This window comes from Pseudoalteromonas sp. Z9A5 (assembly GCF_011378875.1).
GTDB lineage: Bacteria > Pseudomonadota > Gammaproteobacteria > Enterobacterales > Alteromonadaceae > Pseudoalteromonas.
In genome coordinates this window covers 1-48,794 of record NZ_WTLC01000038.1, presented here as the reverse complement: position 1 = coordinate 48,794, position 48,794 = coordinate 1, and the positions used below count along the sequence as shown (strand labels likewise).

Genomic DNA, 48,794 nt, shown 5'->3' with positions numbered 1-48,794 from the left:
GCTCTGCTTTTGGGATAGATAGTGGTTTGGCGATTACTATCAGATCAAATTCAGAGCATGTTTTCAAGTTTTATTCCTTAAGATCCAACCTATGAGCACTCACTACCTTATTAATTAACTATTTAAGTAATATCTTATTCAAAACCCAAATCATGAAAAACGCCCGACACTTTATTTTCATTGAATCGCCACGGTGGTAGGCCAAGCCAAATGCTTAACAATTTAGTATCACCACTATAAGCGTTGACCGAAAACATTGTTTTTTCTAGGTGGCTATTTTCTATATACGTAGTGGGATTTATAAACACTGTTTGCATAGGGATAAAAAACCAGCTATCAATAAGTGCATGCTGCTTACCAGAATAGCGAAAGTTATGACCACTCATAAAAAAAATACTTAGGGTTATAAATGTTAATGCTATTTTTAACCCAATATGACCTTTTTGTTTTAGTTTAGGAAGCACAAAACATAATAACCAACAGAACAAAAATAGCGCGAACGCCAGCCACTGAGAGACATTAGAAGGTTTGACAATCACTTCTAGGGCATCACTACCACCTGCAAAAAAAATTGGCACCTGCACACTAGCAATAAGTAAAAATGCTACCATTGAAACACAAATAAAAAGTGCGATAGATACAACCGATTGCTTGTTCATTAGTATTTAAACCCTATACCGACAACATTAGTATTGTTTTTACTTGGAGCTGGGCGCGTAATAGATTTCCCCTTTACCATCAATAAGGAAGAATTGCTGCCATCTAAAAATATAGCGCTGTAAGCTGTCTTATTATGCCCTTCCCTCAAGAATATCTATTACATTTTTATTTCCCATTGCATTCGACAAAGCGAAGGCAGATTCACTAATATAAGCACCACTTTTAACAAGAAATGATATTAGATCCACGCTCTCAGGAATTAGTAATAATGATTGATGTAGTGGATTTATACCCTCATTATTATAAATATCTAAATTTGCACCCGCTTGGGCAAACAACTTAACAGTAGTAAAATCATTATTTCTTATGGCGTAATGAATTGGTGCGTTGCCGTAAACATCAACTGCATTTACATTAACCCCTTTTGAAAGTAGTAACTTAATTAACTGTTCATCAGCTATTTTGCCTATAAATATCGTAGCTTGATGAAGTAGGTTCCATTGCTCTGTTTCGGTTGTATTTTCAAAAGAAAGTCCATTTAAGAAACACCTTTCTAAAAAAATAGCATTCCCTTTGTTAATTGCTTTAACAACATCTCGGTTACTGAACTCAAACACGACCTCTCCTGAGATATAACGCCATTATCTTTATTACGATTAGAAGTTATTGTTAGTAGTACTTACCACCACTTATCAAGTTGTTTCATTTTGTTATAAATTTCAGATAACTCTATTGAGCAACTAGTACTTTTAAGTGTAAATGACCCAACACCTAAACTATCTTTAGATTGAATCTCAGTAACTAATTCTATACCCGATTTAGTAAATGAAATTAGTGGATTGTTACTCAAATCATTTAGAGTAATAATCCCTGACTCTTGTTCTTGTAGTTTCAAAATAGAGTCATGAAATTTATCCCATACACTGCATTCAACCCAGCACTTTTTAACCGTGAGATTTACGCTTTGAAAAGGCATATTCCAAGACACTATTATATCAAACGCTACGGATGGCAATCGGTCTGTAGCGTCGGTAACATCAAGTTGTACTTCAAGTTCATTGTTACGGATTAAATTGAACATACTTCCCCTGTACTGCTAACGCCTTTTAATGCTTTGTTAGGTATACTTTGCTATTAAATAAACCCCAAGCACAATAACCAACCAAAAAAGATTACTATAAGTTAGATCATGTCTTTTTCTAGGTTTGACATGGGGTGGATAAACGACTTCCCACTTTTTACTATTTGCACAGTCTAATAATATTTTGGGTGTTATCGCAATACGATTAACTTTCTTATTAGGTGGTTTAAACAAAAAACTCCAAACATTTACGCCTTCATCGTTACTATGAAAATACCAAAGATAACCATCCATATTTACGCTAAAGTTTAAAGTATACTTATCAATCAATTTAGAAAAATCATCACCTTCAATACCAAGCTCATTAAATAGATCAGTGTTTAGATCTAGTTTAACGTTATCAACTACACATTCACTTTCTATTAGGTTAAATATTTGCTCAATTGTAATCACGGTATACCTAATACCTTACTAAGAGGAAAATAATAATGAGTTAAAATTGGCGACAAAGGATAAAAACCAACTGCTATATAACTTTAACCCCAAGCCAATAATCCACCAAAACTTATCGAAACAATACAACCTATAATAATAAAAAGAGTCCGTTTGGAACCTTGAAAATATTTAAAAGCAAATCTTTGGGATATTGATATACCAAAATAGATTATTACACATCCCAATAAGCTCATATCACCCATTATTGCCATTAGTATTGATGCTACTACAAAAAGACTAGCGATAACCTTTAGGAGCCGCTTATCTATTTTATGATTCGATGCTTTCATATTTTGCTCATATAACAAGCCTATAGATTAACTCGTTTTTTTATTATTTTTATTGATAAACAAACCATAGCCGAGTTCCTATTTTGGTTCAATAAATCACTGTATATTTACGCAGCATATAAAAAGAGTTTGCTGTTGTTTTAATTGGTATTTTTTAAGGTATTGCTGGTATTTAAGTGGCTTTATTCAAGTTAAAAGGGCTTACCCTTCTTAATACATCGTGTTTTGCAGCTTTTCTATATTATGAGCAAGTGTAAAGGTTGGGGTCTAATTATCTTATTCGTTGCTATTTCGATTTTTTACGTCAATCATTTTTTAAGCCACTTTTTTAAAACCATATTAAAAACCTTTTAAATATTACATAAACTCTTTTAGGCCCCCGTTGAGCAATTTATTTTTATAGCTTTTATGGTTTTAACACTGCCATCAGGTTACTTCTCAATAAACTACCGCTCTTTTTTACCATGGCGATAATATTCAATAACCTCTCTACCACTTTTTGTATAGCGACGAATCTGCTTGTCATGGAGCTTACCGTTTGCATCATAATTTTGATAACTAATATAAGGATTTTTATATTCATAGTAGCGGCTTTGTTCAAACCACTCGCCTACTTTATTTCCATTACTATAATTGCCTTTTAAAATAATTTCTCCTCGCTCGTCTACCTCAATATAAGGACCATGAAGTACTCCTTTTTTATAAAAGCACTCTTTATAAGCAGTTTCATTTAAGTACCTTTGTTTATCAAATCGAGAATAGTAGCGACCGATGTATTGTCGGTTCGTATCTTTACTTCCAGCCGATTCATATTCTTCTATCAAAACTCGTTCTGTGCCTGCATAGGTAAGTGATTTAACCCAACCACCATCTCTAGACTTATGATATTCTCGTTCAATATCGTTCTTATCGTAATTGATCCATTTAACGGTGTCGCCATGTTTACTTTTATAAACAATGACCGATTCCTTTAATTTACCTGACTCATCCCAATACTTTGCTGGGCTAGCTCTAAATGCTTTCCCGTATGTTTTTTGGCTCTTAATGTTGCCATTTTCATAGTATTCTAACCAAGTCCCAGCACGTTTACCTTGGTTGAAAAATTGAACCTGTTTAAGCGCTCCTGATTTATATTTGAGCTCTTTTTTATTATATTTTACGTTTTCTACGGTTGTTATATTCTTTTCTTTATCCGTATAGGTAGTGGCATTTACCTGACACGAAATAAAAGTTAACAGGCAGGCTAATATTGATAATCTCATTTTATGTTCCTTACTTTAAGGATGTAAATAACAGGCGATTTCGAAAAAAGCGTAGGTGATCTCGAAATCGATCATTATTTCAATTTAATATTGACCGACTCTAAATACTCTTCCAACCAATAAGCTTAGAATAAATAGTATGTAGACCATCCATGCGTGAATAATATCTAAGACGTTATGAAATAGGCTGTCGTAATGTTTGTTCTGATCAATAAGAACTTTAGTCAGCTTGTTATCGTCGCGGTTAATTTTAGTTATAATCCCATTGATTGAGTAATCATCTACCTCAAGCAAGGTTTCAGAAATATTTTTAACTGATGAAACAGCAGGTAAAGTCTCTACTAAGCGATAAGAGTTTTTCGTATTACTTTGTAAATATTTATCTGTAGGTTGAATAATGTAAAAGTCGTTGCTTAAGAGTTCTGGCTTGAAGGAATTTAGGCGTCTGTAGTTAGGACCAAATGCAATACCATTACTCTTTGCAACTTGCTCATCACCTTGTTTTAAAAGCTCATCAATAATCACGTTTTTTTGCTCATTAATAAAACCTTTAAAAATTTTCTGTTTTTCGTTGAGTAACGTATTGCTAGAAAGCTTCTCTATTAGCGTCTTGTATTTGTACTTTTTAGTTAGGTATTCCCTTAACATTTGGCTATTCTCATCCAAAACATACTTTTGTCCGAATTCCAGTTCATACTTTGCTTCAACGTAGCAGATCTCCAATAAAAGCTTAAAATAGTAACTTTCTGGAAAAGAAGTCGCGTAATGAACAAATAGTGATTTTTTTTGAAGTTTTGAATAGTTAGGATCATCTCGAAAGTAACGATAAGGGCTTTGACTCATATTACTCGTTTTTGAAGAGATAATGGTCATAAATAACTCTTTCGTATATTGGATTTGTCCAATCAAAGCTATTCTCTCGTTGATTTGGCTTAGATCAATATCATGCTTCCACCCCGTGGGGACTAACGTGTTATAACCTGGAAACTTATCAATATTAGGAAGCAAACTGAGGTTATTAACGATAACCTCTTGATTTACTACTAACGGGTAATTTCGAAATTCTTCTAAGCCATTAAACTCTCGCTGCAGCTCGCGGACAGAAAGTTGAGTGACTAAATCATCGAGGTTATTGCTCATGTCAGTGGTCGTCAACGTATAAAAAAACGGGAAAAGCATAAATAAAAAAAGATAAGCGAAGCGTTTCTTGCGATTAACTTCTCGTTCTAAAATACTCCCTTTGAATTCTTCTTTTTTACTATAAGCAGCATGGTTAAAGTAATTACCGTTTAAACTCAATACAGAAATTACTTTTGCGTCTCTCCCCTCCTCTAAAAGCCCCTCAATGGTTATTTCTTTGGCTTCACCGATCATATCCTTTAAACGAGCCGTAAAATTATTCAAATTTATATAATAAGGACCTAAACGGTAACTACCAGCTTGCCCTCGCAAACGACCAGTCAGCTTCACTCTAAATTTTTTACTAAAATCGGTTTTATAAAAAGGTCTAGGTAAAACCCAACCAATAAAAATAACAAACACTAAAAATAGAATAATGCCTGCAATTAAGGTGTTATCAACAAAGGGGTAAGCCATAAGCAATAGCGCTACAAATAAGCTTGGAATGCGACGTTTATCTATGTTTGCACGACAGTATTCATCGTAAGTGACTTGTACATCCGTTTCCTCAAGGTGGTATTGTGTTTGACCTATTTTGTCTAAATCTCGATGACTAACAACATTAAAAGAGTCATCAATAGAAACAGCAAGCGCTCCCCGCTGGCGGGCCGGAAGTATAAACTCGACCGTATTATTCTCATCAATACAAAATTCAAGCTGTTTAACAATATCGATGTCGATCTCAAAGCGCTCAAAGAAACGACGAAGCCGAGCTGGCTTCCCCCACTTTTTATCTCGAATAAGAAAAGGACCAAAGCTGTCACTGATTCGGTAAACAGGCTCTTTGGCTTCGATTGGCTCGCCATAAAAATCTGACATAGCTGCAGCTTCAGCCTTCGTTAACAGACGTTCAGGAGTTATCTCTTTAAGTTTTTCGTCTAAAAACTTTAAATAGTGAGCACGTTCAATTTTATCTGAATTGATAAAGTTAAAGAGGCTCACAAAAACATAAAATAGACTTAAAATAACAAAGATGGAAACAAGGACGAAAATAAAACCGCTCATGAATTAACTGCCTAGTAAAATTATTATAATATCAAAATGTTAAGGTTATTTTCCTGAATTAACATTGAAGGACACCACTTACACCACTTTATTGAAGCCATTAAACGGCACCGGTGATATTTTTTCGAGAAAAACGAAGAGAAGTAAACAAAATAATTACTTATCAATATTTTACCACAGCTAAACGAAGAGGTTCACCACTTTATAAATTTGCAATTAATAGCTAAATTTTACTATTCGTCCACCCCGGACCGTGTTGTTATATGGCGATTACTCAACACAGAAAGAGCTTGAATTTACCGAAATAATATCACCAGACTGCATTTCTATTTTAAACGTATCACCATCTTGGCTAGTTGTATTTACAGATACTGATTGTCCCCAAGGATTTTCATTTGGAATGCATACATTTGTACAACCACTAAACTTAATTACGACCTTTTCAAGTTGCAATTTAAAGCTTACAAGCGTTAAAGCATTTGCCCAATCAAATTCAATATTGATTAAAGTGGCATCGTGTAAATTTAAATTCGCAAAATTAGCCATAATCGCCTTGCCATATAACGAGCCTTTAGATTAACTCGTTTTTATTTGTTTTTATTAATAAACAAACCATAGCTGAGTTCCTATTTTGGTTCAATCGATTACTGTATTTTTACACAGCATATAAAGAAGTTTTTGGTGTTGTTTAAATTGGCGTTTTGGAAGTGATTACGAGTGGTTGAGTGGCTTTTATTTAGGTTAAAAGGGCTTCCCCTTTTTAATGCATCGTGTTTTTCAGCTTTTGTATATTATGAACAAGGCAATACAGTTGCCGCACAATAAAGTAAAGGCATTTACATGCGTTTGATCTTGTAAGGTCAATTTATTCATCCCTTTATTCACGCCTTTATTTACAATAATATTCCGCTTTTTATTTAAAGGAAAGCAGGCTCAATACAGCCAAGTCGTTTACCATTCTTTAATAAAAATTATTGTCGCTTATCGCGCTATCTCTTTTTACTTTCATTTTGTCATTATAGCTAAGTTTTTACGAGATTCATTTTTATAAATTTCACTTAACTTACTTATATCATTGATAATTTATGTAAAAGTTAGAATGGGTGTCATTCTAACTTTCCTCATGTTGCATCTTCTTCTATTACATCATGTAATTTAAACTTAACCCATAAATCAAAAGTTGGAAAATGATCCGCATCAGATAGTTCGCTTTCTTTTCGTTCTTGTAGCTCTTCTATACAATGTGTTTCTAACCAAGTCACAGCACCACTATCCGATCTAGTATTTAGCAAAACAACACCTGCATCATGAAGGTCTTCTAAAACTAAAAAATGAGATGGTAACCCAGCATCTTTCCTAAATAGAGTCGTTATTTCAACTGATTCTTGGATATTTGGAGTGATCGTACATTTACCATAACCTCGATGAACTAATAGCCACTTGAGATCTTCAGGCAACACAATATTTAGTGCTAATTCAACCTGCTGAAGAGCTTTCTCAGTTTCCGTTATTGTCCCAATGAAATAATAAAGGTTACTATCAACCAATTCTCGAACAATGCTCACTGATAAATACCTCTGCAAAATAACGAGCCTGTAGATTAACTCGTTTTTTTATTTATTTTTATTTATTTTATTGATAAACAAACCATAGCTGAGTTCCTATTTTGGTTCAATCGATTACTGTATTTTATGCAGAATATAAAGTAGGAGTTTAGTGTTGTTTTAATTGGCGTTTTAGACGGGATTACGGGTACTTGAGTGGCTTTTATTTAGGGTAAAAGGGCTTGTCCTTCTTAATGCATCGTGTTTTGCAGCTTTTGTATATTATGAACAAGGCAATAGAATTGCCGCAGCGTAAAGTAAAGGCATTCACTTTTGTTTGACCTCGAAAGGTCAATTTATTCATCCCTTTATTCACGCCTTTATTTACAATTATATTCCGTATTTTATTTAAAGGTAAGCAGGCTCAGTAAAGCCGAGTTGTTTAGTATTTTTTAATAAAAATTGTTATCGCCTATCGCGCTATCTATTTCTACTTTTATTTTGTCAATGTAGTTCAGCTTTTTACGTTATTCATTTCCATAAATTACACTTAACTCACTGCTATTATTGATAATTTACGAAAAAGTTAAAATGGGTGTCATCCTAACTTAATCCTCATCCTAACTTAATCCCGTAGAAGTTAGAATGCGTGTCATCCTAACTTCAAAAAACAATCAATTAAAAGTAGTAAAATACGCTCCTAAAAAGAGTAATTCTAAAGCCTCAACACTTTGCTAAGCGCCAATAAAACAGTTTGGCTAAAGCAACGAACGGAGTGAGGAAAGCCAACTGCTTTTTGTCCGTTTAAGCAGTTTTTTATATGCAAAAATGTACATTTTTGTCAAATATGTCATAAATGTGCGATTTACATTTCAAAATAAATTTATATTAGATAGAATACACATGATTTTAAAATATTAACTCCTTGGTAAAACTTATGATTAAAAGGTTTGGATTTAAAAACTTTGCTAGCTTTAAAGATGGTACTGAAATCAACTTTTCTTGCAAAGAAAATATAGTTGATGAAGATAACCAAGATATAAACTTATCTAAAGTTATCGGAATTAAAGGCGCTAATGGTTCAGGAAAAACTAACATCCTTAAAGCAATTACCTTCTTATATTGTTTTTGTGTTAAAAGGATGAAAACTAGGATAGATACAAAGGATGGTGAATCTAAAATAATGATTCCTTTGTCAAGTTTTTCGGATAATGAAGATATTACTGAATTTTATATAGAATTTTTACTTTTTGGAACAACGTATTACTATGAATTGGACATTACGGCCACAGGTATCGTAAGAGAAGAAATAAAAAGGAAAAGTAAGAAAGAAGTAATATGTATTACTCGTGAAAAAAATAAAATAACAAATTGCTTAAAAGAATTCGATGAATTAAAGAGTTTAAAATTAAAAGCGGACCAATCACTTATAAGCATAATTGATGACTTTGAATTCAACTCTGAAATGATTGACTTGAAAGTGATGCGTACCTTTTTTAGTAAAGCCTTATTTAATGTTGGAGTTGATGGATATCAAAACTTAGAGATAGGTGATGATTACTTTGAGGTTTCTGAGTTTTATAATGAAAATAATGAAGCTTTGGATTTCGCAAAAGAAGTTATCTCAAGCGTGGATGATGGCATTAGAGATATAATAATTGAAGAAACAACAGATAAATCTACAGGAAGTAAAATATTTTATCCCATGTTTGCTCATAAAATTGAAGATTTTGATTTCTTAATAGGTTTGGCGCATGAATCTATGGGAACTAAAGCACTCTTTCTTACTTTACATAAATATTGGTTAACAATTAAAAATGGTGGATTGCTAATTTTGGATGAGTTTGACACTCATCTTCATGCCATGATTTTACCTGAAATTTTAGAGCTTTTTACTAATCCTAAAATTAATACTCTAAACGCTCAATTAATAATTACCGCTCATAATACAGAAATAATTGATTCTCTTGGTCGATATAATACAGTACTTGTTAATAAAGAGAATAATGAAAGTTATAGTTACAGGTTAGATGAGGTTTCTTTATTGAGAAATGATCGACTAATATCTCCTATTTATAAAAAAGGTAAGATCGGTGGAACCCCTAAGAATATTAAAGGATTAACGTCAAGAATTGTAGAGCATTGGAGCAATCATGACTAAAGATTTTTCGAAAGCACCTAAGCAACAGAGTTTTCTATCTTCAATTCCACAGGTATTTCTAAGAGATTCAGACATTATAAACAGATCCAAGTTTAACTTTTCTTATTTTGATTCTAATCCACCAGGTCAAGATTTTGTAGATTGGAATACAACGGAAGGTAATAGCAAACTAGTAAAACTTGTTAATAAATTAAAGGAATTTACTAGAGAGCCATTATCATACTGGGAATATCAAAAAATAGGTAAAGGGAAAAGAGGGGGGAAAGGAAAAAGGCAATCATGTTTAGAAATTTATAAAGCCTTTCCTAAAAAATCTGCATTCAAACATCCACCTCATGTCCCTGAAGATGTCTGGTGGGGAAGGTTTAGAATCGATAATGATACTAGACTAGCTGGTTTTGTTATTCCTGATAGCTTAAACCAAAATAATGAATATGATTGCAATACATTCTACGTTGTATTTTTAGATGATAGTCATCTGTTTTATATGACCTAGTCCGGATTGATGTGATTGCGTATAACGAGACTGTAGAATAACTCTAACAGCCAAATTTTATTATAAATCGAGTTCCTGTAATGATCGCCAAACGCTTTTAAAGCATTAGGTAATGCATTTGGAACCCATAAAACAGGCTATTTTTCTTAAAAAAAGTAATTCTACAGCCTCAACGCCTGCTTGAACGGACTAAAATTGCGGGTTGAAATTTGTACCTAACCCACTGTTTTAGTTTCGTTTGAAGCTCTTGTTAGCACTTTGAAAATGAACCAATTTGAGTTGGCATTCTAAAAGGATATTTGTTATTGAATGCACTTAAGCTTAAACATTTGATGATTTCACATGAATCATCGAATACTTTTTTTGCATTTTCAATAGTACATTGCTCTTGCCAACTTGCTTGAAGAGGAGGTATGGACTCAGAGGAGAAGCTAGAATTATCATCTGATTCAATCAAAACTGAACTTTTAACAAATACAGACCTACCGTGAGCTAATGAATTTCTTAGAATAAATAAACGTTCAATTAGTTTTCGGTGTTCTTCCTTTTTAGTGTCGTCAACATATAAAACTTCAGATAAAGCGAAAAATTTGGATTTTGGAGAAAACCTCAATTTGTCATCTATTTCATAGAAAGATTTTTCGCCACACAATCGGGCAAAGTCTGCTTTTTTTTGTCCAAATAAGTTGTCATTAAACACATTGTTCAGGTTATCCAACTGCTCTTTAAACCCATAAGCAATAGCAACTTTATCATTTATATGAGTACCCTTAACTGTTTTTTTATCAATAACCTCAAAGAAATCAGAAGGAGGAGAATCAAGTACTTCATTTACTCTAGCTTGCAAATCAAAGATCAATTTACAACTTAGATTTAAATAGCTTTCCACCATAAATGCAGTTAAGGCCACCGCCGTAATTCCTCCGCAAGTATTACCATAACCTTCAAATTGAAATGATCGCCTTGTTGATTCATAAAACCAACAATGAGAATAGATATCTCCAGAGAGATGACCACTGAATGACAATTTACACACTCCTATGAAAGGGCTAACACTTTATTGAACACCACTTTGGGGGTTTATAACACCCCAAAACGGCGTATATTACATAGCTCAATAATTCCACCAAACAACTTCAATGTAAACAAGTAATTACGTATGTTATAAAATTATCGTTGTTAAAATACACCAAAACGACTTTTAATAATGTTATTGGACAAAATTAAAATAGCTGTTTATATAAACAGTCCACTCTGAAGGTTAACTTTTGTTTATGTAGATGCCTTTTGTTTATGTAGCTACCTTTTACGACCATAATTAATAAACGCACGGATACCAAGCGCCATACGCAGACATATTGAGGCTTACTTACTACTCGATTAGCATTTTTATACGCTTTAATAGTTGGCGTTAAGCCTTGTTCGGTGGAAAAACTCGATTAAAAAACAAAAAGAAAGTAGTAGGAACATTTTGGCTTTATGCATTTAGCGCGTAATTAGCTAAAGCATTGGTTAGATAAGCGAGCCTTAACATATTAATGATACAAGCTCGCTGAGATGTTTATGATAAAAACGAATGAGTGAGGTATTTACTTCACATCAAAGTTTACTTGTTGAAAATATGGATTTTGTTCACGCGCTTTAAGTACACTAATTGTAGTAAGCACAATGAGTTGCAGCTCGCCATTCACATTAATAACAATGCATTCATCTTTATTAGCATTGCGCTTTGTGTCGGTAGCTACGCCACATACACCATCGCCATTTTTTAATTTAAGCTCAATGCTTAAATGGTGCATACAGGCAATTTCGATGTAGTCGTATTGGTTGCAACTGATCATAAAATCCCTCTTTTATATTATTTAGCCGGTTTAAAAATCATTAAGAAAGCAATAACAACAAGGTTGGCTATATACCAAAGATCTTTAATTACAAACTGCCCTAGGCGTTCCAGTAAAGTGGAAGAACTAAATGCACCGGTTGCGGTAATTAAGAATGTTTGGGTCATCATAAATACGCTTAAACACGCTAAGCCACTTACAATAATTAGCTTTTTATTATTTAAAAATAGCCCTAAGCCTAATAACACAGCAAATAATACATCAAACCCGCCAATTACGTTAGATGCGCCTTGTACGCTAAATACCGTGTATAACCACGACATAAACGGTGAGGTTTCTACTAAACTTACAATACCTTTTGCTTCAAACTCGTAAAACTTCATGCCGCCAATCCACAGCAAAACCATGGCAACCGGTATAAAGTTTAAAAGTACGTGTTGTTTGTCGGTAAGTTTGTCTTTATAAAACAAAAATAAATACAAAGGCACTACAGCAAAGTACTTAATTATGCCCTGCCCGCTGCCAATGATTGGAAAGCCGCCAAGTTGCGCCATCCAGCGGTTGCTGGCAAACAAGGTAAATAATGCAACTAAACTTATAATTGCTGCAAGTAAAAGTGCTGGTGTAGGTTTCATTAATTTAAGGCGAGCGAGCACGGTGGCGAATGCTAAAGCAACCATAAATGAGCCACTAATTAAACCTAACGCAGATACAGACATTAGCGAATCAACGCCATAAAAACTAAACGTAGCCGTTAACGTATTAGGGTTAGCCCCTAATGCAAACGATAAGCCAAGTAACAAAAAGCTACTCGCTAATAAAAAAGTAATCACGTTGTTGGTTAATTTTAAGTTCATTGTATTTCCATGTATTCGTTAAGACCTACAAAGACCTTGAAGATATATAAAAAAATTCAAATAAAGTAATTAAAATTAATAATTTACTATAAAGCTCAATTAGTTAAACAAAAAGTAAATGCTTGTTCATTAATTTAACTATTTATTTTCAACTTACGAGTTTTATTACTTTATTTATAAAATGATTTAAAACTGCTCTTCTTAGTTATTCATATGATGTGTATCATCTTTTTTATTATTAAATGAAGTAAGATGGAATTATTTCTTCGGTATTTAGAAGACGTGTATTTCTAAAATTTAAGGACGCATTAATGAAAGGTACTGATATTAAGGTTACCTCTGGGTTAATCTCAATAGTAATTGTTTTATTACTTTGGTTTGCTGTACCGCCTCCACAAGGTGTAACCGAAAATGCATGGCATTTATTGGCCTTATTTGTTGGTACTGTAGTTGCCATTATTGGTAAAGCGATGCCTATTGGCGCTATTGCTATTTTAGCTATTACTTCTGTTGCGTTAACGGGCGTAACAAATGATAGCCCGTCTGGTGCGATTAAAGATGCTTTAAGTGGCTTTTCTAATTCATTAATTTGGTTGATTGGTATTGCTATTATTATCTCTCGTGGTTTAGCTAAAACCGGTTTGGGAAACCGTATTGGCTATAACTTTATTTCGTTATTTGGTAAAAAAACAATTGGTATTGGTTACGCACTCGCGCTTTCTGAGCTGGTTATTGCACCTGTAACCCCTAGTAACACCGCGCGAGGCGGCGCTATTATTCACCCAATAATGAAGTCTATAGCAACAAGCTTTGGTTCATCGCCTGAGGAAGGCACATCTCGTAAAATTGGGCATTATCTTGCTTTAGTGAGTTATCACATAAACCCTATTACATCTGCTATGTTTATTACAGCCACTGCGCCAAACCCTTTAATTGTAAAGCTTATAGCCGATGCTACCGGTGCTAATATTAGCATTACATGGGGTACGTGGGCGCTTGCTGCTCTTTTACCAGGATTAGTGTGTATTGCGCTTGTACCTTTGGTTGTGTATGCCATTTACCCTCCTGAAGTTAAAAGTACACCCGATGCTAAAACCTATGCAGAATCAAAATTAACCGAAATGGGCCCTATGACCTACGGTGAAAAGGTCATGATTGGCGTTTTTTCTATGTTGCTTGTGTTATGGGCTGGTGTGCCTGCAATGATATTAGGGGCTGACTACGCAGTTAACACTACCGCTGTGGCATTTTTAGGTTTGTCGGTTTTATTGGTTACTGGCGTATTAAGCTGGGAAGATGTACTTAAAGAAAAGTCTGCGTGGGATACCGTAGTGTGGTTTTCAGCATTAGTAATGATGGCTACTTTTTTAAATAAATTAGGCTTGGTATCTTGGTTTTCAACGCTTGTTGAGAGCAACATTGACCAACTAGGGTTTGATTGGATTGTATCGGCAATTATATTAGTAGCGGTGTATTTTTACGCTCATTACTTTTTTGCTAGTACCACTGCCCATATTACTGCAATGTTTGCCGCGTTTTACGCAGCGGGCTTAGCGCTTGGTGCACCTCCTTTGTTTCTTGGTTTACTTTTAGCTGGGGCTTCTTCACTCATGATGTCGTTAACGCATTATGCCACGGGTACTTCACCCATTGTTTTTGGTTCGGGTTATGTATCGATGGAAAACTGGTGGGTAATGGGCTTTATTATGAGTATTATTAATTTAAGTGTTTGGGGTATTGTTGGCGGGCTTTGGTGGAAAGCACTTGGGTATTGGTAGCTTTTAGCAATGAATAGCCCACATATATTTATAAACATATATGGGCTAAAACGGGTAACGTAGCGTTACTTATTTTCGTTGCTTAACTTCTTTTTCTTAAATATTTGTAGGCGCCAACCCCAATGCAACGATCCAAGCCTTAAGAATATGGTGGCAATAAGCGATCCCACAATACACCAAAGGTAATGTACCTCTAACAAAAACAAAGCAGCATACACTAAGCCACCAGCCACACATGCCGCTGCATAAGGTTCATCACGCATTACAGAGGGGACTTCCCTGCATATAACGTCCCTTATTAATCCACCAAATATACCGGTTGTAGTCCCCATTGTTATAGCGACTATCATTCCGGCGCCACCCAGCAACGATTTTTCAATACCAACAATATTAAATATTGCCATGCCAATTGCATCGACCAGTAAAAAATAGTAATTATTTACATGCGGCAAGTAACGAATAAATAATACCGCAACAATTATTGCAGCATAGGTTGTGTATAAATAGTCTGGTCCTTCTACCCAAAATACAGGCTTATTTAAAAGTAAGTCTCTGAGCGTACCACCGCCCAAAGCAGTGACCGAGCCAACAACCACTACACCAAAGCCACCAATGTTTTTTTCATACCCGAGTAACGTGCCTGCAACTGCAAAAAAGGCGACACCCATTAAGTTTAATATATGAAAATATTCATCTGTCATCATAATTCCTTTTTTTAATGTATACGCCGTTGTTTCAACTTACATGCCAAAAAATAAAAATGAAGCTAACAAATAAACAGCTTAAAAATCAGTATATTAAAGTTTAAAAGAACTCTTTAAGTAAAAGAATTTTAGTCTCTGGCAAGGTAATAAAAGAAATTATTATATTTAAGTGTAGTTTTTACACATTTATTAGATTGATAGCTTTATTAGATTTAAACATTGCATTGTACGCTCACTAAACACCATCCTATTTACTTATTGTTTAAATTTAACTACTCCTTTAACATTAATATTGAATTAACTAAAATAGGTACTAGCAATAATGGGAAATCTAATAAAATGCTTTTTATTACTGTCAATTACGGCGGTTAGTATGCTCGGTTGCAAAAATACACTGGCAAAAGAAACTGCCAATAATGCTAAATACAGCAATAATAATGCGAGCTGGTTAGCTGGCTCTTCGGGTGTTACTCAAAGAATTGACGGTGGTTATAAATTAGATAAAACAGTTAATACGTCTGATTGGGTTGCAGGAGCAAAAGAGATAGTTAAAAACTTACCATCGGTAGGCCATGTTATTACATCATTTACTCACCCTGCTCATGCCTATCTTTTTACTCTGCGAGATAACAACAACCTTGATGTAGCGGCTATTCATCCCGATATGGTGCCTTCAATCGAAAACGAACACATTATTTTTGACGTGATTAAAGAGTATCGTCTCGCTGGTAAAAAAGTCATCTTATACTTAAATGCCGCAGGACCTTCTATGATAACCGACACCGATCCTGATAACGAAATAGCAATTAAAAAGGCGTGGGAAAGTTATTACAATTCACAATGGGATGGCGATGAAGGCGCCGCTTGGCGTGATTTAGTTTTAGGTTATGCGCAGCGATTTAATGGGTTAGTTGATGGTTATTGGTTAGATAATGTGAATAAGTTACCTGGTGAGGTATCAGATTTTGTTGCCATGTTACGCAGTGTTGACCCAACACTTGCAATTACCGTAAATAAAACCAAAACCTATTTTAAAAATGAAAATGGTGATTTTATGTATGTTGATAGCGATGGCATTGATGACGAAGATGAAAGAGATTATAAAATAATAAAGTATGCAGCTACCAATGAATTCGAAGACTTTACCAGTGGCCATATTACGCCGTTAGGCCGAGGCGCTCCACCTAATTCTTGGGCTTACGATGAATATACAATTCCTGATATGGTCAGCGCACCTTGGGATAACTACAAAGGCAAAAAAGACGTACTTAAACATGCGTGGTTCCCTATAAGAGCACGATGGAGCGTAGCAAAAACTGACCTTGTATTTGAGATAGAGCAAGCTTACCGCTTCACACAAAAACTGACTAATGCTGGCGCAGCAATGACGTGGTCTACAACTCAAGTAAATGGGTATATGAGCACTGATGAAATGGAAATAATGCTCGAGATAGAAAACAGAATAAACAAAAACCAAGATTATGAAGCTTACGAAAGACCTAATGGCGCGTCTTTACTTATAAGTAACTAACGCGCTTATTGCGAAGTTAAATTTACAACAATGTTTGGTTTTTAAAGAATGCAGCGCCCTTATTCACAGGGCTATTTAATCTTATGTTACCTACAGGGATGTAGGACAACATGTGCGTCACAAAAAATACCTTAACAAAAATATCACTCTTCTTCTGGGCACTTGTTCACACTTTTAGGTAATTCAGTATTGTTTAACCCAACACGCACGCCACAGTAAAATACATACTTTGAACAGTGATAATTTTCATCAACAATCTTGAGGCCTTTGTCTGTAAATAAAATTTCTAGATTACAGCTAGTATCATATTCGGGCTCTAATTGTGTAAATATCAACTTACCGTCTTTTAATGTTAGCGGTAACGGTTCGCTATCACCTTCTATCGGGGCTGTTATGTGACATACATGAAAGTTTCCGCCCCATAAAAGACCTTGTGCAAAATATTGATGCTCTTTTTTAAAAATATTGATATAGCTTGTTTTTAACTCTGAGCTTTTATCACGCAAAGCGCCTTCTTCGTCCCTCATTGGAACGGCACTATCAATGTCATCTGTTATTGAATAGCAGCCTTCATATGGCTCTGCGCTTAAAGTACTACTAAAAATGGCAGTTATAAAAACACTTATACCTAAAATATTTTTAACCATTAAACATCCCTTGTTTTGTTCATAACCTTACTTTTAACTTTCACTAAAAAATCGTTCGCGGTCGTCAGTCATTTTTACCGGCAAGCCATTATCAACCATAAAGTAGTAAAAACGCAGATCATCAATTAAATCTGGAGCCGATATTTCAATATCTTGGTATGTTGCATTCGTAAATTTAAATCTTAGCGAATGTTCAAAGCGCTTAGTTTGGCAATACAGTACTTCTTGCAGGTCTGATATTTTTATCTTTATGCCTAGTATCTCAAACTGTCCGTCTATAATTTCAATCGCTTTAGATTGTTTTTTATTTGCCGAAAACCAATTACCAATTACACTTAATAGCCCACCCCCAAATAAAATGAGAAATTGTTTATAAATAGGTTCTTTAGTAAGAAACTCCATCCAAAACAAGTAAATAACGACTACTAATGTAGTCCACGCTAAATTATAAAATAATTTAAAGGTGGGTAATTTTTTATACCTTTTTAACGTTGTCATAAATACCTTTTAATATTTTTCAAATTAAATATTAGTTCTAATTAAACAATTACTTGTTTGTGTAGCTTACTTTTGTGCCTGCTAAATGATCGTGTAAACAGCGTTTTTCATCGCCAAAAATTAAAAGAGGGTTAAAAAAACCAGCAATAAGTTCACCAATTGAAGGAACAAGAGTGAGTAACTGCATAGGCAGTAGGCGCTTAAAATAAATAGTCGTAAAACTTGCTTTAGTACCGTCTAAATTTTCGATACGAATAGACAGGCTATATTTACCAATTGTTTGCCCATAATTATACATAAGGTAACCGTGTAAAATCATGGTGGTCGCTGTACCGTAAGCAATAGAAGCAATAGCTAACCACAATGCTGGGATTTCTGAAGCGCTCATACTTACATACATAAATAACGGGATTAATGCCACTACGCTTACTATTAAATCAATAATTGCTGCTATTAATCTATCCGTTCTTGTCGCTTTTTCACCAATATCTTTAGATACACTGGTTACATTGGGGCTTTCTAATTCTTTTTGACGTATCAAATCATCTATTTCTTTGGCGCGCTCTGGATATTTCTCGCGGTCGATGCCTCTTGCCGATGAATAAAGATCATCTAACGAGTAAGTAGAAAAATCTATTTCAAATTCCATGTATACGAAGTCTCTATAATTCCTTTAAAAAACGAATTTAACACAACTAATTTAATCTATTCAATTATTTATAATTCCCAAATAAAAAGACGACTAAAAAGTAGCCTTTATAATACTCAGTACGTTATTTAAAATGGCATTGAACTAACAAATTTGGATTGTGCTCGTTTTGCCCATCTGCGCCAAATTTGTTTTTCCAATATACATATTCAGCCTGCCTGTATCTAAGCCAAGCACAAGAGCGCAGAGGTGAAGCTAAACCCAACTTCGCTTTTTTCCAAATAGAATGTCGGTACTGTTTGTACTGTCGGTTGTATCGTTAATATCTAAAAAGCCGACAATTCAGTGCCCAAAACAATTAATGCTAACTCTGCCTGTTGTGGTTAATTAATTTGCGTGCATCGGCGGTTTTTTTTAATGTTCATCACTCGCCTATAAAAAACATGTCCCCTTGGTCAGGTTTAACAACCCCGTAAAGCATTTTATGAGTGTACTTTTACTTGCACTGTTTTCCCCTAATAAGGCATGCACTTCTCCATGCTTTATTTTTAAGGTAATGCCGTTGTTAGTTATACAACCGGAGTGTTTTTAGCCATCCCCTGCATAGTAAGGCGGTATTTATTCATTGTGCACATCTTTTTTAGTGATTATTTACTTAATAAGCGTGCTAACAAAAACTTACTGACCGAATGGTCAACAACGGCATAATACCTGCAATACATCTACCAAGATAAAAAAGTTTTTTTCTTTACCGTGCGAAAACAACAAGAAAAAATAAACGCCAAGCTTTAAAAATCAAAGCTTTAGAAAAATTAAGGGGGTCTGTGTGATTCAGTTTTTATTAAATGACACGCCAATTGAAGTACAAGAATGTTCGCCTAGTTTCACCATTTTGGACTGGTTACGCACCAAAAAAGGGAAAGTAGGCACCAAAGAAGGCTGTGCAACAGGTGACTGTGGCGCATGTACTATTTTAGTTGGTGAAGAAAAAATAAATAAAGATGGGCACGCTCATTGGCATTACAAAACAATGAATAGTTGCTTGCTACTATTAGGTAATGCTCACGGTAAACATATAATGACCGTGGAAGGCGTAACACCTGCACTTTATCCTACTTTAAATGATTTACACCCAGTACAACGTGCATTAGTAGAGTGCCATGGTTCGCAATGTGGATTTTGTACACCGGGCATAATAATGAGTCTGCTTGCGCTTTATATAAATAACGCCACTTACCCTGGTAAAAAAGCAGTCATACATGCGCTTGGTGGTAATTTATGCCGTTGCACAGGTTACAGCCCTATCTTACTTGCTGCTGAAAAAGCGTATAGTTTTGATCGCACCAACGAGCCTTACTCACAACTTGCAACACAATTTAAAGCATCCCTAAAAGCAAGTGCTTTAGACGATGTACCATTTTTAAAAAATGGACCTCGTACGTTCTTTTTGCCACAAAGCGCAAAGCAGCTCGTTGACTTAAAAGCATTATACCCACACGCACATCTTGTTGCTGGTGGTACCGACTTTGCTATTGAACTTAGCCAAAACCTACTTCTGCCCGACATTATTATATCGCTTAGCCAAGCTAAAGAGCTTACTCAAATGAGTGATAATAACGGTATGTTACACATTGGTGCATCAGTACCTTATAGCCAGTTTGTAGATACTTTTTATGCGTATTACCCAGAATCGAAAGAGCTTTTTGAGAGACTAGGATCGAGCCAAGTTAGAAATAGCGGCACACTAGGTGGCAGTTTAGGTAATGCCTCACCCATTGGCGACCCTGCTCCACTGCTTATTGCACTTAATGCCAGCATGGAACTGCTTTCAGCACACGGTGTTCGCACTATAAAAGTGGTTGACTACTTTGTTGATTACAAAAAAACAGTTTTAAAAAATGATGAAGTAATTAGCACCATTATCATTCCTAAACGCGCCAAATCGCTCAAGCTTGCGTGCCATAAAATATCAAAACGTTTTGAAGATGATATTTCTACTGTGTGCCTTGTTTTAGCAATAGAGCATTCACAAAACATAATCACCGCAGCGCGTTGTGCAATGGGCGGCATGGCGGCAATTCCAAAAAGTGCGACTCATATAGAGCAGCAATTAATAAGTCAGCCATTAAATGTGAGTAGCTTTATAGATGCAGCGACCGCAATTGAGCACGACTTTGCCCCAATGAGCGATGTACGCGCCAGCGCAACTTATAGAATCACAGTAAGCAAAAATTTACTGCAACGTATTGGCATTGAGTTTTGTCATAAAAATACGGATTTAAACAGCAACCTTAATAAAAATAACAACATTGCCATTACGAGGATTTCTCATGCGTCACTTTGAAATGGATAAACTAAAAGCGCAAGGCGGCAGTGTTGGGCAATCTAAATACCACGATAGCGCCATTAAACAAGTGTGCGGCAGTGCTAATTATGCTGACGACAACCCAGAACCTCACGGATGTTTACATGCCTACCCAGTGCTTGCGCCTGTTGCGAGCGGTTTTATAAAATCGGTTGATACTAGTAAAGCGCTTGCTTTAGCGGGCGTTAAACGCATTTTTTCAACAGCCGACGTACCCGGCAAGTTAGATATTGGTCCGGTATTTCCAGGTGATATATTACTTACAAGCGATGAGATTCAATATCACGGACAACCTGTGTTAGTGGTTGTTGCAAGCACCTACGAAATAGCACGCCGCGCCGCTCGTTTAGTCACTATAGAGTGCGAGCAAACAACACCCATACTTGATATTAAAGACGCTATCGAAAAACAAAACTGGGTAAGACCCCCTCACTCACTTAACCGTGGCAACAGCCAGCAGGCTATAAATAGCGCGCACCACCAGCTAAAAGGTGAAATATCTATTGGCGGTCAAGAGCACTTTTATTTAGAGGGGCAAATAGCGCTGGCACAACCCGATCAAGATGGCGGGATACACGTTCAATGCTCTACCCAGCATCCTACTGAAGTACAGCACTTAGTGGCTAAAATTCTTAAAAAACCATTTAACTTTGTTACCGTAGAAACCCGCCGCATGGGCGGTGCATTTGGTGGTAAAGAAACCCAAGGAGCACCTTGGGCGTGCTTAGCGGCACTGGCTGTTTATTACTTAGGTTGCCCTGTAAAAATGCGTTTAGCCCGTAGCGACGACTTTAAATTAACCGGTAAACGCCACCCGTTTTATAACCACTACCATGTAGGGTTTGACGAAAACGGATTAATTGAAGGCGCGGATATAACTGTAAATGGTTATTGCGGTTATTCACCCGATTTATCGGATGCGATAGTCGACCGCGCTATGTTTCACGCCGATAACGCCTATTACTATCCTGCAGCAAAAATACAAGGCAATCGCTGTAAGGTAAATACCGTAAGCCATACTGCATTTAGAGGGTTTGGTGGTCCGCAAGGGATGATTATGGGCGAGCTAATAATGGACGATATAGCGGCTAAATTAGGTAAAGATCCACTGGAAATACGAAAGCTAAATTTATACCGCCCAGGTCGCGATATCACCCCGTATCATCAAAAAGTTGAACAACATATTTTAAAAGACATGATTGAACAACTTGAGCAAAGTGGCGACTACTGGGCGCGTAAATCAGCCATTAAAACCTTTAACGCTTCATCGCCTATTATTAAAAAAGGGTTGTCGATGACGCCGGTTAAGTACGGTATTTCGTTTACCGTACAGCACCTTAACCAGGCTGGCGCATTAGTGCATGTATACAGCGATGGATCTATTCATTTAAACCACGGCGGCACCGAAATGGGTCAGGGTTTAAATACTAAAATTGCACAAATTGTTGCGCATGGCTTTGGTGTCGATTTTGATACTGTAGGCATTAGCGCAACCCGTACCGACAAAGTACCAAACACTTCTCCAACTGCGGCCTCAAGCGGTACCGACTTAAACGGAATGGCGGCACTTAACGCAGTAAATACAATTAAAGAGCGCTTAATTGATTTTATTACTGGGCACTTTGAAGTCCCTAGCGAAAGCATTGAATTTAAAAACAACCTTATAACATTTAGTAAAGGCGAAATTAGCTTTAGTGAACTTGCAAACCTTGCTTACATGAACCGCATTTCGCTTTCATCAACGGGTTATTACGCCACACCTAAAATTCATTACGACAGAGCAAAAGGCGAAGGTCGGCCCTTTTTTTACTATGCCCACGGCGTGGCACTAAGCGAAGTAGAAGTAGATACCCTAACGGGTGAAAACACCGTAACTCGGGTCGATATATTGCACGATGTAGGCAGTTCAATAAACCCAGCTCTCGACATAGGTCAAATAGAAGGTGCGTTTATACAAGGTATGGGTTGGTTAACAACCGAAGACTTACAGTGGAACGATAAAGGTGAGCTCGCAAGCTTTGGGCCTGCTAATTACAAAATCCCGGCAATTGGTGATACTCCTGCAGAATTTAACGTAAACCTTTACAACTCAGCCAACCCAGAAACCACTGTTTTTAGGTCAAAAGCCGTAGGTGAGCCTCCATTTATGCTGGGCTTTAGTGTATGGAGCGCGATACGCAACGCTATAAGCAGCGTTGCCGATTACAAATACACAGCACCGCTTGATACCCCCGCAACGCCAGAGCGAGTACTTAACGCAATAACCCACACTCAGCAATGGCTAGCGCAGCATAAGGAGCACAGTAATGACTAATTTAAATCAGTCTTTTCAGGGTTTTCATACTCAAAATTGGGCACAAGCTATTGCACAACATGAACAAAGCGGCACTAATTATGTGATTGCAACGGTGCTTGGCACTAATGGCTCAACGCCACGCGGGACTGGCTCAAAAATGGTAATTAGTGGCGAGCATATTTACGACACCCTTGGCGGCGGCCATTTAGAATTTGTGGTAATAAAAAAAGCACGCGAACTGCTTGTGCAAGATGAAGCCACGCAAGTAATTGAGCAATTTAACTTAGCTGCTAATTTAGGGCAATGCTGCGGAGGTGTAGCCACGGTAATGCTTGAATGCATGCAGTGTGAGCGATTTACCCTTGATATTTACGGTGCTGGGCATGTAGCGCAAGCGCTTATAGGAATTTTAGCGCAGCTTCCAATACGTATTCGTTGGATAGATAATCGAGCAGACGTGTTTCCTGAACAGATTCCCGCTAATGTTGTAAAAATAATTGACGAAGAACCCACACAGCAAATAAAGCACGCACCAAACAATAATAACTACTTAATTTTAACGCATAACCACCAGCTTGATTTCGAACTAACTCAAGCCATTATTAAGCGCGGCGATGCAAATTGGTTAGGCGTTATAGGATCAGACACCAAAGCAAAACGCTTTAAACAACGCCTAACACACCGTAATTTTACCGCCGAGCAAGTTAAGCAAATGATCTGCCCTGTTGGTCTTAAAAACGTAACAGGCAAACTCCCTATGGAAGTGGCTATTTCTATCAGCGCACAGCTTATTAGTTTGTATCAAGCTGAGCAAACAACAGCACCAAAACGCCAAGGATTGCAGTGGCGCACTTTAAAAAATGCACTTATTAGCAGCGCGCAAACTTCTTTAAATGGAGCAACTCAATCATGAGCCTAACTAAGCTAAATGCACTCACAACACAACAAGCAAAGCGGCAGTTAGAACATTGTTGCACCGCACCGCGCTGGATTGAAGGCATGCTGGCAACAATGCCCTTTAAAAGTAACGAGCACCTTTTTGAATCAGCTCAAAACGTATGGGATCAATTAGCCGAGAGTGACTACTTAGCGGCATTTGAAGGACACCCGCAAATTGGCGATTTATCAACGCTTAGCAAAAAATACGCAGCAACCGCACAAAAAGCAGGGCACGAGCAATCAGGTATGAGCAAAGCAGACGAATCAACGCTCACTAAAATGATTGCCCTAAACAACGATTACTTAAATAAATTTGGCTTTATTTTTATTGTGTGTGCAACCGGTAAAACAGCCCAGCAAATGCTCGAACTTATTGAGCAACGTATTAATAACGACCGCAATACCGAGCTACACATAGCCGCTGGCGAGCAAGCCAAAATAACAAAAATCAGATTGGAGACACTACTGTGAATAAAAGCCCTATTACTACTCACATTTTAGATACCAGCACAGGCAAGCCCGCCGTAAATGTTCCCGTTTCGCTTTATAAATTAGTAAATAAACAGTGGGAGCTATTAGTACAAGGTACAACCGATAACGATGGTCGGATTGCCGACTGGATAAGCTCAAATACCAACATTGAATTTGGCACTTATCAGTTAATTTTTGATTTAGATAGTTATTACCAAGGGCAAGCAACACCCGCTTTTTATCCGCAAGCGCAAATAAGCTTTAGATTACAAGATAATAAACATCATCATATTCCGTTGCTACTTTCGCCATTTGGCTATTCAACTTACAGAGGCAGCTAATTATGAGCACCCAAAATAATAATAATTTAACCGTAATATGCGCCGATATTTTAGACTTTATTGACGACCCGGCTAAAGCAGGCGAAAACGCCCATCGTTTTTTTGAAAAAGGCGCATTAGTTATAAAAAATGGCAAAGTAGTTACGCTTGGCTATGAGCAAGATATTTTACCTGGCATAAGTAGCAGCGCTAAAATTATTCGCCACGACGGTAAATTAGTTATGCCGGGCATGATAGACACCCACATACATTTACCGCAAACCGAAATGGTAGGCGCTTACGGCGAGCAGCTTTTAAGTTGGCTAACCGAATACGCCTTCCCAACCGAAAAAAAATTCGCCTGTGAAAAGTATGCAAGTGAGGTATCAAACCTATTTTTAGATGAGCTTTTACGAAACGGTACAACCACCGCCTTAGTGTTTGGCACTGTGCACCCACAATCGGTTAATGCCTTTTTTAGCGAATCACAAAAGCGTAACCTTCGTATGATTGCCGGTAAAGTAATGATGGACCGTAACTGCCCAGACGATTTATCTGACTGCGCACAAACCAGTTACGATGAAACAAAAGCACTGATCGAAAAATGGCATAATGTTGATAGGTTAAGCTATGCAGTAACGCCTCGTTTTGCACCAACATCAAGCCCTGAACAATTACACATGTGTACCCAACTTCTTGAAGAATACCCCGATACTTACTTACATACCCACCTCTCTGAAAACAAAGACGAGTGCGAATGGGTTAAAAGCTTATTTCCTGATGCAACCGATTACTTAGGCGTGTACGAGCAAGCAAATATGGTACGAAAACGTGCGGTATTTGCGCATAGCCTGCACCTATCTGAACGCGAACTTTGCTGCTTAGCCGATAATAACGCGGCTATTTCGCACTGCCCTACTTCAAACCTATTTTTAGGCTCGGGCTTATTAAATTTAAAAGCATGTGAAGATCATAATATAAACGTAGGTATGGGCACCGATGTAGGCGCCGGAACGAGTTTTTCTATGCTGCAAACAGGTAGCGAGGCGTACAAAATACAGCAATTACAAGGTCAAAAATTCTCAGCTTTTAAAGGGTTATATTTAGCAACCTTAGGCGGTGCGCGTGCACTTGATTTAGAAGGCACTATTGGCAATTTTGAGCCTGGTTGCGAGGCTGACTTTATTGTTATTGATTTTGCTGCTACCTCATTTTTAAAGTTTAGGTTAGGGCACGCAAAAACTTTACACGAAAAGCTCTTTGCCATAATGATGTTAGGCGACGACCGCTGTATTGAACAAACCTACATTATGGGCAAAAGCGTGTATAAACGCGATTTAGCTGAGCAATTTACTCCCACCTCAGCGCCCATACTGGAAGAGGCTTAACTTATGGAAAATTATTTTTTTGAGCTTGCTCATCTAGTGCTGCGTTACTTTCATGTTATTGCAGGTATAGCATGGATTGGTGCCTCATTTTACTTTGCTTGGCTCGATAACAACTTACAAACACCACCACAATGGAAAATAGATAAAGGTATAAAAGGTGATTTATGGGCGGTGCACGGCGGTGGCTTTTACGAAGTGGCTAAATATCAAAACGGACCAGAACAAATGCCACATACCCTGCATTGGTTTAAGTGGGAAGCGTATACAACGTGGATCACCGGCATATTACTATTTAGTCTGCTTTATTATGTTGGCGCCGATGTGTATTTAATTGATAACAGCAAAAGTGAGCTTAGTAAATTTGCAGCAATTGGCACATCACTTGGTTTTATTGGCTTAGGTTATGGGGCTTATCGTTTATTGTGTAAAAGCCCATTGGTAGAAAATGGCAAGGTGTTTATTGCTGTTGCTATTGGTTTATTAGCCCTTTGGACATGGGGGGTTGACCAACTATTTAGTGACCGTGCTGTGTATATTCATGTTGGTGCGCTTATAGGTAGCTGTATGGTGGGTAATGTTTATCACATTATTATGCCAGGGCAACGCTATATGGTCAGTGAAGTAGAAGCAGGTCGTATTCCCGACTCCGCTCCTGGTTTAAAAGCAAAACAATGCTCAATACATAATAATTACGCCACATTACCAGTCGTTTTTATAATGCTTAGCAATCACTTTCCCTATACCTATAGCCACAGCTACGGCTGGCTGATTTTAATTGCGTTGTTTGGTATTGGAATGTGGATACGCCACTTTTTTAATTTAAAGCATCAAGGCGTTAATAAGCCTTCGGTACTTATAAGTGGGATTGCAGCCTTTTTTGCGCTAATGCTTGCTATTGCACCTTGGCCAACAAGCACACAAAACACCGATAACAACACTCCTTTGCAAGCAAGTCTTAGCGATGCACAAGCGTGGAAAATTATTAATACTCATTGCACGCAGTGCCATAGTGAAACCCCTACCTCAGAGCTTTTTCAAACAGCCCCACTGGGCTTTAAACTCGACTCAGTTGAGGATGCTAAAAAGGTAAGTTCACTTATTCATACCCGAGCCGTAGTAACCAAAGATATGCCGCTGGCAAATATGACCAAAATGACTGATACAGAGCGAGAAGCATTAGGTGTTTGGCTAACCTCGTTAAATAGGGAGCAATAGTATGGCTGATCAAATTAAAACGAACTATCCACGAGACTTAATTGGTTACGGACAAAATCCACCTCATGCAAATTGGCCTAATAAAGCGCGAATAGCAGTACAAGTAGTGCTTAACTACGAAGAAGGTGGCGAAAACTGTGTATTACATGGTGATGCCGCCGCTGAAACATTTTTATCAGAAATAGTGAATGCCCCTCATGTAGAAGGGCGCCATATAAGCATGGAATCAATTTACGAATATGGCTCGCGGGCGGGTGTTTGGCGGTTATTAAAATTGTTTAAAAAATATAATATTCCGGTCACTATTTTTGCTGTTGCTATGGCACTTGAGCGCCACCCCGATGTGGCAAAGGCATTTGTAGAAGCAGGTCATGAAATTGCGTGCCATGGGTTGCGTTGGATTAACTACCAACACGTTGATATAAATACCGAATGCAAACATATGCAACAAGCTATAAATATAATTGAGCAACTTACTGGGCATAAACCTAAAGGCTGGTATACGGGGCGAACCAGTCCAAATACCGCTGCACTTGTAGTTGAAAATGGTAATTTTTTATATGACGCTGACGATTACAGTGACGATTTGCCTTTTTACAGTATCAAAGAAGGTAAACCACAGCTTATAGTGCCTTACACACTTGATGTAAACGATATGCGCTTTGCCGCAGTACAAGGATTTAATGCCGGTGATCAGTTTTATAATTACTTAAAAGATGCGTTCGATACGCTTTATGAAGAAGGGGATCCTGAGGGTGAAAACGCACCAAAAATGATGTCGATTGGTTTGCATTGTCGATTAATTGGCCGCCCTGGACGAATTAAAGCGCTCGCACGATTTTTTGAATATGCTCGCTCATTTAATAGTGTGTGGTTTGCAACAAGAGAAGATATAGCTAAGCACTGGCACAAAACTCACCCTTACAAAAAGGGGTAACAATTTTCCTTTTAATACAAAAAAAGCCCAGCAGAACTGGGCTTAAGCACTTTGTAAAAACTTAATATTATACCAATTTTATTAAAAAAATGATCATTCTATCGTATTAAATCACTCACTAACTGCGTTAAAATTATTCATATAAAATAACTACATATGATAATTTCGCCTTGTTAATGAGCGATTTTCTTAGCGCTATGATAGATCACTAATTTAATGCAATTGGTATTATTCAAACGTAACCGTAATAGTGTTTGAACACACATTCTCGGTTACACACAGTTTGTAATCGTACGATGGTAATGTTGCACCACGAACGAAATCAAGATAACGACCATCGTCTGGTGTTATCTCAACTAACTCATCGTTTCTGTAAATACTTAATGACTCTGCACCTACTTGTTCCCAGCTAAGTTCTACACGCATTGTATTTAAACGTGATTTATTAGCTCGTTTTAAGCTCAGCTCTATTGCTACATCACTAACAACCACTGTTTGCATAGAAGTATCTGTATTGCCTTCGCTATCGGTTACGGTAAGTTCAACATCGTAACTACCTGATGCAGCATAAGCATGCACAGGTGCTGAATCTGTTGATGTTGCACCATCACCAAAACTCCAACTCCACTGAGTAATGTCGTTATTAGCATCTGTACTTGTATCAACAAACGTTGCTGTTAAACCTTGTGTTTCAACACTAAAACCAGCACGAGGTGGTTGTGGGCTTACTTCACCAATGGCATTAAATGTAAGCGACCAGCCATTAAGTGTTCCGGTATCAAGTGCCGCTGTATCTACAACATTTAGTGTCCAGTCGCCTGTGGCTACCTCTCCATTAAATGACTCAGATGTAAACGTTTTAACAATATCATCTTCGCTGCCACCTTGATTAGCTTGAAGTAATACTTGGGTACCTTGCGCTGAAGTAAGCGTTAGAATTACGTCACCTGACCAAGTATGTGTAATATTCACATCTGCAGACGTGCCAAACAAAGTTAAATCGTCTGAAACAGTAATTACTGAATTAACGCCTTCTGGCGCACTATCAGGAATTGCCACGCTATCATCGTTAGCATAAGTAAAATCATTTAAACCGATAGGTTTAACCATCAAGCTAACAGTTCGCTCTCTAACAAGCTCTCCAGATGTAGCGATTACAGTAAATTCATAATCTCCCCATGGTGTTTCACTTGTTGTATCAACCATAAGGGTAACTTCGTCACCTGGGTTTGCGATTGTTTGCGATAAAGAAGCACCATCAAGTGTTCCTGAAAGAACTAAAGATACATCACCTTCCCAGTCTGCAATAGAGCCTACTGTAAATGTATATGTTGCAGTATCTCCAGCAATAATTTGCTGAGCACTTGGTGACACTGAGAATTTAAAGCCCGGAGTCGGATCGGCATCAAGCAGTGCTTGATAAGCATTTAATCGCGTACCAGCAACTGTTTTACCTTGTAATGCTGTATTTGCATCACCGCTGCTCATTAGTATTTCTTTTAATGCTGATGTTGTTAAATCAGGATTAACAGATAATACAAGTGCTGCTGCACCTACAACATGTGGCGTTGCCATAGATGTGCCAGAATAAGAGGCATAATTATTACCCGGAAGCGTAGACAAAATATCACTGCCTGGTGCTCCCATATCAACACTGGTTAAGCCCCACTGTGAAAAGCTAGACATATTATCGCTGCTGTCTGTACTTGCAATAGACAGCACATTGTCATGCTCATAACTTGAAGGATAATGAGGGTTTACATCGTTATCAACTTCGCTATTACCAGCTGCTGCAACAAATAAAATACCGGCATTTTCTGTTTCTGTAATGGCATCGGCAAGTGCTTGACTGTAACCACCACCACCCCAGCTATTATTTAAAACACGTAAATTTACACCTGAGTTTTTAAGACCAATCATGTAATCAATACATTTAATTGCATCGGAATTTGCACCACTACCTGATGCATCTAAAAACTTACAACCCACAATAGATACATCTTGGTTAACACCCACAACACCCACAGAGTTATTACCGGTTGCGCCGATAGTTCCTGATACATGCGTACCATGACCTTCGTCGTCCATTGGGTCACCAATATCAGTTATTGCATTAATACCATGTATGTCATCAATAAAACCATTTCCGTCATTATCAATACCATCTCCAGCTATTTCGCTGCTATTAACCCACGCATTATCGGCTAAATCTGGATGGCTATAATCTATACCTGTATCAATAACCCCAACTACAACATCATGGCTACCTGTAGAAATATCCCATGCTTCAACGGCATCAATATCGGCGTCAACTACACCGCCCGTTTGTCCTTCGTTATTTAACGCCCATAAATTTTCAAAATTAGGATCGTTAGGAATACTACTAATACTTACTTTGTAATCTGGCTCAACGTATTCAATTGCTTGGTGAGATTTTAAAAGCTCAATAGCCTGTTTAGTCGTCATCCCTGAGATATTAAATTTAGCAAGGCGACCAGAAAGCAACGACGTGTAATTATCATCTAATTCATCTTTGTTTAAATCAGATATTTTAGCTTTAACAAGCTCACGCGCTTGTTTACGCATTTGAGCTGTTGCGCTTTTTTTATATTTTACGATTAACGAATCACTGCTTGCTTGAATTTGCTGATTTGACCCTGCATCAGGTAACTTTGCAGTAGCTAAACAAGGTAGTAAGGCAAGTGTAATAATAGATAATTTTGTTTTCATTGTTCTATCCATAGTTTTGTTGGGTAAGCTTAGTCGCACTAAGCACAGTTTTTACTACTTCAAGTACAAGGGATCGCATGGCAAGCATTAAGCAAACAGCTAAATACAAAATTAAACAAGGCATAAAATTAAAACAAGTTAAAAACCATTCATTTTGACTAGAACAGCCTCTAATAAAACACTAAACACAGTCATTTTAATGAATTAACAACTAATTCAATTACCTAATATAGGGTCGCATTTTTTTACTGCTTTTTGTGAGGTTTATAAAACAAACTCATTAACACAATGTTAAGTCCATGAATTATAATGACTTATTATTTGGTAAAAAATGATGATTTAAGAAAAGCAAATTGAGTAATACAGTAAGTACGTGATTATGAACTTAAGCTTACGCAACATAAGTTTAAAAAATATGACAATAGTAAAATTGTCTAGTTTGCATTCACAACTAACGCTCCATCTACTAATAAAAGTAAATCAAGCGGATCGCAAAACATTATATCAGCACGGCATGCTGAAACTGCAAATACCTTATTAAAACTTATAATATTTAAGGTATCTGATTTTACTATTTCAAGGAGAAAATAATGAAGTTGAACAAATCAATTTTGAGCTGTGCAGTTGCAATTGCAATGGGTACAAGCTTTGCCTCTTATGCTGATACAGATCATAAAGCAGCATCAAGTTCTGAACTTTCATCAAAAGTTTCTACTCTTGACGCTTCAAATTTAATGACCTTAAGCCAATCGCAAAATAATAACACCGCAATCTTAATGCAAAATGGCGATAGCAATACTGTTGAAATTACCACCGTGGGTAACGAAAATAGTACCGAAGTAACTCAAGTTCAATCAGGTAACTACGTTGGCGTAACTACATTTGGCGACAACAATGTACAAGTTTATACTCAAGATGGCATTGCAAATGGCGCATTAAGCGAAGTTACAGGTAATAACAATTACTTATCTGTAATTCAAAATGGTCAAGGTTTTTTCATTAACAACGAAGCTGTCAACATAGTAACAGGTGATGACAATCTTATTAATGTTGAGCAAGGCTCAGGCGGACATTGGTTTTACAACAGCGACATGAGAGGTAATGCCAACGAAGTAAATACTCTTCAAACGGGTGAGTGGCATGAAGCTGAAGTAACAATGATTACGGGTGATGAAAATACACTTGATTTAGATCAAAATGGTTACTGGAACACATTTTTAGTTAGTTCGCTGCAAGGCAACGATAACGAACTTGAAATAGAGCAAGACGGTGACCGAAATGCCGTAACGCTTACTTCAATTTCAGGCGAAGCTAACGAAATTTCAGTTGAGCAAGAAGGCAACACAAATGCTGTAACTTTTGCTGAAGTTATCGGTGACGATAATGAAATAAGCTTGGACCAGGAAGGCTCATTTAATACCGTAGAGTCTAATTTATTTGAAGGTTCAAACAATGAAGTAACGGTTACACAAGTCGACTCAAGTAACTCCACTACTGTAGATCTAATTGGTAACAATAATGAACTAACGACCACTCAAATTGGTATATCGAACGATACTTATATGGGTGTTATCGGTTCAGATAATGACTTTATGGTTAACCAAGTGGGTGACTTAAACTCAATCCACTTAGCTAACTTTAATGGCTCTGATAACGATGTAGATTTAGTTCAATCGGGCGATGAGAATGCTGTACTTGTGCAATCTTCTTATCCTGACGTTTCACTTACCTCAAATAACAATGATATCGACATTGCACAAAGTGGTTCACAAAACGAAGCTATTGTTACCCTTGCTGGAATATTAGATAGCAACAATAACCAAATTGATATTGCTCAAAATGGCGATCTTAATATTGTTGATATGATGGTTGAAGGTAACGATCACAGTATTGATATTGCTCAAACAGGTGAAGGTAACTGGGTTGGCGGAATGGATCAATCTGGCTTTTTAGTTGGCGGTGAAAACGTATCGTTTAGTGTTACCCAAGTTGGTAATGAAAACATCGTTGAAGGCTCTGTTATTGGTTATAACAGCACCGTATCGGTAACTCAAATTGGTGACGGTAACGTTACTACTATTACTCAAATGTAATTGTTAAGGCTGGGGAGAGTTACTCTCCCCTTTTTTAATTATGAATAATAAAAATAATTACTGCCGTTACATATTCGCTCTTGCACTTTGTTTGTCACCCTTTGCGAATGCAAACGATGAATTGGAAATAGATGGGCTTTTGCTTGATAGAAGTATTAGCCGTTTTGGTCATCAATTTTACTACGAGTTTTCAAATTACTGGCGAGATTTCCCCTCTACCGCTGGGTTTAATATAGAAATAAAAGAAACCGTGATCCCAAAAGCAGGTACTCAACTTTCTTTAATAATGAATAACCAAGTTGTTTATACAACCTACTTAGGACGCAGATTAGAACCGCTCGATGAACGCGTTGAGCAAGCAGTTTATACAGTTATAAATGCGATGGCACGCTCAAACATGGCGGTATCGTCTCCGGATATGGCTATAAATGGATGGTAAAATGAAAAAAATAGCTCTTATAATAATAACAACATTAAGCTTTTCAGCCGCCGCGACTGAAATAATTTATACCCCTATAAACCCAAGCTTTGGTGGAAACCCGCTTAATGCCAATATGCTACTAAGCAAAGCACAAGCTCAAAATAAACATAAAGCCCCTGTTATTGAAAAAGGGTACGCCGAACAGTTTCAAGAGTCATTAGAGCGCACGTACTTAAACCAGATGGTGCGAGAAATTACAGATATTGCGTTTGGTGACGATATTGAAGATAGTATTTTTAATCAAGATTCAATTTTTATGAGCGGCGATTATCAAATAGAAATTATTACAAGTACTGTTGATACTATCACCGTAAGAATAACAAATATAATTGATGACTCTATAGTGATCATTGAAGTTCCGAGGTTCGGATAATGCATAAACTATTAGTAATAATATCACTTTTAAGCTTGAGTGGTTGTGCAGGTATGGGAAACTTGATTCCACCAGCACAACAGCAAGCAACTACGCTTGAACCAACTGAGCTTTTTACAGACTTAAAAAACCTACCTAAACCTATGGGTAGCATACCAGTCTCTGTTTATTCATTTAGGGATCAGACTGGTCAGTATAAGCCACAAACTAATGTTAGCTCATTTTCTACCGCTGTAACGCAAGGTGCTAATTCAATACTAATACAAGCTTTGTACGAATCAGATTGGTTTACTCCTGTTGAACGTGAAGGTTTACAAAATATTTTAACCGAACGAAAAATCATACGCGCATCACAATCCGATAACCCTAACCCCACTGAGCTTCCACCATTAACCACCGCTAAAATCATTTTAGAAGGCGGTATTATTAGCTACGACACCAATGTAAAAACAGGTGGCTTAGGAATGGAATATTTTGGGATTGGTGCATCAGAATTATACCGAGAAGACGCTATTTCAATATATTTACGTGCAGTAGATGTACGAACAGGGCAAGTGCTTTTATCGGTTGCCAGTAGCAAAAAAGTACTGAGTCAAGAAATGCGCGCCGGCTTTTTTAGGTATGTAAGCTACAAGCGCTTAGCTGAGGCTGAGGCTGGCTTTAGCGACAACGAACCAATGAGTATTTGCGTAACGCAAGCAATAGAAAAAGCACTTACAGACCTAATAACCAAAGGTATTGATAAAGGGCTTTGGGCAAAGAAAGTTAGTTAGTAAACAGATCACCAAATATAAAAATGGCTGCTTAAAAGTAGCCTTTTTTATATACGCATTTTTAAGTTTTATTTTTCCATTGGCAGTAACACCGAAATGTATCGCTGCGCCCAATTAGCTAACTCCACTCTATTACGTGAATTAGTTTTTTTAAATGCGCTATATAAATGGGTTTTTACTGTGTGGTCACTAATATTTAATTTATCGGCAATCTTGTTATTACTTGCTCCTTGCGCAATAAGGTGAATAACCGATCTTTCTCTTTTAGTTAAATGATTATAATCATCTTGTTTTAATTCTATATCTTCATGCAAACTATTAAACGAGGCCGCAACGGACAGAATATCACTAAATGCTTTTGAAATAACTTTACGAGTAAACCATAATTCACCCGCGCTAATTCTAACTAGACCTTTAAATATATCTTCATGTGCATCTGTTTTATAAAACACACCATTAAAATGGTTAAGTAATAAGTTTTTTTCACATACTGCTTTTTTATCAACATTAAATATTACTATATTACTTTTTTTGGCTAAAAATATTAAATCTGCAGGAATGAGGTCTTGCCAATTATTGTTAAATCCATCAATTAGAAACAAATCGTATTGTAAGCGTTCTTCAGCTTTGGGTAAGGCATCATCCATTTTTATATCACCAAAAAGAGCTTGAAGCGTTTTTAGAATAGCGACATAATTTTCAGAGTGTGGGTGTGATTTAAAGGTAGTTTTAACGAATACTGAAAGTGGCTTTGGCATAAATCTCGTCCTTGAAATACTGCCCTTACATTACCTAAATTACAAACAACTTACAATCTAACTTTAGTATTAAAATACTATTGTTAATTCTCATACTTACAGAGGTAAATAAAATTAAATATATATAATTAAATTTTAAAAACCACTTTATAATACAAAAAAAAAGATTAAACCACCAAATTATTTATATATAAAAACTTGCTTTATTTAGCTTTAACTACTACGCCCTTAATAGCTAACTTACTAAAAAATTTAATCCACTCAATTATTAATCAAATAAACCAAGTATATTTTAAAATATTTAAAATTTAATAGTCAGATATGAAAATTGTCTGAATATAAATTGAGCAAATTAAATAACTTAAATAACTTAAATAAACATATAACAAGCATTGAGTATCTTTTCCTGTTATTCAATGTTCGCTTTTAATTTGTTTAGTGCATCAACTGAAAAGCCGCGATCGTAAAAATATAAAATTTCACCTCTGCTATTTATAAGCACAACTCGAGAATTGTTTGGGCTTTGGTTACCTGTAAATTTTTGCACCGCTTCACCATCTTTATAAATAGTGATTACCCCGCCCCATAGCTCTTTAGGAATACCTTTGCGCATACCGCTATCTATGAATGTGCTAAACATACGTGGCGCCATACCTGCAATAGTAGGTAACTCGTAAGTAGGAAGCGTAACGCCTGCCATATCTAAACCAATTAACCAGCGGTCTATATCAAACTGACTATCTTGCTTGTAACCAATTAATAGTAAGGTTTTATCTGCTTTAAAATCACTGGGTATAGTTACTACGTTTTGCTCTAAGCTTTCACCACTAATGCTTGGAAATTGTTTACCTATTACTTGTTGGTTTGGGTACTGAGATGTACATGCACTAAGTAGCAATAGTACAAAAACGCTTAAAATTGATTTGATCATAACAAAAGCCCTAATATTTTTTATAAGTATCGTAAAGTACGTTTAATATATAAATAGAGATCTAAAATGTCTGCTTCGTTAAATATTTTTTAAATTGATCAACAGTCATTGGTCGTCCATATTTCCAACCTTGCCCGTAATGCACACCCGCTGTTTTTAAAATGGCTTCTTGCTCACTCGTTTCAATCCCTTCGGCCACACAAGTGTAGTTAAACTTATGCACAAGCTCCATTATGTTAGGGATCATAGAAGCCTTTAAGCCCTCAGTTGCTATATCTTGTACAAATGTGCGGTCTATTTTTAACTGGTGAAAACTTAAGTTTTGTAAGTTTTTTAAGTTAGAGTAGCCTGTACCAAAATCATCTAACGACAAGTTAAAACCTGATTCAACTAATGTTTTAAAATGTGTGTGGGCAATTTTAGTATCAAGGTATTCATCTTCGGTAATTTCAAGGCAAATAGTGAATCGAGAATTAATAAGTGCTGGTATCTGTGTTAAAAGAGATACGTTACCTAGTTCTACATCGCACGGAAATATATTTAACGACACTTTAAAGTCTTTAGGTAAAGCTTCAAGTGCTGTGAGTTCTTCAAGTACTTTCGCAATCATTACCTCTGTAAACGACCACGTTAAATTATTTTTTCGTATCAGTGGAATAAATTGGTCTGGGAAAAGTGCACCGTATTTATCTTCAAAGCGAGCAAGCACCTCACAGCCCACAATTTTACCTGTTTGCAAACAAATTATAGGTTGGTAAGTCCAGTAAAAAGAGCTTTTGCTTAACCCTTTACGTACTCGAACTAGTGTAGAGCGGCGCGCAGAAATTTGAAATTCAACCATTAACGCACTTGATACACCGGCTAAACAATTCAAAATTAATGAAATAATCAATAAAAACTGATTATCTGCAAAAAACCGACTCCATGGAGTATGAACCGCAACACAGTAATCTGCACTAATATCGCTGCACTTCAGCTTGGTTTCAAAAGGAAGTTGATGGTGGTTCATTATTTCATCGTACAGACCATTACTGCCCGCTAAATGATGTAACGTGTTTTGTGCTTTATAAGTAGCTTCCCACCGAGGAGATGTAACTATGCCATCATTAAAAACCGCTGTATGCATAATTAAGTTATAGTCTTTTTGGCGAACTATCACTACCTGCATTTCGCGCCCGTTAAAAAGTAATAAAGGGAGTTTTGGGTCAAAACGCACCCTGGCACCACTACCAGGGCGAATAAAGTCTGGCTCTTTATCATTTACTGGCTTTTCTAATATACCAACGCCCGTGGTACAAACTAATTTATCATTTTCGAAGAAACCAATATCTATTACATATTTAGCATCAAATAATGCGCGTCGCATTTCGAGTAAATTTAAATCGTCACACTGAGTAAAATTAAGTTTGTTTAGTGGGATAAGAATTCGGCTGCTTTCTAGCACTGCAGCATCTATGTGCTTGATAATATGTTTCGCATCAGCATTAATTGTGGAAGCTAATTTGTGACCAGCAAAATACAAAAGGATTAAACTTCCTATTACAAAAACCAATACTCCGGTTAATATTGCGATTAATGATTTTTGCGGGTACTTTTTCATTATATCCTTATAGACTAAACAGCATATTCTGTTGATTACACTTTATAATTGCACAACTATTTTTAAATGCAAATAAGTACATAACAAAGCATAAAAAATCACGAGTAAATATTTTTTAGGGACATACTTTTAAACGAGAAATTAAGCTAAAACAATATCTTTGCTCATTATCTTAAAAACCACATCTGCAACTTTACTGTGCTCTTTACTGCAAATATGAACTCCATCAATTAAAGACACGCTCACAACACTTTGTAGATCAAAAAAGAGTGCACCTTTATTTAATGCAACACGTTTAAAGTGTTCACTCATTAAATGGTTTTTATGCTCACTTCCCTCATAAACATGTTTATACGCACCTACACACTCAACATAGGCAGGAGCAAGAACAATAATTTTAGGATGATTACTAACACCGTAAAAATATTTAATATCACCAATTAAGTCATCAAGCCCTTGGGCTATTTGAACTGGAGCTAAGTTAAAACGCTTTTTGAGATCGTTTGTCCCAAGCGTAATAATGATTACGTCGAGCGAGTACTTTTCTAAATAAGGCTTTAAATAACTTACACCCGAAACTAAACCATTAAACGGCGGATGATTTACTAAAGTTCGGTTAGGTTGCCCAGCCTCTATAACTTTAAAAGCCGAGCCTAACTTAGTTGCTAACAGCGCGCTCCAACGAATGCTTTCGTCAAAACGCTTACCTGTTTGTGGGTTTAAACCCCAGGTATTTGAATCACCAAAGCATAAAATATTTTTTATCATTTATTAGGTCATTAAAACGGGTTAAGCGTATAACCCTGTTGTTGCAATTGCGCATGCGCGGTCATTGCCGAAAGCGACATTTGCACGCCATCAATCAATTGTTCAGGAGCAACTTTATAATGTGTAGCCGACTGTCCACACACATAAACCACTGTGTTGTTAGTAAGTAATTGCTTAATTAAACTTTGGTTTTTGTTATCGGTTTTAAAGCGCTTTTTATATTCGCTATTAGCAAGTACATCAACGCTTGCACTACCGTGTACAACTAATGCTAGTTGAATATTTTCAGGCTTTACACCGTGCGCTACATGCATATTAATAAAGCGTGCTAGTGAATTCATAGCATTATTTTGCTCACCTTCTTTTGCCGCTTTATCTACATCAAACGCAATTTTAAATGTTGTAGAATCGCTAATTGTCACGTGTTCGGGTACATTATAAAAATTGCCAAAACCTGTGATAACAGGCTCACTAGCACTTGATAGTGGGCTTAGTAATAAAGCAGATGCAAACATTAAATATTTCATAAAACAGTCCTGTGTTTTAAAATTATTAACCTACATTAGGTTAGTTATAAATTAGCAGAAGTTAAGCCCATTAAGCAACGCACCATGCAGCCATTATTTACCTTTTATGGATATGACTTATGCGAATGATTTAAAAACGTCATTCCTAAGTAATTAAAAGTACGTTTAAACATATCTATAAAAATATCTGGTGCCTCAACAGATGAGGCATTTGATAATATTGAAAACTGCTTTTTTCGTAAACTCCGCAGCTTCGGCTTTAAACTCTCGTCGTCCATGTAGTCGGTGATCCGATCTATAAACGACTTCATTTGTACTGTAGTGTTATACCAATAAACGGGTGATGCAAAAACCCAATGCTCATAATTTAATAGTGACTCAAATACCGTGTAAAAATCATCATCTTTGTGTTTTTTATCGTAACAATATGGCGCAATTTTATAATCATCTAAACAAATTACACGCACATCATTTTGCTCAACAAAGCTATTAACATGGGCTGTAGTATTGCCGTTTTTTCTTGCGCTTGAATAAATAATTACAGTACTGTACTTAAGTTTTTGTTGCATTTAGCTAACTCCTTTTTTAATGTAGGAAGAAGCTTAAAACCTCAAGCTATATTGAGGTCAACTAGAGTTTATGACCTAAAGGATTAAGTAATGAATACAGATCAAAAAAAGCTAATTGATGCAAATCTTACTGTTGGATATGTAGCAAAAAGAAGTGGCGTAAAAGTATCTACTTTACATTTTTACGAAACGAAAAATTTGATCAGGAGCTGGCGAAACAGCGGCAACCAACGTCGCTACAAACCTGACGTACTTCGCCGAATAGCTGTTATTAAAGCAGCTCAAGCAATGGGAATAACACTGGATGAAATTAAAAACACCCTTGCCACTTTGCCCGAAAATCGAACTCCTACAAAACAAGATTGGTCAGCGCTTTCAAAGCGATGGCAAGCACAGCTAGACGAACGCATTGCTTATATGCAACGTTTACGAGACAAAGTAAATAGTTGTATTGGTTGTGGCTGCCTATCGCTTAAAAGCTGCCCTATTTATAATAAAGATGATCATTTAGGGGATAAACAAAGCGGTGCAGTATTGTTAAATAGGAGTAATTTATAAGTAGAAACTTCTGGCGTTACTACTTATTAGCCGCTTTAAAGCACACCAATAAATAGTAACAACCTATAATATATGTTTAATCTAAACCATTAAGACCGTCTCTAGCAGCGCGGTATAATGCTTTTACAGTGTCATCAAATACGCTTCTGATAAAGCTGTATGTTAGCTCAACCGTTTTTACAATTACTTTACCTACAAACGCTAGCATATGCCCTAACAAGCCCCACGTTTGAGCTGCAAACGAAGCTGAAGCCTGTGCTATTTCGGTTACAGTTCGCGACAGCATATCGTAAAATGTTAAGCTTGTACCAACGGCAGCTTGCGCCGCTACTGCGCTGTAATAACCAGCATCTTTTAATAACGTAATAAGCGCCGCGTTAAGCTTATCGGTCCACAGAGAGCCAAACGATGCTTGATTTCGGTCTTCAAATTTTAATCTTACAGGTGTACTTAAAAAGTGATTAGCTTTAACCGTTAAATTGTTCCAGTCGTTGCTGTTAGCAGTATTCATGTAACCTGGGCTACCCTTCAGTTTATGAGCAGCACCTTTAATACCTTGACCATTGTCTAAACGAATTTCTTGTCCATTATAAGGCGCATGAGAGAAAGGCCATAAAGGAACTTTTGTTACCGGATCGGCGCCATGAGTACAGCGGTATATTTTATCTAATCTTGATGTTGTCGCTCTCGAGAAAGGTTCTAAGCCAACACGAGGACAACCAAATGTATAAAGTTTAACTTCTAAACCATAAGTAGCTTTTATCCAGTCAGCAGTCAATGCAGCAAGTGCACCACCTAAACTGTGTCCTACAACATGCACACAACCATTCACTTTATTTTTGAGATTATCAGCAACAAAATCCTTTAGAGCCTGCTTCATCGTATTAAATGTTTTATTAAACCCAGCATGTACCATACTGCCGTTTGCTCCACCGCTTAAACCAAAGTTTCCATCGGTTAAACCATCACGAAGAGAAGCAGTACCGCGTATTGTAATAACAGAGTCGCCCTCAAAATCACCTTTCCCATGCCCAACTAATGCAAAACCAGTACTTAAATTAAGTAGGTGTGAAAAAAAGCCGCCAGATACACCTTGTATCGCATCTTCGCTAACAGAAAAACTAAAGTTTTTACGTAAAGAGGAATGCAAAAGCCCATTTATGAATTTAGTGCTTTTCATATCTTTGGCGTCATAGGCTAGAGATGCTAATTGAACAGCTTGGGTAGGTGTTAAAGTACTCATAAATTTCCCTTTAAATGATCATAAAAATTAAAGTTTACATGACGTATAAATTGCGTAGGTATGGCTAGTATCTTCTTCAATGGGTATATCGAATGTTTGAGGCTCTTTAGAGATCTCACACACTAAATTTGCAAGTAGCCTTTTTAATGTGTTGCTTTGTTCATGTAGAGTTACTCTAACTGCCCACAATACAACCCCTTCCGGCGTACCATTTTCTAGGTATATGTGCTGGATCAATGATCCATTATCAAACATATTGGAAGGCTTTGAGGTTTTAATTATTTTTTCAGCAAAAGAAAAGTTTCCATTGCTGTCTGTAATTGTCTCGTCTAAGTATTCATCGCCATAGGTCAAAGATCTAATTACTTTAGTGTCTGCAACCGGCTGCCCTTCATTTAAAAGCTGCCCTTTAACAGGTGCTGATAAAACAAATTCCTGCTTATCAAAAAAGCCAAACATATTTGCAAAAGCCTGTGGTGTAGTAAAAATAACGGTAATAGACGCTATTACCAATAACAATTTTTTTAAACTTAATGATAACAAAGTAGCAATGCCTCCTAAGTCTATTTACTCGCAAATAACATAGGCTACTATTCAAAGTTAATATTTAAATAATAGTATTATAAAAATACATTTTTGAAGCATTTAAAAATAGGTTAAATTTCAGCCAGAAATTCATTCTTAATTAAATGTACCTAAATTGCAAATTATTTGTGATATGAGCACACTTTACTCACGAAAATCAAAGCATGCTTTTCAAGTAGTTATTTATTCCTTAGCTTTTTTTACATACGTATTAAGTTTCATTAAACCAGATTCAATCTCAAATTTTTGTACTTTGGGGCTTTTAAACTCAAAACTATTCGATATGTGCGTGTTTATCATCGTTGCCATGCTTTTAAATCCCTCAGGGGCATCAGCAACAAGCTCTGTAAGCATAGGCTCAATTAGTTTTTGATGTTCTTCTATCAATGTTAAGTCTTGATAAATTTCGTTAACGAGGTCAATTAAAGATTTTTGTTTTATTTCTTCCATTGTAATTTCTATTTAGCCTTTAGTTGCAAAGACCATTTATAGCTCCATCTAAGTAATTAATGCTCTATAGTAACTAATTGCACATAACTTTCAAGCCATTAAAAAGCAATAATAAATCAAGTTCACTCATTAATTACAAACAAAAGCTAAAAATCATCAATCTCAAAAAGTCGGTTCAGCTCAGGGCAAAAGCATGAAAATACATTTTTTCTATTTGATTGAATAGCTGCTTTTTAAAGCTGGGGCTTTTATATGCTTGTTAAAACTAGGAAGAGAAAACTAAATTAAACACCTAACTTAACTAAACAAAATTTAGATGAGTGTCACTGTTATTTTTACTGTTATTTTTATGCGAGCTTTAACGGCTATTTATTTACCTTTGTATCATCGTTTTCATCAAGATAGCATTTATGCTTTTCAGCCTCTTTTACATTATCTAACTCTTGATATATTGAATAAAGCCTCTTGTGTGCTTCATTTTTTTATTTTTATATTGGTTATTCGCTTTGCTTATGTACTCTTCATAAAGACTTATTGCTTTAGGATAATCAACTGGTACAAAATTACCTGAGTGATAAATCCAAGCTAACGAAGAAATTGCTGATAGTTCTCCATTATCAGCGCGCCTTGTTGCTTCTGCTACATACCTAGAACCATCGCCTGTATGTAAAGCAATAAATTGTAAAGCTTGCCAGTTACCCATTTTGTAAGATTTTTCACACCAACTCTCAATTTTATCTGGTGCATACATTAGGCTCTTTCGACACTGCATCCCAACAACATTTTTTGATAATGTAGTATCATTTATATCATGATCAGGAAAAAGAGGACTTGCATATGAATAAAAAAAACAGCTACATAAAAATAAAACGCTCAATACAAACTTTGTCATTTTATTGAACCATCTAAATTTAAAGTTTTTATAAATATCGAATTGATAAGTTTTAACAACAGCCATAAAAAGTAAGTTCCCTGCAAAAAGGTAGTATTTAAAAATGTGTTAACTTACAAGGGTTATCAACAGCGACTATTCTAATGCTAATTTTTGCTTTACTCTTTGGGTGATTAAAACTGCTTAATTAACGTATAAGGTGCATCGGCGGCTAGTCGAGTTACAATATAACTATAAGAAGAAGAATAACTCCCCCCTTCCACCGAATTTGACATACGTAAAATGATATCTTCAATACCATCTTGGTTATAATCGCCTTTCGCCATTATCGTTAACCTTTGAATACCGCCACTGTTGTCATAATACATCGCTTGGTCGTCAGTGACAGGTTCCACTTTTTTAATGTGGCTCATTTCTTCCCAGCTACTCGCTTTTGCTAAGCGACGCTCATCATCATTCGAAATAATTAAGGCGAGCTCAGGCGGCATTTGTTTCGGTAATGCTAAACCGTGCTTAAATGAGCTTAAAAAGCTTTCTTTTGAAGGCGTTAACTGCCCCATATCGTGCCAAGTCGAACACGTTTTTTTAAATGTCTTTAATATAGATTTAGTCTGATAGCTTGTACTTTTATAGTTTTCATTCGTCGCTTTAGACAATGTTTTACAGCTATTAACATCCATATCAGGCTTACCATCAAAAGTAAGTACTTCTGTAAAATACCATTGTTTATCCAATAGCATATTAACCTGATCTAAACTGTCAGAGGTTACTGGGTCTATAAACAATCCTCTGGTATTGCTCTTTAGATTATATGTGGGTGCTATTTCATTGCCTGCAATATTCGCACATGCAGTGCTCGATATAACAGTTAAAGCGAGTAATAGTGTATTTTTAATCATTTTGCGCTCAAAAGTAAGTTGCGGACATAAGTATTACGCTCAGCCGATACGTCTTTTCTATTTGATTCAAGAGCTGCCTTTTTAAAATCGTGAGCTTTCATGTGCCTGTTAAAATTAGGAAAGGTGTCTTTAAGTTTAGGCATCCCTAAATTAAATATTGCTGGCATCAAAGCGTCTTCTCTTTAGCGCTATGTTATTTAAGTACATCTTGTTATCAGCAAATCAACACCCACCATTAAAAGTGGGTGTTAATGTTGTTTTTCTTAAACAATTAAAACTGCTTAATTAACGTATAAGGTGCATCGGCAGCCAGTCGTGTAACCACATAACCATGAGTAGATGTGTAACTTCCACCTTCTACACCATTGGTCATATCCAGGACCATATCTTCAATGCCGTCGTTGTTATAATCGCCTTTTGCCATAACTGTTAAACTTTGAATACCGCCGGCGTTATCATAATAAATAGCTTGGTCTTTATTTAATGGCTCTACCTTTTTAAAATGACTCATTTCTTCCCAGTTATTTGCTTTTGCTAAATTACGCTCATCATCTTTTGAAATAATTAAAGACAGCTCTGGAGGCATTTTCTTTGGTAAATTCAAGTTATGTTCAAAGCCTCTTAAATACGAAACATCTGAAGAAGTTAGTTTACTCATAATTCGCCATGTCTCACACGTGAGTTTTCTTGCATTTACAACTTTTTGTTCAGAGTATCTAAAAGCTTGATATCCATTTTTAATTTTTTTTGTTAATGCTTCACATGTTTCAACTTCCTCATACTTGCCCTCAGATGATTCTAACCTAAATTCATAAGACCACCTTTTTGTTTCTAAGCTTGGAAAATCTTTAGCTTGAGTTAGGCTAATTTGCTTATCAAAAAAAGCATATGTGCTGTTTTCGTTTGAAAATGAAGACTTAATAACCAACGACGTTGCGCCACAATTAAAACTAAAAATGGCTAAAATACATACATATAAATAATTCATCTTATGCCCTTTAAATTTCCATATTACTATTTTTACTCATTAACATTAAATTTCAAGCTTTCAAGTGCTGTATTTTCAAATCACGTGCTTTAATAATAGTTAAGCCTTAAAAGATAACTTATTAAACTTAGCACCTTAAAGCTAGTGTTAAGTAATACATAGTTGATATGCTAATTATGCCGTCAATTTTAAATTAGCGCTGTGTCTACTGTGTTAGCTAATTACACCAACTTTCAGTAGAGTCCATATTGTTTAAATTGTTTTTTATTAACCACGCTTTTAATACGGGAGTAGCTGCAAATTGGGAGCCAGTGCCGGGCCAATAATATGTACCGTCACTGTCAACACACAAAGCAATGAATACTGGAGTCGAATTAAAAATTGCATCTTCACCATGTTCCACAAACATTTCATAACGTACTTGCTCAAGCTCTCTGCCTTTATAGGTAGCTAATACCTTTGCAGAGTAAACATGTTTATCTGATTCATTGTCTTCGTTGAAAATTTCAACTTTCAAAATTTTTACTTTCGCAACATACTGAGTATTTTTAATTGCGCTTTTAAAACCATTTAATTCTAAATCAGTCTTTGTTTCAGCCAAGCTTTGACTAGAAGAAGCCATTAATATGATAAATAGTAATATTATTTTTTTCATTAAGCCTCACTTCCAACAATCGATGATTTTTGAGTGTAAATTGGTAAACTCTCAGTTGACGCATCAAAATCAGAAGGAACAACAAAGCTGTCCCATACTTCTTTTTTATACTTTGCAACATTAACGCTATTACTTTGATTTCCACCTAGCATATATAAGTAGTTGCCATCAGCACTTTGACCTACAACAAAAGCAACATGACCACCACCTTTTCTTGACTTAATACCAATAGCACCATAAACAGGAGCACTGATCGATTTACCAAAACTAGCCCACTCTTTTGCTCTAAAAGCATTTTTAACAGGATCCATGTTGTTTTTTTTCATTACCCAAGCAACAAAAGAGCCACACCAAGCATTTTGACCACCACTATCATCATTACCCCAAAATTTAGATGCTTTAAAGTACTCTAAAATTTGCGGATTTGCCTTTACACCTGGAACTTCGGCTTCGCCCACTTCACCAGCAGCTGTTTTCATCCAAGATGCTTTTGTGGCTGGTATTTTTAAAGCTACACTCACATTACTTATAGCGGACAAATTTATAAGCTTTTCGTTAATTTTTCTATGGGTGCGTCCATTTGGATCTATTTTTCCATCAGGGCGTACCATATTTACCACTTTGCTTTGAAATAATTTAATGGCAGCTACGGTTTTAGAGTTTTCAGGGCGTGAGCCTAAACGACCGTCTACGGTAAGTTTTCTAGTGGGTGCTATAAGGGAAAGAAGTGAGTTTAAAGCGGTTTGTACTGCTTTTACATCGTCTGGTTTATTTGCGCCGCCAATCCCTACTGATTGAATTAATTTCATTGCTGGCATCGAAGAGTCCTTTTCTTCAGTGTTATGTTGCTTAAGTACAACGTGTTAGTAGTAAATTAACACCCACTAGTTAAAGTGCGTGTATTTGTTATTTCTTTTGATTTAAAGTGGGTGCCTTTGTTATTTCTCATGTTTAAATTATTAATCTTCAATTATGTCCATTATTTTATCGTAATCGACATCAGCGAGCTCGGGATCAGGGGTACCAGTTACAAGAAAGGATAAGTAATCTGTAAAGCTCTCAAACTTAGACTCTTCTTGTCCGTAAGTTTCCGTTAAAAATAGCCCAACTTCACCAGCTCGCTCTGACTCCTCTGAAAATAAAAAATAATAGCCACCACCATCATAAGAGTTGATAACCAGCCCATGCTCGGGTACTGATTGATATTCATCTTCATTATCATATTGTTGATGATAATATTCAGTTGCTCTTATCACATCATCATCTTTAAAGTCCTCTTCGTCTTCATCGCCTTCATACTCATCTTCCAAAGGAACAAGCCCTTTTACAGTATCCCCAAACCATAAACAAAAACCGTATTGCTCTAAAAAAGTTTTATAGGATTCAGGTAAAGTTATTTTAAATTTCTCTTCTAGACCTTTAATCTGCACCTGTGGCGCACCACCTCTTCTGCATCTAAAGTTTTCAAGTTTTTCAGCGAGAGACATTATGTTAGTTATTTCGTTACTCATTTTATTCCTCTAAGATTTAATTTTGTATTTAAATATAAAACGATTAAATTATTTCTGAACCTAAACGTGGACCGAAACCTTTATCGTCATACGGTTCTTTACCTTCTTCGTACCAATGAAGATTTTTATTTTCACTTTTATGGAAGCCTATCGTCAATAATTCTAAATTATCCAACTCATTAGGGTTTTCATTTGGTTCGCACCTGAATATTGGCTTTTTATGATGTACATCGTAGCCTGGTGGAACCTTACCAGTTTCTTTCATACGTTTTAATTCTTTTTGAGTAAAGTGCTTATGCGCTTCATGATTATCATCATTCAGTGCTTCTGCCGCATACTTTTTGATATATTTAGACCTATTAGCTGGAAATTCTTTTCTTGCCTCAGCCACTTCTCCAACTGTACGCTTGTGATATTTAGTTGGTTTTGAATCAGGGTTAATCTTGACCTTTTCACCGTTAACTTTATGTTGATTTGCAAATTCATCAATACTTATAGTTATAGGAGTCACTTTTCCTGACTTATTATCACAATTAAACCAGACAGCCACTCTAATTGAACAAATAAAACTGTGCTATAAAATTTAATTTTTAGGTTAAGAATATATCTTTTATCGTCGGGTTATTTTCATTTCATCCATTAAATAAGTCACTAGCACTCTTAATCTAAATTGCACGCATGAAAATGACTGCATGGTGCAGTTGTAATTTATTACCGAAAGTTTTACTGAGTAGTTTAAGTTTATGCAAGTAGCTTTTCGCAGTTACTGATGTTCGCTCGCCGTTTTCTGTTTAAATTTTC

The 48,794-nt window shown here is 36.4% G+C and carries 50 protein-coding genes; 17 read left to right on the top strand and 33 right to left on the bottom strand.

The window, feature by feature from the left end; all coding sequences use genetic code 11:
* Positions 1-134: 134 nt before the first annotated feature.
* The 8 genes from GQR56_RS17005 to GQR56_RS16965 all read right to left on the bottom strand — a co-directional run bounded on the left by GQR56_RS17005 (position 135) and on the right by GQR56_RS16965 (position 7,537).
* Positions 135-659 (bottom strand): hypothetical protein, encoded by a 525-nt coding sequence (locus tag GQR56_RS17005; RefSeq protein WP_166113681.1) that lies wholly within the window; start codon positions 657-659, stop codon positions 135-137.
* A 132-nt stretch (positions 660-791) separates the two neighbouring features.
* On the bottom strand, positions 792-1,277 hold the full coding sequence (locus tag GQR56_RS17000) for an ankyrin repeat domain-containing protein (protein ID WP_166113678.1): 486 nt from the start codon (positions 1,275-1,277) through the stop codon (positions 792-794).
* A 62-nt stretch (positions 1,278-1,339) separates the two neighbouring features.
* The gene (locus GQR56_RS16995; protein WP_024609668.1) at positions 1,340-1,741 is read right to left on the bottom strand and encodes a hypothetical protein; all 402 of its coding nucleotides are present in this window, start codon (positions 1,739-1,741) and stop codon (positions 1,340-1,342) included.
* Between the two features lie 36 nt (positions 1,742-1,777).
* A complete protein-coding gene (locus GQR56_RS16990; RefSeq protein WP_346775773.1) occupies positions 1,778-2,194 on the bottom strand; it encodes a DUF1493 family protein in 417 nt (138 codons plus the stop codon).
* A 778-nt stretch (positions 2,195-2,972) separates the two neighbouring features.
* On the bottom strand, positions 2,973-3,788 hold the full coding sequence (locus GQR56_RS16980) for a hypothetical protein (RefSeq protein ID WP_024609665.1): 816 nt from the start codon (positions 3,786-3,788) through the stop codon (positions 2,973-2,975).
* Between the two features lie 84 nt (positions 3,789-3,872).
* Positions 3,873-5,972, bottom strand: a complete 2,100-nt coding sequence (locus GQR56_RS16975) for a hypothetical protein (protein WP_166113672.1) — start codon at positions 5,970-5,972, stop codon at positions 3,873-3,875.
* 270 nt (positions 5,973-6,242) lie between these two features.
* Entirely contained in the window at positions 6,243-6,518 is a 276-nt protein-coding gene (locus tag GQR56_RS16970; protein WP_166113669.1) for a hypothetical protein, read from the bottom strand.
* 575 nt (positions 6,519-7,093) lie between these two features.
* Positions 7,094-7,537 (bottom strand): SMI1/KNR4 family protein, encoded by a 444-nt coding sequence (locus GQR56_RS16965; RefSeq protein WP_166113666.1) that lies wholly within the window; start codon positions 7,535-7,537, stop codon positions 7,094-7,096.
* 916 nt (positions 7,538-8,453) lie between these two features.
* On the opposite strand from GQR56_RS16965, the gene GQR56_RS16960 reads away from it, so the two are divergent.
* Positions 8,454-9,677: an ATP-binding protein gene (locus GQR56_RS16960; protein ID WP_166113663.1), complete on the top strand. Its 1,224-nt coding sequence runs from the start codon at positions 8,454-8,456 to the stop codon at positions 9,675-9,677.
* Positions 9,670-10,173 carry a hypothetical protein gene (locus tag GQR56_RS16955; RefSeq protein ID WP_166113660.1) on the top strand — a complete coding sequence of 168 codons (504 nt, stop codon included), beginning with the start codon at positions 9,670-9,672 and terminating at the stop codon, positions 10,171-10,173. Before GQR56_RS16960 ends, GQR56_RS16955 begins: the two co-directional genes overlap by 8 nt.
* Positions 10,174-10,423: 250 nt before the next feature.
* Here GQR56_RS16955 and GQR56_RS16950 read toward each other — a convergent pair whose 3' ends face one another.
* The 3 genes from GQR56_RS16950 to GQR56_RS16940 all read right to left on the bottom strand — a co-directional run bounded on the left by GQR56_RS16950 (position 10,424) and on the right by GQR56_RS16940 (position 12,871).
* Positions 10,424-11,200 (bottom strand): hypothetical protein, encoded by a 777-nt coding sequence (locus GQR56_RS16950; protein ID WP_166113657.1) that lies wholly within the window; start codon positions 11,198-11,200, stop codon positions 10,424-10,426.
* A 562-nt stretch (positions 11,201-11,762) separates the two neighbouring features.
* Positions 11,763-12,014 carry a Rho-binding antiterminator gene (locus tag GQR56_RS16945; RefSeq protein WP_166113654.1) on the bottom strand — a complete coding sequence of 84 codons (252 nt, stop codon included), beginning with the start codon at positions 12,012-12,014 and terminating at the stop codon, positions 11,763-11,765.
* A gap of 17 nt (positions 12,015-12,031) precedes the next feature.
* Positions 12,032-12,871 (bottom strand): DUF417 family protein, encoded by an 840-nt coding sequence (locus GQR56_RS16940; protein ID WP_166113650.1) that lies wholly within the window; start codon positions 12,869-12,871, stop codon positions 12,032-12,034.
* Positions 12,872-13,182: 311 nt separating this feature from the next.
* On the opposite strand from GQR56_RS16940, the gene GQR56_RS16935 reads away from it, so the two are divergent.
* Positions 13,183-14,649, top strand: a complete 1,467-nt coding sequence (locus GQR56_RS16935; protein WP_166113647.1) for a DASS family sodium-coupled anion symporter — start codon at positions 13,183-13,185, stop codon at positions 14,647-14,649.
* Positions 14,650-14,714: 65 nt separating this feature from the next.
* On the opposite strand, the gene GQR56_RS16930 is transcribed toward GQR56_RS16935, so the two are convergent.
* Positions 14,715-15,350 (bottom strand): trimeric intracellular cation channel family protein, encoded by a 636-nt coding sequence (locus tag GQR56_RS16930; RefSeq protein WP_166113644.1) that lies wholly within the window; start codon positions 15,348-15,350, stop codon positions 14,715-14,717.
* 376 nt (positions 15,351-15,726) lie between these two features.
* On the opposite strand from GQR56_RS16930, the gene GQR56_RS16925 reads away from it, so the two are divergent.
* Positions 15,727-16,884 carry a hypothetical protein gene (locus GQR56_RS16925; protein WP_166113641.1) on the top strand — a complete coding sequence of 386 codons (1,158 nt, stop codon included), beginning with the start codon at positions 15,727-15,729 and terminating at the stop codon, positions 16,882-16,884.
* Positions 16,885-17,027: 143 nt separating this feature from the next.
* Here GQR56_RS16925 and GQR56_RS16920 read toward each other — a convergent pair whose 3' ends face one another.
* The 4 genes from GQR56_RS16920 to GQR56_RS21540 all read right to left on the bottom strand — a co-directional run bounded on the left by GQR56_RS16920 (position 17,028) and on the right by GQR56_RS21540 (position 19,209).
* Positions 17,028-17,531 (bottom strand): hypothetical protein, encoded by a 504-nt coding sequence (locus GQR56_RS16920; RefSeq protein WP_231613237.1) that lies wholly within the window; start codon positions 17,529-17,531, stop codon positions 17,028-17,030.
* Positions 17,532-17,564: 33 nt separating this feature from the next.
* Complete coding sequence (locus GQR56_RS16915; protein WP_240920946.1) at positions 17,565-18,029, bottom strand: hypothetical protein; 465 nt, start codon at positions 18,027-18,029, stop codon at positions 17,565-17,567.
* A 49-nt stretch (positions 18,030-18,078) separates the two neighbouring features.
* On the bottom strand, positions 18,079-18,678 hold the full coding sequence (locus GQR56_RS16910) for an RDD family protein (protein WP_166113638.1): 600 nt from the start codon (positions 18,676-18,678) through the stop codon (positions 18,079-18,081).
* Between the two features lie 432 nt (positions 18,679-19,110).
* On the bottom strand, positions 19,111-19,209 hold the full coding sequence (locus GQR56_RS21540; protein WP_331461424.1) for a hypothetical protein: 99 nt from the start codon (positions 19,207-19,209) through the stop codon (positions 19,111-19,113).
* A 295-nt stretch (positions 19,210-19,504) separates the two neighbouring features.
* Here GQR56_RS21540 and xdhA point away from each other — a divergent pair, with 295 nt between their 5' ends.
* The 8 genes from xdhA to puuE are packed head-to-tail and all read left to right on the top strand — an operon-like array spanning position 19,505 to position 28,609.
* Positions 19,505-21,022, top strand: coding sequence for a xanthine dehydrogenase small subunit (xdhA, locus tag GQR56_RS16900; RefSeq protein ID WP_166113635.1), 1,518 nt, complete (start codon positions 19,505-19,507; stop codon positions 21,020-21,022).
* Positions 21,009-23,357 carry a xanthine dehydrogenase molybdopterin binding subunit gene (gene xdhB / locus GQR56_RS16895; RefSeq protein WP_166113632.1) on the top strand — a complete coding sequence of 783 codons (2,349 nt, stop codon included), beginning with the start codon at positions 21,009-21,011 and terminating at the stop codon, positions 23,355-23,357. Before xdhA ends, xdhB begins: the two co-directional genes overlap by 14 nt.
* Entirely contained in the window at positions 23,350-24,252 is a 903-nt protein-coding gene (xdhC, locus tag GQR56_RS16890) for a xanthine dehydrogenase accessory protein XdhC (RefSeq protein WP_166113629.1), read from the top strand. Before xdhB ends, xdhC begins: the two co-directional genes overlap by 8 nt.
* Positions 24,249-24,749 carry a 2-oxo-4-hydroxy-4-carboxy-5-ureidoimidazoline decarboxylase gene (gene uraD, locus GQR56_RS16885; protein ID WP_166113626.1) on the top strand — a complete coding sequence of 167 codons (501 nt, stop codon included), beginning with the start codon at positions 24,249-24,251 and terminating at the stop codon, positions 24,747-24,749. Before xdhC ends, uraD begins: the two co-directional genes overlap by 4 nt.
* A complete protein-coding gene (gene uraH, locus GQR56_RS16880; protein ID WP_166113623.1) occupies positions 24,746-25,090 on the top strand; it encodes a hydroxyisourate hydrolase in 345 nt (114 codons plus the stop codon). Before uraD ends, uraH begins: the two co-directional genes overlap by 4 nt.
* Before the next feature lie 2 nt (positions 25,091-25,092).
* On the top strand, positions 25,093-26,457 hold the full coding sequence (gene guaD / locus GQR56_RS16875; RefSeq protein WP_166113620.1) for a guanine deaminase: 1,365 nt from the start codon (positions 25,093-25,095) through the stop codon (positions 26,455-26,457).
* A 3-nt stretch (positions 26,458-26,460) separates the two neighbouring features.
* On the top strand, positions 26,461-27,672 hold the full coding sequence (locus tag GQR56_RS16870) for a urate hydroxylase PuuD (protein WP_166113618.1): 1,212 nt from the start codon (positions 26,461-26,463) through the stop codon (positions 27,670-27,672).
* A 1-nt stretch (position 27,673) separates the two neighbouring features.
* The gene (gene puuE / locus GQR56_RS16865; RefSeq protein WP_166113616.1) at positions 27,674-28,609 is read left to right on the top strand and encodes an allantoinase PuuE; all 936 of its coding nucleotides are present in this window, start codon (positions 27,674-27,676) and stop codon (positions 28,607-28,609) included.
* Between the two features lie 228 nt (positions 28,610-28,837).
* Here puuE and GQR56_RS16860 read toward each other — a convergent pair whose 3' ends face one another.
* Complete coding sequence (locus GQR56_RS16860; RefSeq protein WP_166113614.1) at positions 28,838-31,339, bottom strand: S8 family serine peptidase; 2,502 nt, start codon at positions 31,337-31,339, stop codon at positions 28,838-28,840.
* Between the two features lie 590 nt (positions 31,340-31,929).
* Between GQR56_RS16860 and GQR56_RS16855 the strand changes: the two genes are divergently transcribed.
* The 4 genes from GQR56_RS16855 to GQR56_RS16840 are packed head-to-tail and all read left to right on the top strand — an operon-like array spanning position 31,930 to position 35,059.
* Positions 31,930-33,432, top strand: a complete 1,503-nt coding sequence (locus tag GQR56_RS16855; RefSeq protein WP_166113612.1) for a curlin — start codon at positions 31,930-31,932, stop codon at positions 33,430-33,432.
* A gap of 40 nt (positions 33,433-33,472) precedes the next feature.
* Entirely contained in the window at positions 33,473-33,871 is a 399-nt protein-coding gene (locus tag GQR56_RS16850; RefSeq protein WP_166113610.1) for a curli production assembly/transport protein CsgE, read from the top strand.
* Positions 33,861-34,286, top strand: coding sequence for a curli assembly protein CsgF (locus GQR56_RS16845; RefSeq protein WP_166113608.1), 426 nt, complete (start codon positions 33,861-33,863; stop codon positions 34,284-34,286). Before GQR56_RS16850 ends, GQR56_RS16845 begins: the two co-directional genes overlap by 11 nt.
* Positions 34,286-35,059, top strand: coding sequence for a CsgG/HfaB family protein (locus tag GQR56_RS16840; protein ID WP_166113606.1), 774 nt, complete (start codon positions 34,286-34,288; stop codon positions 35,057-35,059). The genes GQR56_RS16845 and GQR56_RS16840 overlap by 1 nt, the downstream gene beginning before the upstream one ends.
* Before the next feature lie 68 nt (positions 35,060-35,127).
* On the opposite strand, the gene GQR56_RS16835 is transcribed toward GQR56_RS16840, so the two are convergent.
* The 6 genes from GQR56_RS16835 to GQR56_RS16810 form a co-directional block, all read right to left on the bottom strand.
* The gene (locus tag GQR56_RS16835; protein WP_166113604.1) at positions 35,128-35,817 is read right to left on the bottom strand and encodes a LuxR C-terminal-related transcriptional regulator; all 690 of its coding nucleotides are present in this window, start codon (positions 35,815-35,817) and stop codon (positions 35,128-35,130) included.
* Between the two features lie 409 nt (positions 35,818-36,226).
* The gene (locus tag GQR56_RS16830; protein WP_166113602.1) at positions 36,227-36,748 is read right to left on the bottom strand and encodes a hypothetical protein; all 522 of its coding nucleotides are present in this window, start codon (positions 36,746-36,748) and stop codon (positions 36,227-36,229) included.
* A 61-nt stretch (positions 36,749-36,809) separates the two neighbouring features.
* The gene (locus tag GQR56_RS16825) at positions 36,810-38,348 is read right to left on the bottom strand and encodes an EAL domain-containing protein (RefSeq protein WP_166113600.1); all 1,539 of its coding nucleotides are present in this window, start codon (positions 38,346-38,348) and stop codon (positions 36,810-36,812) included.
* A gap of 141 nt (positions 38,349-38,489) precedes the next feature.
* Complete coding sequence (locus GQR56_RS16820; protein WP_166113597.1) at positions 38,490-39,116, bottom strand: SGNH/GDSL hydrolase family protein; 627 nt, start codon at positions 39,114-39,116, stop codon at positions 38,490-38,492.
* 11 nt (positions 39,117-39,127) lie between these two features.
* Complete coding sequence (locus GQR56_RS16815; protein WP_166113550.1) at positions 39,128-39,643, bottom strand: DsrE family protein; 516 nt, start codon at positions 39,641-39,643, stop codon at positions 39,128-39,130.
* 104 nt (positions 39,644-39,747) lie between these two features.
* Positions 39,748-40,212: a flavodoxin family protein gene (locus tag GQR56_RS16810; RefSeq protein WP_166113547.1), complete on the bottom strand. Its 465-nt coding sequence runs from the start codon at positions 40,210-40,212 to the stop codon at positions 39,748-39,750.
* A gap of 90 nt (positions 40,213-40,302) precedes the next feature.
* Between GQR56_RS16810 and soxR the strand changes: the two genes are divergently transcribed.
* Positions 40,303-40,770: a redox-sensitive transcriptional activator SoxR gene (gene soxR / locus GQR56_RS16805; protein WP_166113545.1), complete on the top strand. Its 468-nt coding sequence runs from the start codon at positions 40,303-40,305 to the stop codon at positions 40,768-40,770.
* Between the two features lie 76 nt (positions 40,771-40,846).
* Here soxR and GQR56_RS16800 read toward each other — a convergent pair whose 3' ends face one another.
* The 10 genes from GQR56_RS16800 to GQR56_RS16755 all read right to left on the bottom strand — a co-directional run bounded on the left by GQR56_RS16800 (position 40,847) and on the right by GQR56_RS16755 (position 48,504).
* Positions 40,847-42,013 carry a lipase family protein gene (locus GQR56_RS16800; protein WP_166113542.1) on the bottom strand — a complete coding sequence of 389 codons (1,167 nt, stop codon included), beginning with the start codon at positions 42,011-42,013 and terminating at the stop codon, positions 40,847-40,849.
* A gap of 27 nt (positions 42,014-42,040) precedes the next feature.
* Complete coding sequence (locus GQR56_RS16795; protein ID WP_166113538.1) at positions 42,041-42,556, bottom strand: DUF6795 domain-containing protein; 516 nt, start codon at positions 42,554-42,556, stop codon at positions 42,041-42,043.
* 225 nt (positions 42,557-42,781) lie between these two features.
* Positions 42,782-43,048, bottom strand: coding sequence for a hypothetical protein (locus GQR56_RS16790; RefSeq protein ID WP_166113535.1), 267 nt, complete (start codon positions 43,046-43,048; stop codon positions 42,782-42,784).
* Between the two features lie 436 nt (positions 43,049-43,484).
* The gene (locus GQR56_RS16785) at positions 43,485-44,006 is read right to left on the bottom strand and encodes a hypothetical protein (RefSeq protein WP_166113532.1); all 522 of its coding nucleotides are present in this window, start codon (positions 44,004-44,006) and stop codon (positions 43,485-43,487) included.
* Positions 44,007-44,113: 107 nt separating this feature from the next.
* Positions 44,114-44,839, bottom strand: coding sequence for a hypothetical protein (locus tag GQR56_RS16780; protein ID WP_166113529.1), 726 nt, complete (start codon positions 44,837-44,839; stop codon positions 44,114-44,116).
* Between the two features lie 271 nt (positions 44,840-45,110).
* On the bottom strand, positions 45,111-45,827 hold the full coding sequence (locus GQR56_RS16775) for a hypothetical protein (protein WP_166113526.1): 717 nt from the start codon (positions 45,825-45,827) through the stop codon (positions 45,111-45,113).
* A gap of 217 nt (positions 45,828-46,044) precedes the next feature.
* Entirely contained in the window at positions 46,045-46,482 is a 438-nt protein-coding gene (locus GQR56_RS16770; protein ID WP_166113523.1) for a hypothetical protein, read from the bottom strand.
* Positions 46,482-47,300: a TIGR02594 family protein gene (locus GQR56_RS16765; protein ID WP_206018194.1), complete on the bottom strand. Its 819-nt coding sequence runs from the start codon at positions 47,298-47,300 to the stop codon at positions 46,482-46,484. Before GQR56_RS16765 ends, GQR56_RS16770 begins: the two co-directional genes overlap by 1 nt.
* Positions 47,301-47,441: 141 nt before the next feature.
* On the bottom strand, positions 47,442-47,993 hold the full coding sequence (locus GQR56_RS16760) for an SMI1/KNR4 family protein (protein ID WP_166113520.1): 552 nt from the start codon (positions 47,991-47,993) through the stop codon (positions 47,442-47,444).
* Between the two features lie 43 nt (positions 47,994-48,036).
* Positions 48,037-48,504 carry an HNH endonuclease gene (locus tag GQR56_RS16755; RefSeq protein ID WP_166113516.1) on the bottom strand — a complete coding sequence of 156 codons (468 nt, stop codon included), beginning with the start codon at positions 48,502-48,504 and terminating at the stop codon, positions 48,037-48,039.
* Between the last annotated feature and the right edge of the window lie 290 nt (positions 48,505-48,794).

Bases quoted from the DNA above. Each gene is read 5' to 3' on its own strand.
- GQR56_RS16920 (WP_231613237.1), bottom strand. From the start codon at position 17,531: ATGGTTAAAAATATTTTAGGTATAAGTGTTTTTATAACTGCCATTTTT.
- GQR56_RS16785 (WP_166113532.1), bottom strand. From the start codon at position 44,006: ATGGCTGTTGTTAAAACTTATCAATTCGATATTTATAAAAACTTTAAA.
- GQR56_RS16840 (WP_166113606.1), top strand. From the start codon at position 34,286: ATGCATAAACTATTAGTAATAATATCACTTTTAAGCTTGAGTGGTTGT.
- GQR56_RS16780 (WP_166113529.1), bottom strand. From the start codon at position 44,839: ATGATTAAAAATACACTATTACTCGCTTTAACTGTTATATCGAGCACT.
- GQR56_RS16855 (WP_166113612.1), top strand. From the start codon at position 31,930: ATGAAGTTGAACAAATCAATTTTGAGCTGTGCAGTTGCAATTGCAATG.
- GQR56_RS16995 (WP_024609668.1), bottom strand. From the start codon at position 1,741: ATGTTCAATTTAATCCGTAACAATGAACTTGAAGTACAACTTGATGTT.
- GQR56_RS16850 (WP_166113610.1), top strand. From the start codon at position 33,473: ATGAATAATAAAAATAATTACTGCCGTTACATATTCGCTCTTGCACTT.
- GQR56_RS16955 (WP_166113660.1), top strand. From the start codon at position 9,670: ATGACTAAAGATTTTTCGAAAGCACCTAAGCAACAGAGTTTTCTATCT.
- GQR56_RS16940 (WP_166113650.1), bottom strand. From the start codon at position 12,871: ATGAACTTAAAATTAACCAACAACGTGATTACTTTTTTATTAGCGAGT.
- xdhC (WP_166113629.1), top strand. From the start codon at position 23,350: ATGACTAATTTAAATCAGTCTTTTCAGGGTTTTCATACTCAAAATTGG.
- GQR56_RS16870 (WP_166113618.1), top strand. From the start codon at position 26,461: ATGGAAAATTATTTTTTTGAGCTTGCTCATCTAGTGCTGCGTTACTTT.
- GQR56_RS16960 (WP_166113663.1), top strand. From the start codon at position 8,454: ATGATTAAAAGGTTTGGATTTAAAAACTTTGCTAGCTTTAAAGATGGT.
- GQR56_RS16810 (WP_166113547.1), bottom strand. From the start codon at position 40,212: ATGCAACAAAAACTTAAGTACAGTACTGTAATTATTTATTCAAGCGCA.
- GQR56_RS16935 (WP_166113647.1), top strand. From the start codon at position 13,183: ATGAAAGGTACTGATATTAAGGTTACCTCTGGGTTAATCTCAATAGTA.
- GQR56_RS16775 (WP_166113526.1), bottom strand. From the start codon at position 45,827: ATGAATTATTTATATGTATGTATTTTAGCCATTTTTAGTTTTAATTGT.
- GQR56_RS16860 (WP_166113614.1), bottom strand. From the start codon at position 31,339: ATGAAAACAAAATTATCTATTATTACACTTGCCTTACTACCTTGTTTA.
- GQR56_RS16980 (WP_024609665.1), bottom strand. From the start codon at position 3,788: ATGAGATTATCAATATTAGCCTGCCTGTTAACTTTTATTTCGTGTCAG.
- GQR56_RS16915 (WP_240920946.1), bottom strand. From the start codon at position 18,029: ATGACAACGTTAAAAAGGTATAAAAAATTACCCACCTTTAAATTATTT.
- GQR56_RS16910 (WP_166113638.1), bottom strand. From the start codon at position 18,678: ATGGAATTTGAAATAGATTTTTCTACTTACTCGTTAGATGATCTTTAT.
- uraD (WP_166113626.1), top strand. From the start codon at position 24,249: ATGAGCCTAACTAAGCTAAATGCACTCACAACACAACAAGCAAAGCGG.
- GQR56_RS16790 (WP_166113535.1), bottom strand. From the start codon at position 43,048: ATGGAAGAAATAAAACAAAAATCTTTAATTGACCTCGTTAACGAAATT.
- GQR56_RS16945 (WP_166113654.1), bottom strand. From the start codon at position 12,014: ATGATCAGTTGCAACCAATACGACTACATCGAAATTGCCTGTATGCAC.
- GQR56_RS16975 (WP_166113672.1), bottom strand. From the start codon at position 5,972: ATGAGCGGTTTTATTTTCGTCCTTGTTTCCATCTTTGTTATTTTAAGT.
- GQR56_RS16760 (WP_166113520.1), bottom strand. From the start codon at position 47,993: ATGAGTAACGAAATAACTAACATAATGTCTCTCGCTGAAAAACTTGAA.
- GQR56_RS16815 (WP_166113550.1), bottom strand. From the start codon at position 39,643: ATGAAATATTTAATGTTTGCATCTGCTTTATTACTAAGCCCACTATCA.
- GQR56_RS16930 (WP_166113644.1), bottom strand. From the start codon at position 15,350: ATGACAGATGAATATTTTCATATATTAAACTTAATGGGTGTCGCCTTT.
- GQR56_RS17005 (WP_166113681.1), bottom strand. From the start codon at position 659: ATGAACAAGCAATCGGTTGTATCTATCGCACTTTTTATTTGTGTTTCA.
- guaD (WP_166113620.1), top strand. From the start codon at position 25,093: ATGAGCACCCAAAATAATAATAATTTAACCGTAATATGCGCCGATATT.
- GQR56_RS16800 (WP_166113542.1), bottom strand. From the start codon at position 42,013: ATGAGTACTTTAACACCTACCCAAGCTGTTCAATTAGCATCTCTAGCC.
- GQR56_RS16970 (WP_166113669.1), bottom strand. From the start codon at position 6,518: ATGGCTAATTTTGCGAATTTAAATTTACACGATGCCACTTTAATCAAT.
- GQR56_RS16830 (WP_166113602.1), bottom strand. From the start codon at position 36,748: ATGATCAAATCAATTTTAAGCGTTTTTGTACTATTGCTACTTAGTGCA.
- soxR (WP_166113545.1), top strand. From the start codon at position 40,303: ATGAATACAGATCAAAAAAAGCTAATTGATGCAAATCTTACTGTTGGA.
- GQR56_RS16825 (WP_166113600.1), bottom strand. From the start codon at position 38,348: ATGAAAAAGTACCCGCAAAAATCATTAATCGCAATATTAACCGGAGTA.
- puuE (WP_166113616.1), top strand. From the start codon at position 27,674: ATGGCTGATCAAATTAAAACGAACTATCCACGAGACTTAATTGGTTAC.
- xdhB (WP_166113632.1), top strand. From the start codon at position 21,009: ATGCGTCACTTTGAAATGGATAAACTAAAAGCGCAAGGCGGCAGTGTT.
- GQR56_RS16765 (WP_206018194.1), bottom strand. From the start codon at position 47,300: ATGCCAGCAATGAAATTAATTCAATCAGTAGGGATTGGCGGCGCAAAT.
- GQR56_RS16925 (WP_166113641.1), top strand. From the start codon at position 15,727: ATGCTCGGTTGCAAAAATACACTGGCAAAAGAAACTGCCAATAATGCT.
- GQR56_RS16845 (WP_166113608.1), top strand. From the start codon at position 33,861: ATGGATGGTAAAATGAAAAAAATAGCTCTTATAATAATAACAACATTA.
- GQR56_RS16770 (WP_166113523.1), bottom strand. From the start codon at position 46,482: ATGAAAAAAATAATATTACTATTTATCATATTAATGGCTTCTTCTAGT.
- GQR56_RS16820 (WP_166113597.1), bottom strand. From the start codon at position 39,116: ATGATAAAAAATATTTTATGCTTTGGTGATTCAAATACCTGGGGTTTA.
- GQR56_RS16835 (WP_166113604.1), bottom strand. From the start codon at position 35,817: ATGCCAAAGCCACTTTCAGTATTCGTTAAAACTACCTTTAAATCACAC.